The 57,671-nt window shown below is 61.2% G+C and carries 45 protein-coding genes and 2 pseudogenes (1 of these 47 running past the window's edge); 34 read left to right on the top strand and 13 right to left on the bottom strand.

The features are described 5' to 3' along the window. Positions 1-2,646, bottom strand: partial view of a winged helix-turn-helix domain-containing protein gene (locus tag EJA70_RS20155; protein ID WP_158833013.1) — the 5' portion only. Its footprint begins 153 nt before the window's first position; 2,646 of the gene's 2,799 nt are visible here — the first part of the coding sequence; its start codon is at positions 2,644-2,646; its stop codon lies beyond the left edge, outside the window. 122 nt (positions 2,647-2,768) lie between these two features. Then, positions 2,769-3,200: a helix-turn-helix domain-containing protein gene (locus EJA70_RS20150; protein WP_158833011.1), complete on the bottom strand. Its 432-nt coding sequence runs from the start codon at positions 3,198-3,200 to the stop codon at positions 2,769-2,771. Between the two features lie 208 nt (positions 3,201-3,408). Between EJA70_RS20150 and EJA70_RS20145 the strand changes: the two genes are divergently transcribed. From EJA70_RS20145 to ycaC, 5 genes are all read left to right on the top strand, one after another. Then, positions 3,409-4,332, top strand: coding sequence for a LysR family transcriptional regulator (locus EJA70_RS20145; protein WP_158833009.1), 924 nt, complete (start codon positions 3,409-3,411; stop codon positions 4,330-4,332). 430 nt (positions 4,333-4,762) lie between these two features. Then, positions 4,763-5,179, top strand: coding sequence for a DoxX family protein (locus EJA70_RS20140; protein WP_158833007.1), 417 nt, complete (start codon positions 4,763-4,765; stop codon positions 5,177-5,179). Continuing rightward, a complete protein-coding gene (locus EJA70_RS20135; RefSeq protein ID WP_158833005.1) occupies positions 5,172-5,798 on the top strand; it encodes an antibiotic biosynthesis monooxygenase in 627 nt (208 codons plus the stop codon). Before EJA70_RS20140 ends, EJA70_RS20135 begins: the two co-directional genes overlap by 8 nt. A gap of 43 nt (positions 5,799-5,841) precedes the next feature. Further along, on the top strand, positions 5,842-7,680 hold the full coding sequence (locus EJA70_RS20130) for an amidohydrolase (RefSeq protein ID WP_158833003.1): 1,839 nt from the start codon (positions 5,842-5,844) through the stop codon (positions 7,678-7,680). Positions 7,681-7,751: 71 nt separating this feature from the next. After that, entirely contained in the window at positions 7,752-8,375 is a 624-nt protein-coding gene (gene ycaC / locus EJA70_RS20125) for an isochorismate family cysteine hydrolase YcaC (RefSeq protein WP_007913541.1), read from the top strand. A gap of 78 nt (positions 8,376-8,453) precedes the next feature. Here the strand turns inward: ycaC and EJA70_RS20120 are convergent, their stop codons facing one another. After that, positions 8,454-9,881: a mechanosensitive ion channel family protein gene (locus EJA70_RS20120; RefSeq protein WP_158833001.1), complete on the bottom strand. Its 1,428-nt coding sequence runs from the start codon at positions 9,879-9,881 to the stop codon at positions 8,454-8,456. A 249-nt stretch (positions 9,882-10,130) separates the two neighbouring features. Continuing rightward, positions 10,131-11,147, bottom strand: a complete 1,017-nt coding sequence (locus EJA70_RS20115; RefSeq protein WP_158832999.1) for an alpha/beta hydrolase — start codon at positions 11,145-11,147, stop codon at positions 10,131-10,133. 228 nt (positions 11,148-11,375) lie between these two features. On the opposite strand from EJA70_RS20115, the gene EJA70_RS20110 reads away from it, so the two are divergent. Further along, positions 11,376-12,275 carry a LysR family transcriptional regulator gene (locus EJA70_RS20110; protein WP_158832997.1) on the top strand — a complete coding sequence of 300 codons (900 nt, stop codon included), beginning with the start codon at positions 11,376-11,378 and terminating at the stop codon, positions 12,273-12,275. Between the two features lie 712 nt (positions 12,276-12,987). Here the strand turns inward: EJA70_RS20110 and EJA70_RS30865 are convergent. From EJA70_RS30865 to gspG, 3 genes are all read right to left on the bottom strand, one after another. After that, positions 12,988-13,578, bottom strand: coding sequence for a hypothetical protein (locus tag EJA70_RS30865; RefSeq protein WP_178116931.1), 591 nt, complete (start codon positions 13,576-13,578; stop codon positions 12,988-12,990). A 75-nt stretch (positions 13,579-13,653) separates the two neighbouring features. Continuing rightward, entirely contained in the window at positions 13,654-14,841 is a 1,188-nt protein-coding gene (locus tag EJA70_RS20100) for a type II secretion system F family protein (RefSeq protein ID WP_158832995.1), read from the bottom strand. Positions 14,842-14,855: 14 nt separating this feature from the next. Beyond that, positions 14,856-15,284: a type II secretion system major pseudopilin GspG gene (gene gspG, locus EJA70_RS20095; protein WP_007913548.1), complete on the bottom strand. Its 429-nt coding sequence runs from the start codon at positions 15,282-15,284 to the stop codon at positions 14,856-14,858. Between the two features lie 206 nt (positions 15,285-15,490). On the opposite strand from gspG, the gene EJA70_RS20090 reads away from it, so the two are divergent. From EJA70_RS20090 to EJA70_RS19980, 23 genes and pseudogenes are all read left to right on the top strand, one after another. Continuing rightward, a complete protein-coding gene (locus EJA70_RS20090) occupies positions 15,491-16,099 on the top strand; it encodes a lytic transglycosylase domain-containing protein (RefSeq protein ID WP_008087278.1) in 609 nt (202 codons plus the stop codon). A gap of 201 nt (positions 16,100-16,300) precedes the next feature. Further along, on the top strand, positions 16,301-22,138 hold the full coding sequence (gene mnxG, locus EJA70_RS20085) for a manganese-oxidizing multicopper oxidase MnxG (RefSeq protein ID WP_158832993.1): 5,838 nt from the start codon (positions 16,301-16,303) through the stop codon (positions 22,136-22,138). A gap of 590 nt (positions 22,139-22,728) precedes the next feature. After that, entirely contained in the window at positions 22,729-24,651 is a 1,923-nt protein-coding gene (locus EJA70_RS20080) for a YncE family protein (RefSeq protein ID WP_158832991.1), read from the top strand. 14 nt (positions 24,652-24,665) lie between these two features. After that, positions 24,666-25,316, top strand: a complete 651-nt coding sequence (locus EJA70_RS20075; RefSeq protein WP_158832989.1) for an SCO family protein — start codon at positions 24,666-24,668, stop codon at positions 25,314-25,316. Continuing rightward, positions 25,313-25,933 (top strand): SCO family protein, encoded by a 621-nt coding sequence (locus tag EJA70_RS20070; RefSeq protein WP_158832987.1) that lies wholly within the window; start codon positions 25,313-25,315, stop codon positions 25,931-25,933. Before EJA70_RS20075 ends, EJA70_RS20070 begins: the two co-directional genes overlap by 4 nt. Before the next feature lie 9 nt (positions 25,934-25,942). Next, positions 25,943-27,493, top strand: a complete 1,551-nt coding sequence (locus EJA70_RS20065) for an ABC transporter substrate-binding protein (RefSeq protein ID WP_158832985.1) — start codon at positions 25,943-25,945, stop codon at positions 27,491-27,493. A gap of 15 nt (positions 27,494-27,508) precedes the next feature. Further along, a complete protein-coding gene (locus EJA70_RS20060) occupies positions 27,509-28,270 on the top strand; it encodes a SurA N-terminal domain-containing protein (RefSeq protein ID WP_158832983.1) in 762 nt (253 codons plus the stop codon). Between the two features lie 219 nt (positions 28,271-28,489). Then, a complete protein-coding gene (locus EJA70_RS20055) occupies positions 28,490-29,020 on the top strand; it encodes a response regulator (protein WP_008086646.1) in 531 nt (176 codons plus the stop codon). Positions 29,021-29,101: 81 nt separating this feature from the next. After that, the gene (locus tag EJA70_RS20050) at positions 29,102-30,808 is read left to right on the top strand and encodes a GspE/PulE family protein (protein WP_158832981.1); all 1,707 of its coding nucleotides are present in this window, start codon (positions 29,102-29,104) and stop codon (positions 30,806-30,808) included. Continuing rightward, complete coding sequence (locus EJA70_RS20045) at positions 30,789-31,592, top strand: hypothetical protein (protein ID WP_158832979.1); 804 nt, start codon at positions 30,789-30,791, stop codon at positions 31,590-31,592. The genes EJA70_RS20050 and EJA70_RS20045 overlap by 20 nt, the downstream gene beginning before the upstream one ends. Position 31,593: 1 nt before the next feature. Next, the gene (locus tag EJA70_RS20040) at positions 31,594-32,139 is read left to right on the top strand and encodes a PilN domain-containing protein (RefSeq protein ID WP_008086652.1); all 546 of its coding nucleotides are present in this window, start codon (positions 31,594-31,596) and stop codon (positions 32,137-32,139) included. Continuing rightward, the gene (locus EJA70_RS20035; protein ID WP_158832977.1) at positions 32,126-32,674 is read left to right on the top strand and encodes a GspMb/PilO family protein; all 549 of its coding nucleotides are present in this window, start codon (positions 32,126-32,128) and stop codon (positions 32,672-32,674) included. Before EJA70_RS20040 ends, EJA70_RS20035 begins: the two co-directional genes overlap by 14 nt. Next, positions 32,674-33,186 (top strand): hypothetical protein, encoded by a 513-nt coding sequence (locus tag EJA70_RS20030; protein ID WP_158832975.1) that lies wholly within the window; start codon positions 32,674-32,676, stop codon positions 33,184-33,186. Before EJA70_RS20035 ends, EJA70_RS20030 begins: the two co-directional genes overlap by 1 nt. After that, a complete protein-coding gene (locus tag EJA70_RS20025; RefSeq protein ID WP_158832973.1) occupies positions 33,183-35,030 on the top strand; it encodes a secretin N-terminal domain-containing protein in 1,848 nt (615 codons plus the stop codon). Before EJA70_RS20030 ends, EJA70_RS20025 begins: the two co-directional genes overlap by 4 nt. A gap of 2 nt (positions 35,031-35,032) precedes the next feature. Continuing rightward, positions 35,033-35,506, top strand: a complete 474-nt coding sequence (locus EJA70_RS20020; RefSeq protein WP_158832972.1) for a type II secretion system protein — start codon at positions 35,033-35,035, stop codon at positions 35,504-35,506. A gap of 5 nt (positions 35,507-35,511) precedes the next feature. Beyond that, on the top strand, positions 35,512-35,886 hold the full coding sequence (locus EJA70_RS20015) for a type II secretion system protein (protein ID WP_007919395.1): 375 nt from the start codon (positions 35,512-35,514) through the stop codon (positions 35,884-35,886). Next, positions 35,861-36,400 carry a type II secretion system protein gene (locus EJA70_RS20010; RefSeq protein ID WP_158832971.1) on the top strand — a complete coding sequence of 180 codons (540 nt, stop codon included), beginning with the start codon at positions 35,861-35,863 and terminating at the stop codon, positions 36,398-36,400. The genes EJA70_RS20015 and EJA70_RS20010 overlap by 26 nt, the downstream gene beginning before the upstream one ends. Beyond that, positions 36,397-36,789, top strand: a complete 393-nt coding sequence (csgE, locus tag EJA70_RS20005; protein WP_141126716.1) for a curli production assembly/transport protein CsgE — start codon at positions 36,397-36,399, stop codon at positions 36,787-36,789. Before EJA70_RS20010 ends, csgE begins: the two co-directional genes overlap by 4 nt. Continuing rightward, a complete protein-coding gene (locus EJA70_RS20000; protein ID WP_064120104.1) occupies positions 36,786-37,217 on the top strand; it encodes a curli assembly protein CsgF in 432 nt (143 codons plus the stop codon). The genes csgE and EJA70_RS20000 overlap by 4 nt, the downstream gene beginning before the upstream one ends. A 28-nt stretch (positions 37,218-37,245) precedes the next feature. Further along, positions 37,246-38,106, top strand: coding sequence for a CsgG/HfaB family protein (locus EJA70_RS19995; RefSeq protein ID WP_008086664.1), 861 nt, complete (start codon positions 37,246-37,248; stop codon positions 38,104-38,106). Positions 38,107-39,426: 1,320 nt separating this feature from the next. Next, entirely contained in the window at positions 39,427-39,900 is a 474-nt protein-coding gene (locus EJA70_RS19990) for a hypothetical protein (protein ID WP_158832970.1), read from the top strand. Between the two features lie 603 nt (positions 39,901-40,503). Continuing rightward, complete coding sequence (locus tag EJA70_RS19985) at positions 40,504-40,875, top strand: DUF6124 family protein (RefSeq protein ID WP_141128638.1); 372 nt, start codon at positions 40,504-40,506, stop codon at positions 40,873-40,875. 157 nt (positions 40,876-41,032) lie between these two features. Next, positions 41,033-41,218, top strand: a pseudogene (locus tag EJA70_RS19980) (antitoxin); the annotation flags it as partial. A 733-nt stretch (positions 41,219-41,951) separates the two neighbouring features. Here EJA70_RS19980 and EJA70_RS19975 read toward each other — a convergent pair. The 6 genes and pseudogenes from EJA70_RS19975 to EJA70_RS19950 all read right to left on the bottom strand — a co-directional run bounded on the left by EJA70_RS19975 (position 41,952) and on the right by EJA70_RS19950 (position 48,424). Then, positions 41,952-42,230, bottom strand: a complete 279-nt coding sequence (locus EJA70_RS19975; RefSeq protein WP_158832969.1) for a type II toxin-antitoxin system RelE/ParE family toxin — start codon at positions 42,228-42,230, stop codon at positions 41,952-41,954. A 1-nt stretch (position 42,231) separates the two neighbouring features. Next, positions 42,232-42,417: pseudogene (locus EJA70_RS19970) on the bottom strand (antitoxin); the annotation flags it as partial. Between the two features lie 373 nt (positions 42,418-42,790). Continuing rightward, positions 42,791-44,242 carry a curlin gene (locus EJA70_RS19965; RefSeq protein WP_158832968.1) on the bottom strand — a complete coding sequence of 484 codons (1,452 nt, stop codon included), beginning with the start codon at positions 44,240-44,242 and terminating at the stop codon, positions 42,791-42,793. A gap of 28 nt (positions 44,243-44,270) precedes the next feature. Beyond that, positions 44,271-44,735: a curlin gene (locus EJA70_RS19960; protein ID WP_008077339.1), complete on the bottom strand. Its 465-nt coding sequence runs from the start codon at positions 44,733-44,735 to the stop codon at positions 44,271-44,273. Between the two features lie 72 nt (positions 44,736-44,807). Then, entirely contained in the window at positions 44,808-47,042 is a 2,235-nt protein-coding gene (locus EJA70_RS19955) for an Ig-like domain-containing protein (protein ID WP_158832967.1), read from the bottom strand. 35 nt (positions 47,043-47,077) lie between these two features. Next, entirely contained in the window at positions 47,078-48,424 is a 1,347-nt protein-coding gene (locus EJA70_RS19950; protein WP_158832966.1) for a hypothetical protein, read from the bottom strand. 551 nt (positions 48,425-48,975) lie between these two features. On the opposite strand from EJA70_RS19950, the gene EJA70_RS19945 reads away from it, so the two are divergent. The 5 genes from EJA70_RS19945 to EJA70_RS19925 all read left to right on the top strand — a co-directional run bounded on the left by EJA70_RS19945 (position 48,976) and on the right by EJA70_RS19925 (position 57,586). After that, complete coding sequence (locus EJA70_RS19945; protein WP_158832965.1) at positions 48,976-50,424, top strand: sensor histidine kinase; 1,449 nt, start codon at positions 48,976-48,978, stop codon at positions 50,422-50,424. A 270-nt stretch (positions 50,425-50,694) separates the two neighbouring features. Beyond that, the gene (locus EJA70_RS19940; RefSeq protein WP_158832963.1) at positions 50,695-53,502 is read left to right on the top strand and encodes a multicopper oxidase domain-containing protein; all 2,808 of its coding nucleotides are present in this window, start codon (positions 50,695-50,697) and stop codon (positions 53,500-53,502) included. Beyond that, a complete protein-coding gene (locus EJA70_RS19935) occupies positions 53,499-54,602 on the top strand; it encodes an SCO family protein (RefSeq protein WP_158832961.1) in 1,104 nt (367 codons plus the stop codon). Before EJA70_RS19940 ends, EJA70_RS19935 begins: the two co-directional genes overlap by 4 nt. Before the next feature lie 94 nt (positions 54,603-54,696). Continuing rightward, complete coding sequence (locus EJA70_RS19930) at positions 54,697-56,187, top strand: HAMP domain-containing sensor histidine kinase (RefSeq protein WP_158832958.1); 1,491 nt, start codon at positions 54,697-54,699, stop codon at positions 56,185-56,187. Next, a complete protein-coding gene (locus tag EJA70_RS19925) occupies positions 56,156-57,586 on the top strand; it encodes a sigma-54 dependent transcriptional regulator (protein ID WP_158832956.1) in 1,431 nt (476 codons plus the stop codon). The genes EJA70_RS19930 and EJA70_RS19925 overlap by 32 nt, the downstream gene beginning before the upstream one ends. The last annotated feature ends 85 nt before the right edge of the window (positions 57,587-57,671 follow it).

The following is a 57,671-nucleotide window of genomic DNA, read 5'->3' as shown; positions in this document are numbered from 1 at the left end:
GAGTAGGGCCAGTGAAGTGGCGCTACGCAGTTCCCAGGCCAGCGCGCCTTGGGATTGGGCGATCGACAAGGCCTCGAGCAGCGTCTGTTCGGCTTCGTGAACTTCAGTATGGGTTGAACTCAGCAACTGCTCCGCCCGAGCCCGCAAAATCTCCGCCGTGCTCCAGCCCGCCGCGCCACTGTGAGCCCGCTCCAGCAGCGCTTGATCAACGAAACGGCTGTCCAGCGTGACCATGATTTCCTTGATCAATCCGCTGTCATCGGCCGGCACCGAGGCGTTTGTCGGCGCATCAAGGACCTGCGCATAGTGCCGCGCCCACGTATGAAACAGCAGCACCGAATGCTTCTGCGCCTGTTCCAGCAACAGTTGCAGCAAGGCCTTGGCATTCTGCCGATCGCCGTTGTAATGAGCGATCAGGCAACTGGCCAGCGCCAGCGTGTAGCAGATCGAGGTGCCGTGATTGATCTGCACCGCGATGTCCAGCGCCTGGCGCGCCGTGCGCCAGGCCTGCTCGGGAAACCCCTGCAGCCACAAGACCCGGGCGAGCACCGTCAACGAAGCCACGCTCTGGTCATATTGCACGCCGAAACCGTGAGTAAACCGATTGAGATGACCGCTCTGCGCCATGCGCTGAATCACCTGTTCGGCATGCAGGCGGGCCTGCGGCTGATCGCCGGCGTAATGCAGCGCCAGCACCCGCAACCGGTGAGTGCTCAGCGACAACAGTGGATCACCGTGCAGGCCGAGACGATCGAATTGTTCGCTTTGCGCCAGGGCGGCCTGATACTGGCCGCAACTGAGGTTGACAGCCATGTGCCCGGACACGGCGCGCAGTTGCCCGGCGACATCGCCATGCTGTTGCGCCAGGGCGTGGGCGCTGGCGAAGGCTTCGATGGTTTCCGGGGTGCCGCCCCAGGTGTGATAACAGGCGCTGCCGAGCGCCAGTTTCAAAGCGATTTGCAGGTGCGGGCAGGGCTCGTCAGCATTTTCCAGCAGTGTCAGGGCCTGGCGCACGTAGCCGCCATACTCCTTGAGCAGCGACAACTCCTGCCATAACGGCGCCGACGTCGCCGCCAGCGCAATCGCCAAATCCGCCGGGCCAGCGCCCTTGAGGCTCCAGTCCAATGCCGCGCGCAAATCTTCCAGGCTGCGGGCGTAGCGCTCGATCCACAGCGCGGTCGGGGTGTGCTCCCAAGCGCTCTGCGCCTGATGCATCAACGCCAGACAGCGTTCGCCATGGCGTCTGCGGGTTTCGTCGAGCTCGGCGACCTGATCGAGTTTTTCCAGGGCATAACGCCGGGTGGTGTCGAGCAAGCGGTAAAACACTTCTTCATCGCCGACCTCGACATTGAGCAGCGACTTGGCCACCAACTGCGTGATCGAGCCAAACACGGCCCCGGGCACGATGCGCTGACCGCCGATCACGGCAGCGGCAGACTCCAGCGTGAAGCCGCCGCGAAACACGCCCAAGCGGCGCAGGCAGGTCTGTTCGCAAGGGCCGAGCAGATTGAAGCTCCAGTCCAGCGTGGCGCGCAGCGTGACGTGACGCTCCTGACTGCCCGGCACCAACGGTGGTAAGCGGCCCTGCAACTGACTGAGCAACCCCGACAGGTCGGCGCTGTTGATTTGCGCTGCCGCCAATTCCAGCGCCAGCGGAATACCGTCCAGGCGCTGGCAGATCTCGATGGCCTGCGCCAGGTTGGCCTCATCAAGTTCGAAATGTTCATCGGCGGCCATGGCGCGTTCGACAAACAGCTGCAACGCAGAAAACCCCAGCGCCTGCGTACGATCCTCGACGGCCGACGGTGGCGGACAATCGAGCGATTCCAGACGCTGCACGTATTCGCCCTCGGCGCGCAGGCTCTCACGGCTGGTGGCCAGAATGTGTACCTGCGGCGCGCCGCGTAACAGGCTTTCGCTGAGCAGCGCTACCGCGTCGATCAGGTGTTCGCAATTGTCGATCACCAGCAGCATCTGCCGCTCGCGCAGGCCGTTGATCAGGCTCGCCAGCGGATCGCCGTCGTGCAGCAGAATGTCGAGCAGGGCGGCCAGGTGCGAGCAGATCATGCGCGGGTCGCTCAAGGGCGCCAGATCGAGCAAGCGAATGCCGTCGCGGTAGCGTCCGATCAACTGCTCGGCAACGCGCAAGGCAACGGTGGTTTTGCCGATTCCGCCGGGGCCGACCAAGGTGATGCAGCGCTGGCGCGGCAGTTGCGTCATCAGGCTGTCGACCAGTGGCTGGCGGCCGATCATCCGCGTGCGGCGCAATGGCAGGTTATGTCGCCCGGCGCTGTCGCCGACAGGTTGCTGTTCGATGGCGTGCAGCAGGATCGGCGCAACAAAACTGTAACCGCGTTGCGCCACGGTGACGATGTAGCGCTGCCCGGCCTGACCGTCGCCGAGAGCCTTGCGCAGGGCCGCCATGTGCACGCGCAGATTGATCTCTTCGACAACGCTGTCAGGCCAGACCGCGGCCATCAACTGATGCTTGCTGACCACTTCGCCGGCATGCGCCAGCAGGGTCAGCAGAATGTCCATGGCACGGCGCCCCAGACGCAGCGGCTGCTCGCCTTCAAGCACCAGGCGTTGTGCCGGATGGATTCGATAGGGGCCGAAACCGATGGCCTGATTCGCGGGAAAACTCAACAGCTCGCTCCTGTGCTGATGCGGCGGCCCCGACAGACCGCACGCAAGCCGTCTGTTTCGAGGTGTCCGGGCATAATCCTCAGGTTTGCGCGTCGGTGCAATGGCTGGTAGCGGCGGCGGGTTCACAACACGGCAGGCGAGGGGCGCGCGCTGTGCTGTTCGCGCACGACTCGGCAGCGCCAGGCGAACGGATTGATCCCTTCGCTGCGGGTGAAAATATGGCAGAAATGCGCCTGATCGCAGAATCCGCATTCCAGGCTGATTTGCGTCAGGCTCAGGTCAGTGTGCTGGATCAGAAGCTTGGCGCGAGCGAGGCGTTGGCGGCGAATCCAGTCTTGGGGCGATACACCGGTGCTGCACTTGAAGGCCCTGGAAAAATGACTGCGCGACAGCGAACAGGCCTGTGCCAGTTCCGTCACTTCCAGGCTTTCGCCGAGGCGATCCAGAATCAGTTGTTTTACCCGCCGCACCCGTTGCGGGCTAAGGCCGCCGGTGCGCGGGGTGCCGGGTTCGCAGGCAGGGGCGAGGGCGACGGTGTGCTGTGAATGAGCCATGGCCAAGGTCCGTGTCGGTGGGGAATGCACACGGGCGCCTTCCCTCAGGTCAAAAAACAACGCTGCGCAGTGAAACGATTGTTGGGTGCAGACCTGCGGCTGACGAGTTAATCGTTGTTAATTTGCTTGGCTGACCGGCGCTTCAAGGGCGGTTGATCGAGTAAAGTGCGTAGCACTTGCTGGCTGGCCATAGAAGGAAATCGAGCCCATGAACCGTAATGATCTGCGCCGCGTCGACATGAACCTGCTGGTGATTTTCGAAGCGCTGATGTTCGAAAAGAACCTGACCCGCGTCGCTGAAAAACTGTTTATGGGGCAACCGGCGGTCAGCGCCGCACTCGGTCGTCTGCGCGACCTGTTCGACGATCCGTTGCTGCTGCGCAACGGCCGGTCGATGGAGCCCACGGCTCGCGCCCTGGCGATTCTCAAGGAGTTGCAACCGGCGATGGACGTGATCTCCGGCGCGGTCAGCCGGGCCAAGGAGTTCGACCCGGCCAGCAGTTGTGATGTGTTTCGTATCGGCTTGTCGGACGATGCCGAGTTCGGCTTGTTTCCGCCGCTGTTGCGTCAGCTTCAAGAGGAGGCGCCGGGCATCGTCGTGGTGGTGCGGCGCGCCAACTACCTGTTGATGCCGACGCTGCTGGCCTCGGGTGAAATCTCTGTGGGCGTCAGCTACACCACCGACCTGCCGGCCAACGCCAAACGCAAGAAACTGCGCGACATTCCCTGCAAAGTCTTGCGTGGCGATGATCGTCCGGGGCCGCTGACGCTGGACGAATACTGCGAACGTCCGCACGCGATGGTTTCGTTCTCTGGCGACTTGAGCGGCAATATCGACATGGATCTGGCCAAGGTCGGTCGCAGTCGCCGCGTGGTCCTCGGCGTGCCGCAGTTCAGCGGCTTGCGCGCCTTGCTCGCCGGCACCGAAATGATTGCCACTGTGCCGGATTACGCCGCCTGCGCACTGGTGGAAGGCTGTGCTCTGCGCGCCGAAGATCCGCCATTCCCGATCGATGCCGCGCAGTTGTCGATGGCGTGGAGCGGGGTGCATGACAACGATCCGGCGGAGAAATGGCTGCGCGCAAGGATCAGCCAATTCATGGCGGCGCCGCTGGATATCCCGGCGATTTAAATCCCATTGCAGTCCTCAAGTACGCATCACCCCCTGTAGGAGTGAGCCTGCTCGCGATAGCGGTTTATCAGGCAACATTGCCGTGTCTGACAGACCGCCATCGCGAGCAGGCTCACTCCTACATTGGATGGGTGTGAACCAGGAATTGTCGGTGCGCTGCCACCCTCATTCGTCTCGCAGCGAATCGTGGCAGCTCCATCGAGTGTAGGAACGATCAGAAATCCTGTGGGAGCCTGGCTTGCCAGCGATGGCGTCAGCTCAGCCAACGGTGATGGCGTCTGACACTCCACTATCGCTGGCAAGCCAGCTCCCACAGGAGGTTGCGGTGTTCACAGAATCCCGGCACAGCGCAGAACTGAGCACACCCATCCAATTTCCTCCCAGCCCTCCACGGCATGATTCACCCCAATAACTATTCAAGGGTGGGCCCATGCACGTTGCTCAACGGGATGAACAGGCACGCGACATCGGTTTGCTGTTCCTGCGGGTCAGCGGCGGGTTGTTTTTAATGTGGGTCCACGGTTTGCCCAAGCTGCTGGACTTCACCGCGCAACTGCAATTGATCGAAGACCCGTTCCACCTCGGCGCCCACCTCACCCTGATCCTGGCGATCTTCGCCGAAGTCCTCTGTCCACTACTGATCGTCGCCGGGTTACTGGCGCGATTGGCCTGCGTGCCTATTCTCTTTGTGCTGCTGGTAGCACTGCTGGTCGTGCATCCGCAATGGAGTGTGGCCGAGGGGCAGTTCGGCTGGTTGCTGTTGATCCTGTTTACCACTGTGTTGATCGCCGGGCCGGGACGGCTGGTGATTCCTGTTCGTTTGCCCGGAGTGCTGCGTTATGCCTGAAGTCCTCAATCCACAAGCACCGGGGGCCGATGAGACCGTCACGTTGATCATCAAGCACCGGATCAAGGCCGGTTTCGAGTCGACGTATGAAGCCTGGCTGCGCAATATCGTCCGCGTGGCGAGCCAGCGTGAAGGCCATTTGGGCGTAGATGTGGTGCGTGGCAAACGCGGCCGTCTCGATTTCTACACCTGTGTGCTGCGTTTCAGCTCCACTGAAGCGATGCAAGGCTGGCTGGAGTCGCCGCAGCGTCAGGCACTGGTCGCCGAAGCCGCGCCGATGCTGGCTGATGGCGATCAGACCGAAGTTGCGCCGATCAAAGAGTTCTGGTTCTCGCCGTTGGCCGATGCTGCTTCGCCGCCGCCGCGCTGGAAGCAGGCCGTCGTCTCGCTGTTGGTGATTCTGCCGCACACCTTGCTCGTGCCCCTGATCTGGGGGCCGCTGCTGGGGCTGCATCCAATCCTGTCCAATTACGTGGTCGCCACGTTCCTGATCACCCTGACCATCGTCCTGTCGGTGGTGTACGTAGTGATGCCGCCGGTCACCCGTTTGTTTACGCCGTGGCTCGAAGCCAGTCAGGCCCATGAACACCTCGATTCCCAAGAAACCTCGCCACGCTGAGCGCGCGGGGTTTGCTCCTTTTTACTTTGCTTGAGGAACTGCGATGAGCGCCGATCTGATTCTGTTCAATGGCCAATTTCATACCGTCGATCGCACCAAACCGCTGGCCAGTGCCGTGGCGATCACCGATGGGCGCTTCGTCGTCGTCGGCAACGACAACCAGGCCATGGCCTTGCGCGGGCCGAACACGCAAGTGGTCGACATGCACGGTCGCTGCGTCATTCCCGGCCTCAACGACTCGCACTTGCACCTGATCCGTGGCGGTTTGAACTACAACCTGGAATTGCGCTGGGAAGGCGTGCCGTCGTTGGCCGACGCCCTGCGCATGCTCAAGGATCAGGCCGACCGCACGCCGACGCCGCAATGGGTGCGCGTGGTCGGTGGCTGGAACGAATTCCAGTTCGCCGAAAAACGCATGCCGACCCTGGAAGAAATCAACCAGGCCGCGCCGGACACCCCGGTGTTCATCCTGCACCTGTATGACCGCGCCTTGCTCAACCGCGCCGCGCTGCGCGTGGCCGGTTACACCCGCGACACGCCGAACCCGCCGGGTGGCGAGATCGTTCGCGATGCCAACGGCAACCCGACCGGCATGCTGGTCGCGCGGCCAAACGCGATGATTCTCTACTCGACGCTGGCCAAAGGGCCGAAGCTGCCGCTGGAATATCAGGTCAACTCGACCCGCCAGTTCATGCGCGAACTCAATCGCCTCGGCCTGACCAGCGCGATCGATGCCGGCGGTGGTTTCCAGAACTACCCGGACGATTACCAAGTGATCGAGCAACTGGCCAAAGACGACCAGTTGACCGTGCGCATCGCCTACAACCTGTTCACCCAGAAACCGAAAGAAGAACTGAGCGATTTCCAGAACTGGACCGGCAGCGTCAAGTTGCACCAAGGCGACGACTACCTGCGCCACAACGGCGCCGGCGAGATGCTGGTGTTCTCCGCAGCGGACTTCGAAGACTTCCTCGAACCGCGCCCGGACCTGCCGCAAACCATGGAAGAAGAGCTGGAGCCGGTGGTGCGCCACTTGGTTGAACAGCGCTGGCCGTTCCGTTTGCACGCCACCTACAACGAATCGATCAGCCGCATGCTCGACGTGTTCGAGAAGGTCAACCGCGACATTCCGTTCAACGGTCTGCCGTGGTTCTTCGACCACGCTGAGACCATCACCCCGCAGAACATCGAGCGGGTGAAAGCGCTGGGCGGCGGCATTGCGATTCAGGATCGCATGGCGTTCCAGGGCGAGTACTTCGTCGACCGCTACGGCAAGCAAGCCGCCGAAGCGACTCCGCCGATCAAACGCATGCTCGCCGAAGGCGTACCGGTCGGCGCCGGCACCGATGCGACGCGGGTGTCGAGCTACAACCCGTGGACTTCGCTGTACTGGATGGTCAGCGGCCGTACCGTCGGCGGTCTGGCGCTGTACGAAGAAGGTTTGCCGCGCACCACCGCGCTGGAACTGTTCACTCACGGCAGCGCCTGGTTCTCTTCGGAACAGGGCAAGAAGGGCCAGATCAAGGTCGGGCAACTGGCGGATCTGGCGGCGCTGAGCGCGGACTTCTTCCATGTCGAGGAAGAAGCAATCAAGTGGATCGAATCGGTCATGACCGTGGTCGGCGGCAAGATTGTTTACGCTGCCGGCGACTTCGAAGACCTCGGCCCGCGCTCGATTCCGGTGCTGCCGGACTGGTCGCCGGTGGTGAAAGTCCCGGGCCACTGGCGGCCGAACTCGCCATTGCAGGCGCAGGTGCACCAGTGCAGCGGGCCGTGCGCCGTACACACCCACAGCCATGAAAAGGCGCGGATGTCGAACGCGCCGGTCAGCGACTTTGCCGGGTTCTGGGGCGCGTTCGGCTGCTCCTGCTTCGCTTTCTGATTCTCCCCCAAAGCGCCGGCCATCCGGTCGGCGCTTCACGCTTCATCCATCCGTCCATCAGGAGTTTTCCCATGAGCGTTCCTTACACACGTCTGAACAAAGATGATGCGGTTGTATTGCTGGTCGATCACCAGACCGGCCTGATCTCGCTGGTACAGGATTTCACCCCGAACGAATTCAAGAACAACGTGCTGGCGCTGGGCGACATCGCCAAGTTCTTCAAACTGCCGACGATCCTCACCACCAGTTTCGACGCCGGCCCCAACGGCCCGATCGTGCCTGAGTTGCGCGAGCAGTTTCCGGATGCGCCGTTCATTCAGCGTCCGGGCCAGATCAATGCCTGGGACAACGAAGATTTCGTCAAGGCGATCAAGGCCACCGGTCGCAAGCAACTGATCATCGCCGGTGTGGTGACTGACGTTTGCGTGGCATTCCCGACGCTGTCGGCGATTGCTGAAGGTTATGAAGTGTTTGTCGTGACTGACTCGTCCGGCACCTTCAACACCACCGTGCAGCAGGCGGCGTGGGCGCGGATGTCGGCGGCGGGTGCACACCTGTTGAACTGGTTCTCGGTGGCGTGCGAGCTGCAGGGGGATTGGCGCAACGACATGGAAGGTTTGGCGCATTTGCTGTCGGAGCGTCTGCCTAACTACCGCAACCTGATCAACAGCTATACCAAGTTCACTGCCAAGTAAGATCAAAAGATCGCAGCCTTCGGCAGCTCCTACATGGGAATGCGTGTAGGAGCTGCCGCAGGCTGCGATCTTTTGTAATCAGCGCCTCTGCAACCAGCGCAGAAAACCACTTTTGCTGACAGGCGCCGGCCTGGCCATCAACGCGAGATGACTGTTCTGCTGACGCACCGCCTGCAATTTATTCAACGCCCGACTGACCTCCGTGCGCTGCTCCATGCACTGACGAGTGAGGTTCTTGTCGAGTCGATAAATGATGCTCGACGTCAGCGCGGTGAACGTCGCCTGCGACGGCGTATCCGCCAGAATGCTCTGTTCACCCATGACCTCACTCGGCCCCATCCGCCCGGCCTCGACCTTGCTGTCGCCGTCCGCCACCGTCGCGCTGACCACCCCGGTGGCAATCACGAACAGACTGTCCGGCACTTCGTCCAGATCCAGCACCACCTGGCCCGCCGAGTATTGCTGCGCGACCATCGATTCGGCGAGGCGATCACGTTCTTCGCTGCTCAGCGAACGGAAGATTTTCACTTCATCGAGCAGCGCGCGAGCACGGGTGGACGGTTCAATTACGCCGTCTGGATGGCGCGAAATGCCTGCCGCTTCCAAATGCCGGTGAGCCAGATCGAACAGCTGATTGCGCACTTCGCTTTTCTTGCCCAGTTCGGCAATGAAACCGCTGGCGACGTATTCCGACATCGTTTCACCGGTCTCTTTCAGCACGGCTTTGGGTGCCGGGCTGAGCAACAGAGCATTGCTGCCCTGCAAGGTACGGTCGAGCGCGTCGAGTACCCGGCGCGGGCGAATGTGGTTCGGCACTTTGATGCTGATCGACACGCCGTGCATGTTGTTCGGGCGGCTGAGGTTGACGATTTTCGCTTTGGCCGCAACCGAGTTCGGCACCACCGCCATGGTCCCGGCGCTGGTGAGCAGATGCGTGGCGCGCCAGTCGATGTCGAAAACCTTGCCTTCGACGCCGTCGATCATCACCAGATCATCTACTTGGTAGGGTTTGGTGGTGTTGAGCACGATCCCGGAAAACACGTCAGCCAAGGTACTTTGCAGCGCCAGACCGACAACGATGGCAACCACGCCGGACGTCGCCAGCAGGCCCTTCACGGGCAGTTCCAGCACGTAACCGGCGGCGGCAACGATGGCCACCAGAAACACCAGCGCACCGATGACGTCCTGCAACAACCGCCCGCTGTGACCGATGCGGCGCATCAGCGCCAGGCCGATCACTTCGGTCAACACGCGAGCTGCATACAGCCACCAGAGAATCCCCAGCGCCGTTGCCCCCAGTTGCGCCACGCGATCTTCGGCGAACAGCGGCGCCTGCAACGGGCTGACACCGGCGTTGATCACCAGCGCGCTGAAGGCCAGAAACAGCGCCAGGCGCACCGCCACTTTCGGCGCACGATGGGTGAAGGGCGTGAAGTGCCAGAGCACGGCGTCGAGCAGCAGCAGAACAGCGCTCAGGGACAGCAGGTGGGTGAGGAGGAAGGACATGGAAGACTCCAGTCTAAGTCGAACTCTGCGGGCGATAATAATTTTGTCATTGAGGAACCTGTGGCGAGGGGATTTATCCCCGTTGGGTTGCGAAGCGACCCTAAAACCATCGACTACGATTTTTCTGAAATACCGCATTCGCTGATTTCACGACGGCTGCGCCGCCGAACGGGGATGAATCCCCTCACCACAGGTTCTTCATTTGCAGGGAGATCTCACCACACTGTTGGGTGTGGCGAGGGCTTGGGCTCAGTTCAAATGGGTTTTCAGCTCAGCCGCTGCCTGACGCACCGCTGCCTTCACTTCAGGAATCTGGCTCAGCGGATTGAGCAGGCCAAAGTCATGAATCATCCCGTTGTAACGCACCGAGGTCACCGCCACGCCGGCCGCATCGAGATGCCGCGCATAGCCTTCACCTTCGTCACGCAGCACGTCGAATTCGGCGGTCTGCACCAGGGCGGCAGGCAAGCCTTTGAGCTGTTCGGCGCTGGCGTTCAGCGGCGAGGCATGGATCTGCGCACGTTCGGCCGGGTTGGTGGTGTAGTTGTCCCAGAACCACTGCATCATGCCTTTGGTGAGGAAATGGCCTTCGGCAAATTGCTGGTACGAACCGTCATCGAACTGCGCGTTGGTCACCGGCCACATCAACAGCTGAAAGCGCAGTGCCGGGGTTTTCTGTTCCTTGGCCATCAACGCCACGACCGCCGCCATGTTGCCGCCGACGCTGTTGCCGGCCACTGCCAGACGCTTGCCGTCGACACCGATGTCCTTGCCGTGCTCGGCCACCCATTTGGTTGCGGCGTAGGCCTGGTTGATTGCGGTCGGGTACTGCGCTTCCGGCGACGGCGTGTAATCGACGTACACCGCGACGGCGCCGGAACCCACCACCAAGTCACGAATCAAGCGCTGGTGCGTCGGGTAATCACCGAGCACCCAGCCGCCGCCGTGGAAGAACATGAACACCGGCAATTCGCCTTTGACCTTGGCTGGACGCACCACTTTCAGGTTGATCGTCTGGCCATCGACCTTGATCGCCTTGTCGCTGACTTCAACACCGGACAAATCCACTTTCACCGAAGCCTGCGCACCGGTCAGCACCGCACGGGCGTCTTTCGGGCTGAGTTGCTCCAGTGGTTTGCCACCACCGGCGGTGAGGGCGTTGAGGAAGGCTTGGGTGTTGTGTTCGACACCGCTGCTTTCGGCGGCGAAAGCGTTGCCGATGGAGAGGGCGAGGAGGGAGGCGGTCAGCGTCTTTTTAATGTTCATGTTCAATTCCATTTTCAAATGTGTGATGTAGGAGCTGCCGCAGGCTGCGATCTTTTGATCCTGCTTTGGCCTTTTTCCAGCCTCTGCGCAGATCAGGATCAAAAGATCGCAGCCTGCGGCAGCTCCTACCGGTAGGGGGTTGTTTTCAAACCGTGAGCACAGATTAATGAGCTGCTCGAAAGTGAAAAAGCGGCTATAAAGCGTTTAACTGTCCACCAGAGAGTGACAATGAACCCGTTCGAAGACATGCGTATTTTTTGCCAGGTCATGGAGTCCGGCAGCTTCACGTCGGCGGCTGATCAACTGGGGCTGTCCAAGCAGTTCGTCAGCCGGCGTTTGATGCAGCTGGAAGAACGCCTCGGCGTACGGTTGTTGAACCGCTCGACGCGGCGACTGGACGTCACGCCGCTGGGCCAGAGTTATTACGAGTCGGCGTTGCGCTTGCTCGGCGAAGTCGAGCAGGTGGAGCAGGGCATCGCCGGGCAGACCGCCGAGCCGCGTGGGACGATCCGCGTGAGTGCGCCGCTGTCGTTTGCCGTGGCGCATCTCGGTTGTCTGCTGCCGATGTTTTTGCAGCGCTACCGGGAGGTCACGGTAGAGGTGGATCTGAGTGATCGGCCGGTTGACCTGCTCGGTGAAGGCTACGACCTGGCGTTGCGCATCGGCGTGCTGGAAGACTCGACCTTGATCGCCCGCCGTATCGCTTCCATCGAACGGGTGTACTGCGCCAGCCCGGCGTATCTGGCTGAACGCGGCACGCCCCTTGAACCGGAAGACCTGCACAGCCATGACTGTTTGCCGTACGGGCATAGTCGTTCGGTGCAATGGCGCTTCAACGCGGGGCAGGGCAAGCCGGTGCTGGTGAATGTCACTGGACGCATGCGGGTGAACAACGGCGAGCTGCTGCGGGATGCGGCGGTGCAGGGGATGGGGATTACGTATTTGCCGACGTTTATTGTTGGCGCGGCGCTGAAGGATGGCCGGCTGGTGCCGGTGCTGGATGATTTGCGTCCGGAGCCGCTGACGCTATCGGCGGTCTATCCGCAGCATCGTCAGGCTTCACGACCGGTGCAGGCGCTGATCGAGTTCCTGCGCGAACGCCTCAACCAAAGCAACGTCGCCCTCTGATCCTTACGCAGATCAAACTGTAGGAGCGAGCCTGCTCGCGATAGCGATTATTCAGACACTTATGCTGTGCCTGACTCACTGCTATCGCGAGCAGGCTCACTCCTACAGTTGATCGCAGGCGACTGTGGATCTGCGTACACCATTGAACCCTGTGGGAGCTGGCTTGCCAGCGATGGCGGTGGGTCTGCAATGCAGCAGTGTCTGATCTGGCCTCATCGCTGGCAAGCCAGCTCCCACAAGGGTTTGTGGTGTTGCAGGATTGTCAGTTGGTGCGTTTGTTGTCGCCGGGTTCGCCGCCGACATGTACGCCGCGAGCAGGCTCACTCCTACAGTTGATCGCAGGCGACTGTGGATCTGCGTACACCATTGAACCCTGTGGGAGCTGGCTTGCCAGCGATAGCGGTGGGTCTGGCAATGCAGCAGTGTCTGATCTGGCCTCATCGCTGGCAAGCCAGCTCCCACAAGGGTTCGTGGTGTTGCAGGATTGTCAGTGGGTGCGTTTGTCGTCGCCGGGTTCGCCGCCGACATGTACGCCGCGAGCAGGCTCACTCCTACAGTTGATCGCAGACGACTGTGGATCTGCGTACACCATTGAACCCTGTGGGAGCTGGCTTGCCAGCGATGGCGGTGGATCAGGCAATGCAGCAGTGTCTGATCTGGCCTCATCGCTGGCAAGCCAGCTCCCACAAGGGTTCGTGGTGTTGCAGGATTGTCAGTTGGTGCGTTTGTCGTCGCCGGGTTCGCCGCCGACATGTACGCCGCGATCATCCCCCGGTTCGCCTGCTGCATGCAGTCCTCGGTCGTCGCCGACTTCGCCAGCGCGGTGGACGCCATGGTCATCGCCGACTTCACCGGCCCGGTGCACGCCATGATCATCGCCTGGCTCGGCGTGGGTGCCGTTGCGGCCGGAGGATGAGGCGGAATCACCGGAGTGTCCGGAGCCCTGGCCGCTGCCGCTGTGTCCACTGCCGCCGTCACCGTGACCACTTCCACCATTGCCACTGCCGCCGTGGCCACCACCATTGCCGCCACCGCCACCGCCACCGCCACCGCCACCGCCGCTTCCGCCGCCTCCACCACTACCGCCATGCCCGCCGCCATTTCCTCCGCCGTTACCGCCACCCCCTCCGCCGTTACCGCCACCCCCTCCGCCGTGTCCACCGCCACCACTCCCTCCACCGCCACTGCCACCTTCCTTGGCCTGAACACTGGAAATGCCGGAAAGACTATCCGGAATCAGCACGGTGGACGCTGACAGAACTGCGCCGATGGCCATTGCGAGCACGAGCTTTTTAATGTGCATATCGTTCTCCGTCTTTGTGGTCTTGTTGGGAACGTAAAAGTGCGTTGTTGCAGGGACCGGACCCGTTCCCGGGGGTCAGTGAATACTCGACGCCAGTTCGAAAATCGGGATGTACATCAGGATCACGATGACCCCGATCAGCAGGCCGATAAACGTCATCAGCAGCGGCTCGAACAACTTCACGAACCACTCCAGCCAGCGGCTGATTTCCTCGTCGTAGAAGTCGGCGCTGCGCTCCATCATCTGCCCGAGGTTGCCGGACTGTTCGCCGGCCCGGAGCAGTCGTAGCGACACCGGCGTCACCAGGTGATTGAGCTCCAGCGCGGTGGACAACGATTGCCCCTCGCGCACCCGCTCGCAGGCCTGATCCAGTCGCGTCCGCGAAGCCACGGTGAGCAAACCTCGGACCATGGCCATGGCGGTCACCAGCGGAATCCCGCCTTGCAGCAGAATCCCCAGCGAACGATAAAACCGCGCCAGCTCATACATGAAAATCCGTTGATGCACCGCCGGCAGTTTCTCCACCAGCCGATCCAGCCCTCGGCGAAACGCCGGTTGTTTTTGCAGCACGGCGAGGGCGATGACAATCGCCGCCAGCGCACCGAAAAATTCCGCCTGATGCGCATGCAAGAACATGCCACTGCTCATCAACACCTGCGATAGCCACGGCAGGTTATTGCCCAGCCCTTCGAACACCAGGCTGAAGCGCGGCACCACATAACCCATCAAGAACAGCACCACGCCACCGCCGACTATCAGCAACAGCATTGGATAGATCGAGGCGCTGATGATCTTCTGCCGCACCTCGTCCATGCGCTGCCGATAGCTGACGTAGCGACCCAGCGCATCGCCGACCGCGCCGGTCTTCTCGCTGGACTGTACCAGCGCCACGTACAACGGCGGGAACACCGCCGACAACTGGCCCAACGCCTGGGAGAAGGATTTGCCCTCATAAAGCAGGCGCACCAGCTCACTCAAGGTTTTCCGGGCAGCGGGGGCGTTTTCTTTTTCGGCGAGGCTTTCCAGCGCATCGATCAACGGCAGGCCGGCATTGAGCAGCGTGGTCAGTTCCTGGCTGAACAACACCAGATTGAAGGTTTCGCGCTGACGCAGTCGTAGCGAGCGCCAATGCTTGTCGGCGTGCGAACTGAGCACGCGCAGACCCTGATCTTCGGCAATGCGCCGCGCTTCGCTGTCGCCCGCTGCCTCGACGCTCAAGGACACCACGCCCGCCTTGCCGACCGCTTTCAAATGAAATCGCATGGGCCGCGCTCCGCTCACTGCCAATTGGTCACTTCAGCGTTTTCGCCTTCGCCGCCGGGCTGGCCGTCCTTGCCCATCGACAGCAAGTCGTACTCGCTGTTTTCGCCGGGATAGCGGTAGGCGTAATTACGTCCCCACGGGTCCTGCGGCAGCTTTTTCTGCAAGTACGGGCCGGTCCATTTCGCCTCGTCGCTCGGTGCGGTGACCAAGGCCTGCAAGCCCTGTTCGGTGGACGGGTAGTGGCCGACTTCCAGTCGATAGATATCCAGCGCCTTGCTCAGCCCTTCGATCTGCGCCTTGGCCACTTTCACTTCGGAGCGACCGAGTTGGGCGAAGTATTTCGGCGCGACGATCCCGGCCAACAGGCCGAGCACCACCAGCACCACAAGCAGTTCGAGCAGGGTAAAACCGCGTTGGCCACGCGGACGAAATTGCAGCTTCATGATGACCTCCCGTGAGTGGCAGCCGTGTCGCCTGAAGGGCTTATGCAATTGCCATGCTCAGCACCCGTTAAAAACCTGCTCGCATGCCGGAACCCTTGTAATACGAGGCTTTCAAGAGTCGGCACAGTGCTTGCGTATGGCTCAAACGTGATCGGCCATTGGGGCATTTCCCCCAATTTATCGGGGCCGATCCGGGGAGGCCCGACATGAAATTTCTCGCCAGCGGATTGCTCGGTTGTGTGCTGCTCAGCGGCGCCGCGCAGGCCGATGTGTTCATCTCGGTGGACGCCAAGGGCAGCTACGTGCTGTCCAACGTTCACCGGCCCGGACGCACCTACGAACGGGTGATCCACGAGGCTGAAATGCCTGTGGCCAGCCTCGATCAACAGCCGCAAATGATCGCCAACCAACCCTATGCGGAACTGGTTTCGGCAGCCGCCAAAGTCAACCAGTTACCCGAAGCGCTGCTGCACGCGGTGATCAACGCAGAATCCCACTACAACCCCGGCGCAACCTCGGCCAAAGGCGCGGGTGGGCTCATGCAGTTGATGCCCGACACCGCGCGGGAAATGGGTGTGACCGACGTCTACGACCCCAAGGCCAACATCCAGGGCGGCGCGAAATACCTCAAGCGCCTGATGACCCTGTTCGACAACGACATCGCCCTCGCCGTGGCGGCCTACAACGCCGGGCCCGACGCGGTGCTTAGCCGTGGCCGGGTGATTCCGCCGTTCGCCGAAACCCAGCGGTATGTACCGAATGTGTTGCGTCAGTACCGGCGTCTGCAGGGGTTGGCCATGGATGCGCCGTTGTGACCCCCAACCCGGTTTTCCCCACTTTCGGGGCAAACCGGATACACCCGAAAAGTGGGGAAAAGGGGTGGGGGATTTGCCCCGGACTCTCAAGTCGTCGCGGTAACTGATTGAACGCTAATGCAATTTTTTGTGGCACGCGGATTGCTCCGAGGCATTTGTCGAGAAGTGTTCCCAAGAGCACCCACTACGAGGTTACTGATCATGGTTGGCTTTCATCACGCTCCGTCTCTATTGAACTGGCTGCTGATTCTGGCCTCGATGCTCAGCGTCGAGCTGGCCGGCGCGGCCGTACGTTGCGAGCGCAACCTGGTGGCCAACGTCGTCGCCTTCGATCAACCGCTGATGTTCAACCGCCTCGGTGCGCAGAACATCAACGGCATGATGTTCGCCCTGCGCCGCGACGTGGTGGATGACCGCAACATGTCGCTGGCCTACGGCGGTTCAGCGGTGCCGGGCAAGGTTTCGCTGCGCCCGGACAAGCGGCCACGGCCACTGGTGTTGCGCGTGGCGGCGGGTGATTGCCTGACGATCAATCTGCAAAATCTGCTCGACTATCAGGCCAACCCGAACAAGCACTTCGAGAATGAAGGTGAAGAAGAGGAGGGCGTGGAAAACGCCAACGCGGCTGAAGACTTCAAAGTCGATGAGCAAGTCGCTGATCGTCACGTCGGTTTCCAGGTCAATGGCCTGCAAGCGGTGAACAGCATTGATGACATTTCTTCGTTCACCGGGCGTAACGCCAACACCTTGGTGCCGCCGGGTGCGAGCCGTTCTTACACCCTGTACGCTGAGCGTGAAGGCGCGTTTGCTGTCAGCAGCCGTGGTGCGACGTTTGGCGGCGAGGGCGCGGCCGGCAACGTCGCCAATGGCTTGTTCGGCCAGGTTGTCGTCCTGCCCAAGGGCGGTCGCACCTATCGCAACACCCTCACCGAAGAAGAAATGCGCCTGGCCACCACGGGCCACGCACCCACCGGTCAACCGATCGTTGATTACCAGGCGCGCTACCCGCAGCGCGAACCGTGGTTACGCGAAGGCAAGGCCGGTACGCCAATCATCGGCATGGTCGACGGCAATGAAATCATTTCCAGCGAAAGCGACGCCATCGTCATGGGCAGCAACGCCGACGGCAGCTTCCCGCCCAGCACCTATCCGCTGGAGTCGATGGGCAAACGCAACCCGGCAATCCCCAATCGACTGGAAGCGTTCCGCGATTTCGCCTCGCAATTCCAGGATGAAACCGCCGCCACTCAAGCGTTTCCAGCCTATTGGGCCGACCCGGTGATGGCTCATGTGCTGGAGCCGACTCGCGACTCGTTCATGATCAACTACGGCTCAGGTGGCATGGGCGCCGAAGTGGTGGCCAACCGTTTGGGCGTCGGGCCGATGCACGACTGCCTGTCCTGCGCCTACGAAGAATTCTTCCTCAGCTCGCACACCGTCGGCGACGTGGCGATGCTGGTCGACGTACCGGCCAACGCCGGGCTTGAGAACATCGCCCCTGGCCAGACACCACGCGCTGATCAGATCGGTGTGAAAGCGACCATGGCGCTGTATCCGTCGGAGCCATCGAACGTCAACCACAGCTACATCGGTGACTTCGTCAAATTCCGCAACACCCACAACGGCCATGAGCAGCACATCTTTCACTTGCACGGCCATCAGTGGCTGTTCAACCCCAACGACGACAACTCCGATTACGTCGATGCCCAGGGCATCGGCCCGGGCGCCGGTTACACCTATGAAATCGCCAACGGCGGATCGGGCAACCGCAACCGCGTGGCCGGCGATGCGATCTATCACTGCCATTTTTATCCGCACTTTGCCCAAGGCATGTGGGCCATGTGGCGGGTGCACGATGTGTTCGAAGAAGGCACCCGGCTCGACGTTTCCCAGCAAGGCGCCGACGGTTATCACAGCGAACCGTTTGCCCTGCGCAGCGGTAAACCGGCGACCGGCGCACGCGCCTTGCCTGATGGCGAAATCGTCGCCGGCACACCGATTCCAGCGATAGTGCCGCTGCCGGGCAAAGCCATGGCACCGATGCCGGGCAAAGTCGTGGTCGTGCCGAAAATCGGCGAAACCCTGATCGCCGGCAATGATGACGACGAGAATGAAGAAGAGGGCGATGACGACGGTGAGCACCATGGCGGCAATGCCGGTGGTCAAGCCATCGGTTCGCTGGCGCTGGTTGATCGCAGCGAAGCCAACCGCAATGCCGACGGCAGCCTGAAAAACCCTGGCTATCCGTTCTGGATCGGCGGCATGGAAAGCTCGGTCGGCCAACGTCCACCCACTCCGCCGCTGGACATGCTCGACGCCGCCACCGCGCAATCGCTTAAGGCCAGCGGTAAAGCGCTGTGGGCCAACCTCGACCCGGCGCAATCCGGTGGCTGGAATGGCGGCTTGCAGCGTCATACCCTCGACGGCGTCTCGGCCGGTGGCGAAGCGCACACTGTGACCACCTCGCTGGACTTCTCCAAGGAAGTCACCCGCGCCAAACCGATTTACCTGCCGGAAGAAGGCACCGAAGTCGAACAAGCCGCGATGTCTTTCCACGCGAAAAAAGACCATCCAAGCTATGCCTTGTTGCCCGGCAATCAAGTGGTGGCCAAGGCTTTCCGTACCAATGGTGCCTTGCCGATGGCCGGTGCGCCGTACTACGAACCGTGCATGGACGACCGGCAAAAACGCCTGACCAGCAGCGCCGGCAGCGGTGAGTTTGCCAGCGGCGAGCGCATCGACGGCATGTCCTTTGTCGGCGCCTCAAGCTTCACCGCCGACCGCCCACGCATCTACAAAGCTGCCAACATTCAGTTCGACGCGGTGTACAACAAGGTCGGCTATCACTTCCCGCAGGCGCGCATTCTCGCGCTGTGGGAAGACGCCTGGCCGGTGATCACCAAGCAGCGTCCGCCAGAACCGCTGGTGATGCGCATGAACACTTTCGATTGCGTGCAGTACCAGCAAACCAACCTGGTGCCGGCCACCTATGAGATGGACGACTATCAGGTGCGCACGCCGACCGATGTGATCGGTCAGCACATTCACCTGCCGAAGTGGGACCTGACCTCGGCGGACGGCTCGTCCAACGGCTGGAACTACGAGGACGGCGTGCTCTCGCCCGGCGCCGTGCAGGAACGCATTCACGCCATTCGCGAGTTCAACCAATGCGCCGGCACTGATCCGCGCGACGGCACCCAGGCCTGCCCGAAAGCCAAGAACCATCCGTTCTTCGGCCAGTACGGCCGCGCCGATTGGCTCGGTGCGCGCACGGCGATGCAGCGCTGGTTCGTCGATCCGGTGGTCAACGCCAAAGGCGTCGATCGCGGCCTCGGCACCATTTTCACCCACGACCACCTGGGCCCATCGACGCATCAGCAGATTGGTCTGTACGCCACCGTGTTGGCGGAACCGGCCGGTTCGACCTGGTTCCACGCCGAAACCGGTGAGCCTCTGTACAGCGGCGCGCGTCAGGACGGCGGGCCGACCTCGTGGCAAGCGGTGATCAATACCGGCGACCTTGATGGCGACGGCAAGAACGACAGCTTCCGCGAGTTCTTCCTCGAGTACAGCGACTTCCAGCATGCCTATGAAGCTGGCGTCTATGTCGGTGCCGGCCCTAACGGTGTGCCAAATGCGCAAGCGTTCCCGGCCACCGCTGACAGCTTCCGCTACGCGATCAATCCGCCGGTGCGTAACAACGCCAGCAACTTGCTTGAAGGCGTGCTGGAAGTGCAGGGCGGTCAGGTCCCGGGCTGCCCGAGCCGGCCATGTCCGCAGGCAATTTCGGTGGATGATCCGGGCATGTTCGTCGTCAACTATCGCAACGAACCGCTGGCCCTGCGCGTGTACGACCCGAACAAGGTCGGCCCGGACGGCAAGCGTGGCATGCAGGCTGACGGCCTCGGTGGCGATCTGTCATTCGCCATGCAAAGCCGCACCGACCGCGCAATTCCGGCGATGAACCTGGCGCCGAATCTGCTCACCGCCGCCACCGGCCCAACCGGCGGCACCACGCTGTTTCCGCCGCACATCAACAAGGGTGGCGCTGAACCGGGTGACCCGTTCACACCGATGCTGCGCACCTACACCGGCGACAACGTGCGGCTGCGGGTGCATGCCGGCGGCCATGAAGAAGAGCACAACGTCACCCTGCACGGTGTGAAATGGCTGCAGAGCGGTTCCGGGTTCGGCAACAGCTCCAACTCCGGCTGGCGCGCCTCGCAGATGATCGGCATCTCCGAGCAGATGGGCTTTATTGCGCCGGTGTCGATGCTCTCCAGTTCCGCTGCGACAACGGGTGATTATCTGTACTCGATGGACGCTTCGATCGAAGGCTACTGGAGCGGTATCTGGGGCGTGATGCGCAACTACACCGCCAAACGCGCCGACCTGTTCGCCATCCCCAACAACCCGAATCCGGCGGGCATGCGCAACACCGTGGCGTTCGAGGGCAGTTGCCCGCGGATCAGTGCCAACCCCAATGGCATCGGTACGCGGCCGACGGTACAGCGCAACTATGAAGTGGTGGCGGCGCTGGCCAACGACATCCTCGGCAACTCGCTGGGCCTGACCATCGGCGATCCCGAAGGACTCGGGCAGCATGTCGGCGGGCCGCTGAATCCGGCGGGTGGCACCCTGGTGCTGAACTCGCGCACGGTGAGCATTCCACAAGTCACCGTGACCGATCCGGAGGATGGCGAAACCATCACCATTGGCGGACAGAGCGGGCCGCTGCATGATCCGACCGCGATCCTGTACGTGCGTAAATCCGATCTGGATCCGCTCAGCGGCAAGCTGAAACCCGGCATCCCGGTTGAACCGCTGGTGCTGCGTGCGGCGGCAGGGGATTGCATCAACATCACCCTGGAAAACCGTCTGCCGAGTGTCATGCCTGACCTGACCCAGACGGCGGTGATGCAAGGCATGGTCAAGCGTGATCGCAACAGCGGGCTGGGCTCGACCACCTTCAGCAACAACCTGATGCGGCCGTCCAGCCACGTCGGCCTGCATGCGCAATTACTGGCGTACGACATCACTAAATCCGACGGTGCCAACGTCGGCGCCAACCCGATCCAGACCGTGCCACCGCGCGTCGGCAACAGCGGCGCGTACCCGACCCGTACCTATCAGTACTACGCCGGGCATCTGGAGCGTGAAGGCAAACCGGTGACTCAACTGGGTCGCAGCGTCGACAACATCAACGCCACGGCAGTGGAGTTCGGCGGCTTGAACATCACCCCGGCGGACGTGATCAAGCAGCCGCAAAAAGGTCTTGGCGGGGCGATGAGTATTCTGCCGATCGGCGCGACCTGGGTTGACGATGCACGCAAGGTCAACGCAACGGTGACGGCGCCTGGGCAGACCAGCTACCGCGACTTCGCGATGGTCTGGCACAAGGCGTTGAACACTCGTTGGGCCAATGGCCGGCCGGTGGAAGGAATTGCCGCTGAAGGCTTCGGCGTGCCGACCGATCCGCAGGACAACTCGAGCATGGCGATCAACTACAAGACCGAGCCGCTGTGGTATCGCTTCGGCCTCGCCCCCGACGCACCGTTTGGTCACGCCGATGGCGCGGGTTATGGCGACATGGTCAATGCGCACATGGCTTACAGCAATGCGTTGGTGGGTGGCGATCCGCAGACGCCGGTGCTCTATGCCAAACCGGGGCAGCCGTTCCGTACGCATATTTTGATGCCGAGCGGTGGCAGTCGCGGCACCACGTTCCAGCTCGACGGGCACGTCTGGTCGGTGAACCCGTTCCAGGCCGAGAAGAGCGATGTCGGTGGTTATCCGATGGGCACGCCGGGCGTGGGCTCGGTGCGCTTCGGCTACAACCCGATGTCGATGTACATCGGCGCCCACGAAAGCATCCTGCCGGCCGCGCACTTCAGCTTCATGATCCCGAGCGCCGGCGGCAGCAACGCGATCCCCGGCGACTACCTGTTCCGCGACTACGCGGCCTACGGCAACACCTCCGGATTATGGGGACTGCTGCGCGTAACCAACGAACCGGAACCGGCACCGCAGGGGCAGTAGAAGCAGGTGCAACGACAACATGCCTGTGGATGCAAATCCTTGTGGGAGCTGGCTTGCCAGCGATGAGGTCGGCACAGGCGCCATTGATGTGACTGGAAGGGCGCCATCGCTGGCAAGCCAGCTCCCACAGGGGCTGCGGTGGGCAGTGAGATAGGCGGGATGAATGCAAAACCTGTGGGAGCTGCGGTTCGACGATTCGACTTGCCAGCGATGACGGCGGCACAGGCGCCATTGATGTGACTGGAAGGACCCCATCGCTGGCAAGCCAGCTCCCACAGGGGCTGTGGTTGGTAGTGAGGATGGCGGGATGAATGCAAAACCTGTGGGAGCTGCGGTTCGACGATTCGACTTGCCAGCGATGAGGTCGGCACAGGCGCCATTGATGTGACTGGAAGGGCGCCATCGCTGGCAAGCCAGCTCCCACAGGGGCTGTGGTTGGTAGTGAGGATGGCGGGATGAATGCAAAACCCATGTAGGCCTTCGCCTGCTCGCGATTGGGGCTACTCGGTTTCGGAGGGTGCGGCGGATGACGCCATCGCGAGCAGGCGAAGGCCTACAGGGAATGAGTTTGCAAATGAGGGGAGGGTGGTATGAACAGGATCATCAACATCATCGGTATTTGCACGCTGGCCATGGCCGGGGCGCTGCTGACGCTGAGTGAAATTGCGTTGGCGCAGACCGGCGGGGGGCAGACGCTGAACCGTGATGGTGTGGCGGTGGATTTCGATCTCAAGCCACTGGCCGCCGACGGCAAACTGCGTGAAGGCGAGTTCGCCGATGTGCAGTTCCGCATCAGCGACAGCGCTTCCGGCCAGCCTCTGTCCGGCGTGGCCCCGGGTGCCTGGGTCGATCCGCAAACCCTCGCTGCCGATAAGGCCCAGGGCCGCGACCAGAGCTGCAAAGCCCGGGTCGGGGTGTTCCTCAAGTCCAACATCGGCGCGCGGCCGTTGCTCGACCTCAACAGCTATTTCCTGCTGGTGATGAACCGCGACGCGAGCATCGCCGTGGTTGATCCATCGGTATCAGTCGGCGGCATCACCAGCACCCTCGCGCGGATCGAACTCAAGCAACCGCCGATGGATTGGGTCACGCCCAAAGACAACAAACGCGTATTCGTTTCGATGCCGACAGCCGGTGAAGTGGCAGTGATCGACAGTGAACAATTCAAAGTCATCGACTCGATCAGCGCCGGAAGCCAACCGGTGCGGGTGGCGCTGCAACCGGATGAACGCCTGCTCTGGGTCGGCAACAACGCCAGCAAACCTGCAGACTCCGGCGTCACCGTGATCGACAGCCAAAGCCTCAAACCCCTCAAATATTTGCAGACCGGTCGCGGCCACCACGAAATCAGCTTCAGCAAAGACAGCCGCTTCGCCTTCGTCAGCAACCGCGACGACGGCACCGTCAGCGTGATCGACATCGCCAGCCTGAACATCGTCCAGCAGATCAAAACCGGCTCCCATCCTCTTTCAGTCGCCTACTCGGCGCTGTCCGGCGCCGTCTACGTGGCCGATGGCAAGGACGGCACCGTCACCGTGATCGACGCCAGCACCCACGCCATTCGCCGGGTCATCAAACTGCAACAAGGTCTCGGCCCCATGGGATTCAGCGCCGACGGCCGCTTCGGCGTGGTACTCAATACCGTGGAAAACCGCGCCAGCGTCATCGATGCCGCCACCAACAGCGCCATCCATGATCTGGAAGCCAGCGCCGAACCCTACCAAGTGGTGTTCACCCAGGCTTACGCGTACATCCGCGGACTCGCTTCACCGAAAGTCACCATGATCAACCTGTCCTCGCTCGGCGAAGGTCGCCAACCGATCAGCCAGGGTTTCGAAGCCGGCCCGCAAGCACCGCGCCTGGCCGGGGACTTGCCGCTGGCCTCCAGCCTCGCGGTGTCGCGCGATGACAACGCGGTGTTCGTGGTCAACCCGGTGGACAACACCACCTACTTCTACGCCGAAGGCATGAACGCGCCGATGTCCGGTTACCCCAACCGTGGCCAGATCGCCCGCGCTGCCATGGTCATTGATCGCAGCCTGCGCGAAGTCTCGCCGGGCCTGTACAGCGCACGGGTGAAACTGCCGGCAGCGGGGCGTTTCGACGTGGCGTTCCTGCTCAATCAACCGAACATCATTCACTGCTTTACCGCGCAGATTGATAGCGACGGCAAACAGCCAAAACATCTCGGCCAGCCGAAAGTCGAGTTCCTCCTCGACAAGACTGCCGTAGCGCTCAACGACCCCTACGTCGTGCGCTTCCGCATCGTTCAGGGCAAAGACAAAACCCAACGCAGCGGCGTCAAAGACGTGCAACTGCGCTACTACCTCGCGCCCACCTCGCATCCGCGTGAAGTGGCGGCGCTGGAAGTCGCCGACGGCGTGTATGAGGCGCCAATCACCCTCGACCGCAGCGGCGCCTGGTACCTGCATGTGCGCGCGGCATCGCTGGGCGCCGCTTTCGATGACAAGACCTTTGCCAGTGTTCGGGTAGCCCCCGGCCAGGCCCGTTGAAGAGGAGTTTCGACATGAACCGATTTGCATCCAGTGGCCTGCTGACCCTGTGCCTGTTGAGCCTCGGCGTTCAACACGCCAACGCCCATTCGGCGGACGAACACGCCGGGCACAAAGCCCCCGCCAGCAGCACGCAAGAACACACCCAGGTGAAATTCGCCAACGTGCCGCTACTCGACCAGACCGGCAAAACCGTGCGCCTCGAACAAGACCTGGTGCAGGGCAAAATCGTTGTCATGAGCTTCATCTACACCAGTTGCACCACGGTCTGCCCGGTGGTCTCTTCGATCATGGGCAAGGTGCAGAAACAGCTCGGCGCGCGGGTCGGCAAGGAAGTGCAACTGGTGTCGATCAGCATCGACCCGCAACGCGACGACCCGAAACGCTTGCAGGATTATGCGCGCGCCTTCCAGCGCGGCCCGGGCTGGAGCTGGCTGACCGGTTCGCCACAGTCGATCAATGAAACCCTCAAGGGCCTGGGCAGTTTCAGTGGCGACCTGAAGAGTCATCAACCGCTGATCCTCGTCGGCGACGGCGACAGCCGCCACTGGATGCGCTACTACGGCTTCACCGATCCGGCGTTGCTGGCCAAGGAAGTGGAAAAACTCAGCGGCCTGCGCACCCACGCCAAACACACCGCCATCGCCATGGAGCAACAGCCATGAGACTGCTCGACTGGATCTCCCTGACCGTATGTTTCTGGATTCTCAGCAACGTCGCGCTGGCCCACGAAGGTCACGTTTCAGAACCGCCAGCCGCTATGGCTGCCGCGCCGGCCAAAGGCACCCACGACGCGAAAACCTGGTTCACCGACACGCCGTTGCAGGATCAGAATGGCGAGACCCTGCGCTTCTACAGCGATGCACTGCAAAACCGCATCGTTCTGCTCAACGTGATTTTCACCAGTTGCAACGATGCCTGCCCGCTGATCACGCAAAAGCTCAAGGAAGTCCGCGAGCTGTTGGGTGACAAGGCGCAAGACATCACCTTCATTTCCCTTACCAGTGACCCGCTGCGCGACACGCCGGCGGTGCTCAAGGCTTACACCTTGAAGCAGGGTTCCGATGACCCTCATTGGCTTTTTCTTACCGGCGACAAGGCGCAGATGGATCTGGTGCTGAGTCGCATCGGCCAGATCGTGCCGACGCCCGAGCAGCACTCGACGCAGTTGATCGTTGGGGATGTCGCCAACAAACGCTGGAGCAAAATTCGCCCCGACGCCCCGGCCGCCGCCATTGCCCAGCGCTTGCAGTTGCTGACAATGCCCGTGGCCGGTCGCTGAGCCCGCGCCATGAACCGCTGCCGCGTACTCGCCCTGATCTTGCTCGCTGGCCTCAGCCTTGGCGCGGGTGCTGCGCCGCTGACCCCGGAAGAGGCGGCGGGCAAGCGCCTGTATCGTCAAGGTCTCTCGGCCAGCGGCGAAGCGATCATGGCGCGGGTCGGCGCGGCGGATGTGTTGCTGCCGGCGACCAGCCTGCCGTGCGCCAATTGCCATGGCGCCGATGGCCTCGGTCGGCCCGAAGGCGGGGTGCGTCCGCCGCCGCTGAACTGGGCTCGACTGACCAGCACGTATGGCCAGCAACAGGTCAACGGGCGTAGCTATCCGGCGTACACCGAAAACACGCTGGCGACGGTCATCGAGCAGGGCCGCGATCCCGGCCACAATCGCCTCGACCCGAGCATGCCGCGCTTTGTGCTGTCGATGAAGGATCAGCGCAACCTCACCGCCTATCTCAAACGCCTGGCCGATGAGCGTGATCCCGGCCTTGAGGCGCAAACCTTGCACCTCGGCACCTTGCTGCCCAGCCAAGGGCCGCTGGCCGAGGAGGGCATGACCGTGGCAGCGGTGCTCAATGGCAGTGTTGCGCGGATCAATCAGGCCGGTGGCATACACGGCCGGCAACTGCGCCTGACGGTGATCGATCCCGGCCCGGATCGCGCCAGCGCCGAGCAAGCCCTGCAGCAGTTGATCGAGCAAGAACAAGTGTTCGCATTGATCGCGCCGCTGGCGCCGGCCCTCGACAGCGAACTGGGAATGCGTCTGGAACAGGCCGGCGTGCCGCTCATCGGCGCGCTGTCGTTGCTCGGCTCGATGCAGGCCAGTCCGCAGATTTTCGAGCCGTTGCCGGGCCTGCGCGAGCAACTGATCGCCTTGGCCGACTACGCCACGGCAAGCCTGCGCGTGCTGCAAGGGCCGACGCTGATTGCCTATCCGGACGACCCGTTGCAGGCGCAAGCGGCCACCACCCTCGCTGGATACTTGCAGGAACACGGCTGGCAGAAAGTCCATCTGCAAGCCTACGACCCGGCGGCGGAGGCGCTGCCGTTGGGCTCGCGCTCGGTGTTTTATCTGGGCAATGGTGGCGGTTTCGGGCGTCTGGCAACGAGGCTGCAAAGCGCCGGGCAAGTACCGTATCTGTTCGCCGCTTCGAGCCAGGTTGCGGGTGAGTTGCTGCAAGTGCCGGAGGGATTTTCCCGGCGGGTGTTTCTCGCTTATCCATTCGTGCCCAGCGACTGGACCCAAACCGGGCGCATGGCCCTGACGCTGCTGCGCGAAGGCCAGGGCCTTGGCGCCCAGCACGCGGTGCTGCAAGTCGGCGCCTACGCCTCGATGCTGCTGCTCAGCGAAGGCATGAAACAGGCTGGCCGCGACGCCAGCCGCGAGAAACTGGTGGCGGCGCTGGAAGGCCTGCACGACTTCGACACCGGCCTGACCCCGCGCCTGAGTTTCGGCCCCGGCCGCCGCCTCGGCCTGAACGGCGCGCACGTGGTCACCGTGGATTTGCCCGATCAGCGTTTCTATCTGGTCGCGTCTTATAAACCGATTGTTGCCAGCCCCTGAACGGAGGGCCCGATCATGAAACGCACAACGCTGATCTTGCTGCTGAGCTGTTGGCTGCCACTGGCGTGGGCCAACAACGAACCGGCCGTGGCGCGGGTCAACGGCGAGGAAATCTCCGGGTTTCGTTTCGAGCGCTTCTTCGCCGAATACCTGGAAGATCAGGGCCGCGCCGTGGCGAGCATTCGCAATCCCAAAGCTTACAAACAGCTGCGCCAAACAGCGCTGCAAACGCTGATCGACAAGGAGCTGCTGTGGCAAGAGTCGCAGAAACGCGGGGTGCAGATCGACCCGCACAGGGTGCTTCAGCAGGTTGAGCAGACCCGCAGCGCCATCGGCGGTACGGACAAATTCCTCCGCCGCTTGCAGGACGCCGGTTTCGACGAGGCTTCTTTCACCGAGTACACCCGCCGCGAACTGGCGGCGCAGCAGGTGTTCGCCGAGTTGATCCGGGCGAACACTTTGCAACCCCGGCATCAACTGATCCGCGTACCCGCGCACGCCGATGCAGCCACAGATGCTGCGGCGCGTCTACGCTTGATGCAAATGCGCGACTCGATAGTCGACGGCGCCACGTTTGCCAGCCAACCGGTGCGTTCACCGTTTGGCTGGCACCTGATTTATTTGCCGAACCACTTGGAGACCGTCGATGTCCCAGATTTGCAGGGGCTGGATTCAGTCAGGGCACAGCTCGCCCGACAGCAACAGACCCAGGCTCGTCGTCAGGTGCTCGCGCAATTACGGGTGCAGAACAGGATCGAACGAATTGACGACGACTGAAGGTTCCCCCCCAATAGTGGGGAATGGCTTCGATGCCCATTCAGGTGCTTCCCCGTTTCTGGGGAACGGGGTACCGGGACGAGCGGGCATTGTCATTAATTTCAAGGACATGAAGAGATAAAATTACCGGCACTCAGCCTGGCATGAAGTGTGCGTTACCACGTGTAAGGCGCACTCTCAGGGCGGGGTCATCGGACCTGCTGTTTCAAGGAGTCGACCTTGGTTAACAAAGTACTGGTTGTCGAAGACGAACAGCTGCTTGCACAAAACCTTCAGGATTATCTGTCGGCGCAGGGGCTGGACGTCCGGATTGCACATGACGGAGCGACGGCTATCGGTTTGGCCGAAACCTTTGCCCCCGACGTGCTGGTGTTCGATTACCGCTTGCCCGATATGGAAGGCTTTGAGGTGCTCGACGCAGTCCGCCAGAACAGGACGTGCCATTTTGTGCTGATAACGGGTCACCCGACCGCTGAAGTCTGTGAGCGGGCGCGGCAACTGGGGGTCAGCCACATCCTGTTCAAACCGTTTCCATTGGCGGAACTGGCCCGAGCGGTCTGCGACCTTCTTGGCATCAAGCGTGAAGCGAAACCCGGTGCGAGCCCTTCCGAGGGCTTTGTCGAACGACGCCAGAGCAGGACCGAGAGCTTCCCGTTGCAGTTGTACGATGGCAGTTGGGTGTTGGCGGATCGGCGACGACAGTTGCACGCCATGGCACCGGACGACGATCAAATGCTCACCGGGGAGTAATGGCGCGAACAGACGTTCCGGCACTTGCCGCCAAGGTTTGCCGCGCCGACAGGGCTCTGAGCCCCGGTTGGAGAGCAAGCCATGGAACGTCTGTCCGTTGTCGTCGAACCGCTGTTGGCCGAAAGCGCCCCCGCGCGCTTTTCCAGTGAACAGCTTGCCCAGGCCCGGGCGCGGGCCGCCACCTCTGGCGAACGCGTGCTTGAAGCCCTCGGCGTACTCTGTGAACTGGCGCCGATGCCGTTCATTCACACCCTCGGCGCCACCCTGCATTACCCGGTGCTCGACACCGACAGCCTGTTTGCCGCGACGCCGGTGTTCGACCGGGTCACCCTCGCACAATGCCTGAAACGTGAATTCATCCTGCTGCGCCACAACGACGAAGTCATCGGCGTGTTTGCCGACCCCTTCGACCCGGCGCGGCTGGCCTGGATCGACGACTGCCTGCACGGCGCGCCGCTGCATCTGGTCCACGCCGATGACCTCAAGGCCTATCTGGCCCGCCACGAAGAAAGCTTCCACGCCGTCGAATCGCTCAACGCCCAAGGCGACACCCACCACGAGATCGATACCCTGCAAAGCCTGTCGCTGACCAGCATCAGCGAAGACGCCAGCAGCGTGGTGAAACTGGTCAACTCGACCCTCTACGACGCGCTGAAAATGCACGCCAGCGACATCCACCTCGGCACCACCGGCAACGGTCTGGTGATCAAGTACCGCATTGACGGCGTGCTCAACAACATCAGCAAGGTCCAGGGTACGGAGTTCTCCGAGCAGGTGATCTCGCGGGTCAAGGTCATGGCTGAGCTGGACATCGGCGAGAAACGCGTGCCCCAGGACGGTCGCTTCAAGATCGGCATCAGTGGCCGCCAGATTGATTTTCGTGTGTCGATCATGCCGAGCATCTTTGGCGAAGACGCGGTACTCCGCGTGCTGGACAAACAGGATCTGGCCGATAAGGTCTGCGGCGTGCAATTGCAGGCGCTGGGCTTTGAAGATGAAACCCTGCGCCAGTTGCGCCGGCTCGCCGCCGAACCCTACGGCATGGTGCTGGTCACCGGCCCGACCGGCAGCGGCAAGACCACCACGCTGTACGCGATGATCACCGAGATCAACCACGGCGTGGACAAGATCATCACCATCGAAGACCCGGTCGAATATCAGTTGCCGGGGGTGCTGCAAATCCCGGTCAACGAGAAAAAAGGCCTGACCTTCGCCCGGGGTTTGCGCTCAATACTGCGCCACGACCCGGACAAGATCATGGTCGGCGAAATCCGTGACCCGGACACCGCACAGATCGCCGTGCAATCGGCGCTCACCGGTCACCTGGTGTTCACCACCATCCACGCCAACAACGTCTTCGACGTGATTGGTCGCTTCACCCAAATGGAAATCGACCCCTACAGCCTGGTCTCGGCACTCAACGCGATTCTCGCCCAGCGCCTGATTCGCTTGGTCTGCGCCAGCTGCAGCGCGCCGGTCAATCCGAGCGATGAAGAGCTGCGCGCATCCGGCCTCGATCCGCAGAAAGTCGACCATTACCACTTCGTTCATGGCAAAGGCTGCGGCCATTGCCGGGGCAGCGGTTATCGCGGGCGCACGGCGATTGCCGAGTTGCTGCACCTCGACGACGAGCTGCGCCAGATGATCGTCGAGCGCCAACCGATCAAACAAATCAAAGCCCTGGCCTGCGCCCGTGGTTTGCGCCGGCTGCGCGAATCGGCGCTGGAGCTGGTGGAACAAGGTCGCACCACGCTGGAGGAGATCAATCGTGTCACTTTTATCGCGTGAGCGTTTTGTCGCCGTGCTCGGCGCCAGCGGTGTTGGCCTCGGTCAGCGGCGCGGCAGCGACATCCTGTGGCTGGGCAGCGTCGGGTACATCGACGAAGGCTTCCAGAGCTACGCAGTGGCGCTGGACACCCTCGACCGCCTGCTCGGTGAACATGCCCGCGCCGGTGCCGAACTGAGCGTGGTCATCTCCGGGCACTTCAGCCGCTTCTGCCTGGTGCCGTGGAGCGCGCAGATCAGCAGCCCTGAGGAACTGCGCGGCTTCGCCCAATTGTGTTTCGAAGACCTGTTTGGCGCGCCAAGCCAAGCCTGGAGTCTGGTGCTGTCCGCCGAACCGGCCGGTTACGACCGCATCGCCGGCGCTTTGCCGCAAGACTTGCTTGAACGCTTGCGGGTGCTGGTCAGCGCTCGCGGTTTGCGCCTGCGCTCGGTGCAGCCGTACCTGATGGCGGCGTTCAACCGCTTCGACAAAAGCCTCGATGCCGGCGACTTCCTCTTTGTTGTCGCCGAGCCGCAACGCAGTGTGTTGTTGCTGGCGAGGGAAGGGCGCTGGGCCGGTGTGCGTTCGGTCGGCGGCAGCGACAGCGATGCCGCGTTGAATGCCCTGATCGGTCGCGAACGGCAGCTGCAAGCCTCGACCAGCGAACGTGCGTTCAACGTGTATCTGCATGCGCCGGCGCGCCTCGATGCGCATCCGGACGTAGCGGGTGTGCAGTTGCGCACCCTTGAAGACGCCTCGATGACTGTGCGTGACGGCTTGTACGTCATGTCCCGGGCGGTGGCCTGAGATGCGCGCGCTCAATCTCGACTTCCAGCCGCGTCCTCGTTCCGGCCCGTTGGGTTGGAGTTTGCTCGGCGGCGGAGTGCTGCTGGCGCTGCTGTGCTTTGGCGTGCAACAGCACCTCGACGCGCACACCGAACAGCAACAGGGCCACCTGCAAACCACTCAGCGCCAGCTCACCGGCGACAACGGCGCCAAGTCCACCCTGAGCCCGGCGGAAACCCGCGAGCAGGCACAAAACCTCGCCGAAATGCGCAAGGTCTCGCAGCAACTGCGCCGCCCATGGGAACGCCTGTTCGCCATGCTTGAAGCGATGCCGCGCGATGACGTCGCGCTGCTCAGCCTGACCCCGGATGCGCGCAAAGGTCAGGTACGCATCAGCGCCGAGGCGCGGGATCTGCAAGCGATGCTCGATTTCCACAAACGTCTGGAAGCCAGCGACGAGCTGTCCGACGTCTCGCTGCTCAGCCACGAAATCGTCGTCAAATCGCCGGAGCAACCGGTGCAATTCAACCTGTCGGCGACTTGGGAGATGGGCGATGCGAATCCCTAGACTGATCGTCAACGAATACCTGCAAGGCCTCGGCATTCCGGGCCTGGCCGGGCTGGCGCTGCTGCTGGTCGCCGTGGCGTGGGCACTCGGCGGTTTGCTGCCGGGCTGGCAATCGTTGCAGCACTTGAGCCAGCAAACTCAGGAAGCCACCGAATACCTGGCCAAGGTTGAAGACGGCAGCATCGCGCCGCCGGTGGTGCCGCAACGTCAGCTCGACGACTTCCGCAATAAACTGCCGGCGCAGCCGCAGGCCACCGTCGCCATCGACCGCATCTACGCCCTCGCAGCGCAAGAACACATCACCCTGGCGCGCGGCGAATATGCGCTCGGCGTCGACCCGAAAACGCATCTGGCGCGCTATCAGATCCTTCTGCCAGTGCGCGGCAGCTACCCGCAACTGCGGCGCTTCGTGCACGCCTTGCTCGGCCAGTTGCCGGCGGTGGTGGTGGAAGACCTCGAGTTGCAACGCAAGAAAATTGGCGACACCGACCTCAATGGCCGGATCCGTATGACCCTTTACCTGTCGAGGTCGTGATGAATACCAAGCGCGTGACAGGTTGGTTGGCGTTCTTCGGCGTAGCGGCCGCGCTGGCGTGGTTGCCGGCGTATTTCTCGCCAAGCGAAGACATCGATTCCAATGAAGTGGCCGTCGCCACACCGGGGAAAACCCGGGGCGCGCTGCCGGCCAGCACCGCCAAGGCCAAAGATGCGCCGATCAAGGACTTGAGCCCGGCCGGTGATCTGTTCGCCGCCAAGAGCTGGAAGGCCGCGCCGACCCTGGCCACGGTCACCGAAATTGCCGTCAATCCCGCAACAGTGGTGCAAGCCCCGAGCCTGCCACCGGTGCCGTTTCAGTTCGTCGGCAGGCTGCACGACCGCAGCGACCTGCAAGTGTTTTTGCAGAACGGCGAAAAAATCTACGTCGTGCGCAACGGGGATGTGATCGACGACACCTGGAAGATCACCGGCATTTCCGATGTGGAATTGAGCCTGGTTTACCTGCCTTTGCATTTGTCGCAGACCCTGTCTGTGGGGAGTACGCAATGAACCGTTCCCGTTTGCTGATGAGCCTGGGCCTGTGTGCCGGGCTGGCCGCGTGCAGTTCTGCACAAGTGGCCAACAAGGAAGCCGCCGACCTGATTGAACAGGGTCAGTACGAGGCGGGTCTGGCGCGGATCGAGGAAGGTCTGCGTGAAAATCCTCGCGACACCGAATTGCACTTGCTGCTCAACAGCGGCCGGGCCAAGGCGATCACCGCGCTGCTGACTTCCGGCGACACCGATCGCTCGCGCCGCGACTTCGCCTCGGCGCGTATCGCTTACGCACGAGTGCTGACCATCGAGCCAAACAACCGCCGCGCCCAGGATGCCTTGAAGCAGATGGAATACCTGCGCAGCATGGACGAGAAACTCGAGCTGGCCCGTGGCGACCTGCGTCGCGGCGATATTTATGGCGCCGATCGTCAGGTCAAACAGATCCTCGAACTCGACCCGAACAACGACGGTGCGCTGGAGCTGCAAGGCAACATTCGTCTGGTGCAGAGCCGCAACGTGATTGCCTATCCGCAACTGCGCACCAAGCTTGACCGCCCGGTAACCCTGGAATTTCGCGACGCCAACCTGAAGACCATTTTCGAAGTGCTGTCGCAGGTTGCCGGGCTGAATTTCATCTTCGACAAAGACCTGCGCCCGGACATGAAAGCCACAATCTTCGTACGTGACGTGCGCATCGAAGACGCCGTGACCCTGCTGCTGCAACAGAACCAGTTGCACCAGAAAGTGGTGAACGAAAACACCTTGCTGATCTACCCGGATTCGCCGCAGAAAGTGAAGGATTACCAGGAACTGGTGATGCGCACTTTCTACCTGACCAGCATCGACGCCAACACCGCACTGAACATGGTGAAAACCATGCTCAAGACCCGCGATGTGTTCGTCGACGAACGCCTCAATACCCTGACCATGCGCGACACCGAAGACGCCGTGCGCATGGCCGAGAAACTCCTGCAATCGCAAGACCAGTCCAACCCGGAAGTGGTGCTCGAAGTGGAGGTGATGGAAGTCGCCACCCAGCGCATTCTCGACCTTGGCCTGCAATGGCCGAGCACCTTCGGCGTGGTCAACTCCGATGGTTCGCCGGTGACGCTGTTGGGCCAACTCAAGGGCATCAACTCTGACCGCATCTCCATCGGCCCATCGCCGCAAGCCAAGATCAACGCGCAGGACAACGACATCAACACCCTCGCCAGCCCGGTGATTCGCGTCAGCAACCGCGAGCAGGCGCGCATTCACATTGGTCAGCGCGTGCCGATCATCAGCGCGACTTCGGTACCGTCGACACAGGGGCCGGTGATCACTGAAAGCGTGACCTACCTGGATGTCGGTCTGAAGCTCGAAGTGACGCCCACCGTGCATTTGAACAACGAAGTGGCGATCAAGATTGCTCTCGAAGTGAGTAACGCCACGCCGCTGGAGCCGACCCGGCAGGGCACGATCCCGGTGCAGGTCGATACCCGCAACGCGCAAACCTCGCTGCGTCTGCACGACGGCGAAACGCAGATCCTCGCCGGACTGGTGCGCAACGATCACGGTGCTACCGGCAACAAGATTCCGGGCCTCGGCGACATTCCCGGGCTGGGCCGCTTGTTCGGCAGCAACAAAGACACCATCGGCAAATCCGAACTGGTGCTGTCGATCACCCCACGGATCGTGCGCAACCTGCCGTATCAGAGCCCGTCGGACATGGAGTTCTCCACCGGCACCGAAACCAGCATGCACATCCAGGCACCGGATCGTTCGCAGAGCTACGTGATGCCGTCACCGGCCGCGCAGCCGCGTGCCGTCGGTGAATCGGCCGTGGCCACCACCCGCGTCACTGTCGAGAAGCCTTGATCATGAACGCATCCCAACGCGGTTTCACCCTGATCGAAGTCGTGGTGACGCTGGCCCTGATCGGCCTGTTGGCGAGCATGGCCGCGCCACTGACCGAGACCCTGGTGCGGCGTGGCAAGGAGCAGGAATTGCGCAACGCGCTGTACCAGATTCGCGATGCTATCGATGCCTACAAGCGTGCCTTCGATGCCGGTTACATCGAGAAGTCGCTGAACAGCAGCGGCTACCCGCCGAACCTGAAAGTGCTGGTCGAAGGCGTGCGCGATGTGCGCAGTGCCAAAGGCGCCAAGTTCTACTTTTTACGCCGCATCCCGCGCGATCCGCTGGTGACGGCCAAACGTGATGATGAAGGGGGTTGGGGCGTGCGCGCCTACAACAGTTCGGCTCAAAACCCGCGCGATGGCGAGGACGTTTTCGACGTCTACTCCCACGCCCGGGGCAAGGGCCTCAACGGCATCGCCTACCGCGAGTGGTGAACCTCATGCGCCGGGAAAAAGGTTTTACCTTGCTGGAGCTGATGGTGGTAATGGCGATCATCGCCACGCTGATGACCATCGCGCTGCCGCGCTACTTCAACAGCCTCGAGGCGTCGAAGGAAACCACGCTGCGCCAGAGCCTGTCGGCGATGCGTGAGGCGCTGGATCATTTCTACGGGGATACCGGTCGTTATCCGGATTCCATTGAGCAACTGATCGAGCAACGTTACCTGCGCAATGCGCCACTCGATCCGATCACCGAACGCAAAGACCAGTGGGTGCTGATCGCGCCACCGGACGGTGTTGCCGGTGGTGTGGCCGACATCAAAAGCGGTGCTACCGGGAGGGCGCGTGATGGCAGCCAGTATTCCGAGTGGTAATCGTGCGCAGCAGGGTGGTTTCACTTACCTGGGCGTGCTGTTCCTGATTGTGGTGATGGGCATGGGTCTGGCCAGTGCTGGCGAATTGTGGTCGACCGCTTCGCGCCGCGACCACGAGCGTCAGTTGCTCTGGGTCGGCACTCAATACGCACAGGCGCTGCGCAGTTACTACCGCAGTTCGCCGGGGCTGGCGCAGTACCCGAAAGAGCTTGAAGACCTGCTCGATGATCAGCGTTTTCCTGAGGCTAAGCATCATTTGCGTCAGCTCTATCCGGATCCGATCGGTCAAGGTGAATGGGCGCTGCAACGCGGTTTTGACGGACGCATCACCGGCCTCAACAGCCCGTCGACCGAGCTGCCGTTGAAGCAGGCGGATTTCCCGACGCAGTGGTCGGATTTCGACGGCATGCAGCGTTATTCGGACTGGCAGTTCGTCGCTGAGAAAGCCTTTCTTGAAGGCACCAATGGCCCGGCCAAAGGCCAGTCGAATTTGCCGCAGGCGTTGCAGCCATGACTCGTCAGTGGTGGTGCGCGCTGATCTTTACCGCTGTGGCGTGCTGCGCCAGCGCCGGTGAAGAAGACGAAATGATGGGCTTCATCGTCGACGACACGATCTCGCACATCGGCCACGACTTTTACTACTCGTTCAGTGAACGCTTGCGCGACACCAGCCCGATGGATTTCAACCTGGTGGTGCGCGAGCGGCCCGACGCGCGCTGGGGCAGCCTGGTGACCGTGGAATATCAGCAACGCCTGGTTTATCGGCGCTTCCTGCCGCCGAACACCGTGGAACTGAAGGACGAGGCGTATGACGCCGCCGACTGGGTTCGACGCCAGGTTGTCCAGCGCAAGCTGGAGGCTCTGTTGCAGGACACCACCGACCTTGAGAAGGACGAACTATGAACAGCACAACGTTCTCACGGCGCAGCGGATTGTGGATCTCGGGGTTGTTGATCGGGCTCGCCAGCGCTGCCGCTGTCCAGGCCACTGAACTGGTCTACACGCCGGTCAACCCGTCGTTTGGCGGCAACCCGCTCAACGGCACCTGGTTGCTCAACAACGCCCAGGCGCAAAACGATCACGACGATCCGGATTTGAAAAGCCGTTCGAGCGTGGCCGGCACCTCGGCGCTGGAGCGCTTCACCAGTCAATTGCAATCGCGGCTGCTAGGGCAGTTGCTGGACAACATCTCCACCGGCAACACGGGGAGCCTGTCCACCGACTCTTTTATCGTCAACGTCATCGACGACTCCGGGGCACTGAGCATTGAAGTGACCGATCGAGCGACCGGTGAGGTTTCGGAAATTCAGGTGAACGGCCTCAACCCATGACGGGCTGACGGTTCCGGGGAGAACGGACATGAAAAAGATCATCGCGTTAGGGCTGCTGTTGGCGACATTACAAGGGTGCAGTCTGCGTGAGCCGATGTCGGCCGAGCAGGACACCGAAACCCCGACCCTGACCCCCAGGGCCTCGACTTATTACGACCTGCTGAAGATGCCGCGGCCCAAGGGGCGGTTGATGGCGGTGGTGTACGGCTTCCGTGACCAGACCGGGCAGTACAAGCCGACGCCGGCGAGTTCGTTTTCCACCAGCGTGACCCAGGGCGCGGCGTCGATGTTGATGGACGCGATGCAGGCCAGTGGCTGGTTTGTGGTGCTGGAGCGGGAAGGGCTGCAGAACCTGTTGACCGAGCGCAAGATCATTCGCGCGTCGCAGAAGAAGCCGAATACCCCGGTGAATATTCAGGGTGAGCTGCCGCCGTTGCAGGCGGCGAACATGATGCTCGAAGGCGGGATCATCGCGTATGACACCAATGTGCGTAGCGGTGGGGAAGGGGCGCGGTATCTGGGGATTGATCTGCAGCGTGAGTATCGGGTTGATCAGGTGACCGTCAACTTGCGCGCGGTGGATGTGCGTAGCGGGCAGGTGTTGGCGAATGTGATGACCAGCAAGACGATTTATTCGGTGGCGCGCAGTGCGGGGATTTTCAAGTTTATCGAGTTCAAAAAGTTGCTTGAGGCTGAGGTGGGGTATACGACGAATGAGCCGGCGCAGCTTTGTGTGTTGTCGGCGATTGAGGCGGCGGTGGGGCATATGGTGGCGCAGGGGATTGAGCGGCATTTGTGGCAGGTGGCGGGGGACGCTTCTGTGCCTGGGCAGGATGATGTGCTGAATAGGTATTTGACCCAGAACAAGATTGATCCGGATGCCGAGTGAGGGTTTTGCTGTTGAGCTTGGCGGCCTGATAGCCGACCAGGCTCTCTCGGTCGAAACCGGTTCAAACCTGTAGGAGTGAGCCTGCTCGCGATAGCTATTTCTCAGACACAGTCGCTATTGCGGATGTACCCAAATCCTTGTGGGAGCTGGCTTGCCAGCGATGGCGGCCTTACAGCCGACCAATCTCTGGCAGATGTACCCAGTTCCAATTGTGGGGGCGAGCTTGCTCGCGAAGGCTTTCTGTCAGGCGGTAGGGTTCTTTCTGATCGAGTACATATCCATTCCTGCGGCAACGGCTGCTTAGGGTTTCGCCCTGACGGCGACTCACTTTTTTTACAAACCGGAAACGCCTAAAAAAAGTAAGCAAAAAAACGCTTGCTCCTACGTGCGGCCCGCTCGCTCAAGCTCGGGGTTCCTTCGCTCCGGGACCGATCCGGGCGCAGCGCCTACGGTTTGCTTCGCTGCACCTCCTCTCGCTGTGTTTGGCTGCGCCAAACGGTCGCTGCGCTCCCACGCCCGGATCAATCCCTCCACTCAGCCTTCCGACGTCGCCCGTGGATCAAGGTCAAAAGCAGGCGAGCTGACACTCGGCCTAATGGCGGGCACGTTCACTGTAGGGGCTGCCGAAGGCTGCGATCTTTTGATCTCGCCCTGGCTCTTGCTCTTGTAGGAGTGAGCCTGCTCGCGATAGCTGTCTATTGGGCATCGACGATATCGCGAATGCACTCAGACCTTGTGGGAGCTGGCTTGCCAGCGATGGCGGCCGATGAGCCGAGCAATCCCTGCCGGTTGCACACGTTCACTGTAGGAGCTGCCGAAGGCTGCGATCTTTTGATCTCGCCCTGGCTCTTGCTCTTGTAGGAGTGAGCCTGCTCGCGATAGCTGTCTATTGGGCATCGACGATATCGCGAATGCACTCAGATCTTGTGGGAGCTGGCTTGCCAGCGATGGCGGCTGATGAGCCGAGCAATCCCTGCCGGTTGCACACGTTCACTGTAGGAGCTGCCGAAGGCTGCGATCTTTTGACTTTGATTTTTTAGGATCAAGATCAAAAGATCGCAGCCTTCGGCAGCTCCTACATATGCGTATTTCGATTCGGAATGTTTGAAGGTTGTTTTGATTTTGCAGACTCTTCCGACCGGGTTTTCAGGTTATCCGTCCGCAACATTTCGCTTCGTAGACTACAGCCCAAACCTATCGACAGATTTTCAATGCTGTCTACTGTCAACCCTGACAGTAGACAGCGCAAAAAGCCGTACCTACCTTGATTCATCCAGATTCACTATCTGGTCACAGGACAAGACAATCAAGGAGATGAACATGGTGACTGAATTTGTTTTTCCGAGTGAAGAAAGCCCTACCTCAGGTTCCCTGCGCGCCCACATCAATGGTGTGGCTTTTGCGGCGGACGGTTTGAATTTCGCTTATGACTATCACGTTCCTATGCGACGGATGTATCTGACATTGGCTGCTGCTCAGGAAACGCAGGATGCCCAAGGGAAAGCAGTGGTGAACGTCATTGAGGTTGTATTCAGTGCCGAGATAGAAAACGGTCGCAGTGATATCGTCAACGGGCACGTGGCCGCAGCCTATTCCACGATGCAGAAGACAGGCGGGAAATCCTCTACCCGGATCTTCAACGCCGATGAAGGCTCGTTCGATATAACCTTTGATCGCGAGAAGAATATCTACAAAGGCACATTTCACTTTCAGTCAAAGGATGCTTTACATCCCGGTGTTCTGATCAGCGACGGTGAATTCGATATCACGGGCCGAGACAGCTTTACCATCTAGTTGGAAAGCAGATTTTCCAGCACGGGTCGGCGTAGTCAGTACCTATTTCACGTGACGTCCAACGTGTTCGCAAAACGTTTGGGGCCTCGTTCATCGCCTGGTGGATAGCCCGGTGGTTTGAGAGCGGAGAGGCGGCCGGTTTTGGCGCTTTCCGAGACTTGAATTCAACTCGGTAGCGCACGTCGACGTCTCTCTCTCAATCTCCTCGGCAGTTCCCTCTCCCTACGGGCGGTCCGACGTATCGGGAGGGCCAGGGTGAGGGTTGCGATCTGCGTTTGTTTAAAGACGTGTCTGAATCAGCGGAACCTTCCCACAAGGTTTTCAGGTTGTCCGTCGGACGTCCGGTCTCTAGCCTGTGTTCGTCGCTGCCAATTCAGCGACCGGGCGTGGAAACCCGAGTAACTACAGAGCGCACAAGCGCCATTCATAACGTATCCTTGCGCACCTTCACTGTGTGCATTTTGTTATGGCGGCTGTGCGTGGGAGACCTTGTGTCTGCCGGGTTGCCTCTGTCCCGGGTTTCCAACCTGCGTACAGCTGCCACCTATTCGCTTGGAAACCGAATGGGGGGCCAGCTATAACCGTCATACAGGGTAAATAATCATGAAAAAACCAACCCCCAACCCCCCAGAATCAGACGCCGACAGCACATCCCCCTACGCCTCAGTCGACAGCAAAAAACTCCACGAAGCCGCCGATCGCGCCCTCGATTTCTACCTCAACCCCACCGCCCACATCATGTCCAGCGCCAACGAGCCGGAACCCATGTACCTCGCCAACCCCAGGTACAACACCGAATCCCTGCTGGCCAACGCCAGCGAAACCCTCGGCTCGGCCAGCGAAATGCTCATCAACTTCGCCGCCTCCCTGGAAACCTCACAGCGCAAAACCGCCCTGGGCATCGCTCAAGTCGTCATGCTGGGCGAACTGGCGGTGAATCAAGCCCTCGATCACGTCGAGCTGAAGGATGGCTAATTAGATCGTTCCCACGCGCAGCAAAGGAATGCCGCCCCTGACGCTCTGCGTCAAATTCGCAAGTTGGAACGCGGAGCGTCCCGAGAGGCATTCCCACGCAGAGCGTGGGAACGATCAATAACAGAGATTGCGTTTTTACCCTCAGTCCGGAGGCACCATGGATCCCCTGTTTTCCACAACCATTGCAGAGTTCGAAAGCGAAGAGCAGGCCGCCAGCTACGACCGCTGGTTCCGTGCCAAAGTCCAGAAATCGCTCGAAGACCCGCGCCTCAGCATTCCGAATGAGCAGGTAATGGCAGATATGAAGGCGTTGATGGCCGAGCTACGGATCAAACATGAGGCTCGTGAGGCTTTGCGCGAAGAAGCCACGACGCCCCACATTGATCGTTCCCACGCTCTGCACGGAAACGATCAAAACTTGAGACCTCGATCACGTAGAACTTCACGCTTAAGCGCCCTCGCCGTACGCTGGAACTCTTTTTACAGAAAATGAATGCAGGTTCTTAGAAAGAAACACAGGTTCCAAAGTAAACCTCGTCATTGATCATGTAATTGAATGGCTTTTTTTCACTATCCACAAACTCCATTACATTCAGGGCAGTGACGAGTGTCCCAGGAAATTTTTGAGAGGCTGTAATTGCAGAGACAACCTTGAAGGAGTTTTCAGAGCTTCCGGGATCGATAACCTATGGTTTTGAGTTCAATGAGTTTTTCAGGGTGCCGATGGTTACTCCTGAGGCTCGATCAACAGTGAATTGTCGACCTACGAAGACTTTGTTGAGTAGTTCGTAAGTAGATCCGACATCACCTGTGGCCTGCGAAACCCGCTCTATCGTGCAGATATAATCATCCGTATCAGTTCCGGCGTTAGCGTTGCTGCTCAGTGAAAATAGGAGCAATGGACAGAGTAGGGTGAGTAGAGGCGCTCTCATCTTTGCTCCTTAATATTTGGTTTGACGAGAATAGATCACCCAACCATTCCCCGTTTCCTTTTGAAAAGTAGCTGCACAACATTATCTGTTCCCAATAAAAAACCGCGCTCCTGAAGGCAGCGCAGTTTTTTGTTGATGAATGGCTTAGAAAGAATCGCGTCTCGGATACTCCTGACGCGCATGCAGAACGTTCACGATTTCGATCCGATCTGTCACTCGATAAATGATCAGATAGCTGGAATTTACGACGATCTCCCGAGTGCCGGTGATCCGGCCTGATCGATAGAGATAGGGATGATCAGGAAGATAAACTATGGCCTTTCCAACTGCCTTCAAGATCTCTTTGGCTGCTCCAACATTCCTTTCGACTATGTATTCGAGCACTGTTACCAGCTTCGCCCGTGCTTCGGGCCTCCACTCCATCGGCCTCGAAACCATTGTCTTTTGCCTTAATCAAGGCATGTATCTCGGCCATTACTTGTTCATGCGAAAGATTCGGACGCGGATCATCGAGAGACGCTTGTACTTCCGCCCTGAACCAGCGGTCATAGCTCGCAGCCTGTTCTTCAGGATCAAGGTCCGAGACGACTGGGCACAGTGGGTCAATCATCTTTTGGTCGATCATGGCACCTCCGGGATCAATGCCTGGAAGTCTATTCGGTAAGGGGAATGTTGTCGTGGTTGTCTGGATGAATTGCACGTTGGTCGAGCTCCTTTGGGTTCAGGTTGTCCCGAAAAATCCTAGTCCTTGCGCTTCCGACGGCCAACCGCCAGAGGTAGTAGGAAAACGTGCAGCTTTTCCAGAAACCATTCCTTTTTCTGAAGCAAAAGAAATCTCATGTAGGAGCTGCCGAAGGCTGCGATCTTTTGATCTCAATCTTTAAAAGCAAGATCAAAAGATCGCAGCCTTCGGCAGCTCCTACATAAGGTTAAAAACCGCGACCCCCCTCACCAGAGAATCGCGGCCCATCAACACCCAACCCCTACTGCTGCAAAACCGTCGCCTGGTTAGCCGACCCGAACTGCTGAATATTCGCCGTCTGCGTAACCCCACTCTGATCGACATTGGCAATGTTCCCCGTCCCGCCCTGGGTCACATACGCCACGTTCATCGTATCCGCCTGCTTAACAGTGATCATGTTGTCGCTGCCATACAACTGCGCGGTATACGCCTGGTTGCCAGTCCCGGATTGATCGAATTCAGCACTGTTGCCGGTGCCATTCGAAGAACCCTGAATCAGGTTGGTCGTCCCGCGCTGATCCGAGATCAGAATGTTGTCGCTACCATTCTGATCAAAATACAGCTCGTTATACGACTCCGCCTGACTGACCGTGGTCTTGTTGCCAGTCCCGGTCTGGTGCGTGGTCATCACGTGCCCGACGCCATCCTGAGTGAAGCTGGCGATGTTGCCATTGCCCGCCTGAGTAACCGTCGCGCGTTGGCCACTGCCGAACTGGCCGCCGGCTTGCGGGCCTTTCCAGTTGCTGGCGTAGACCTTGTTGTCGTTACCCACGGAGGTGGCGCTGAGCACGTGGCTGTCGCCGTTCTGGTAGGTGAAGTGCACGTTGCCGTTACCGACCTGATACAGCGCCAGTGTCGAGTTGACCGATTCGAACTGATCGGCGTAGATCGCGTTGGTATTGCCGACTTGGGTGACGGCGGCGGTGTTGTTTTCGCCGAAGCTTTGGTCGACCACGGTTTCGTTGCTGTCGCCATATTGGTTGACGGTGGCCTGGCTTGCGAGTTGCGAGTCTTGCCAGATTTCGCTGCCGTTGAGGTTGCCGAACTGGTTGATGCTGATGTTGCCGCCGGTGCCGTTGCGCTGGTCGCCGTAGGCGTAGTTGCCTTCGCCGGCCTGGTTGATGCCGATCTGGCCGCCGTTGTGCAGTACTTGTTCGGCGGTGCCGTAGTTGGCGGTGCCGTATTGGGTGATCACCGAGCTGTTGCCGCTGCCTTCATAGAGTTGCTCGATGTTGGCTTCGTTGCTGTCGCCGTACTGGAAGGTTTTGCCTTCGCTGCCGTTCTGCGAGTCTTGATAAATGAACGAGAAGTTGCCGGTGCCTTGCTGCTGTTGCAGCGCGCTGTTCGGTGCGCCGAAGCCCAGCGACTGACTGGCGTGAGCGGTGTTGAAGGCGCCGATTTGTTGCTGGGTAATGGTGGCGTTGTCTTCGTAAAGCTGTTCGGCGTATCCGGCGTTGTAGTCGCCGACCGCGTCCTGGGTGATTACGCTGCTGGCGTGGTCTTGCACGGCGGCGGCGTCGTTGCCCTGGCCCAGTTGGGTCTGGGTGGCGGTGCTGAACGGCGCCTGGGTCTGTTTCACGTCGGCGATGTTGGCGGTACCGGCCTGGCTCTGGGTGGACAGGCTGTCGTCGGCCATGGCCTGGGCACTGATCATGACCAGGAGGGCGGCGGTGAGGGGCGTCAGTTTGAACATGATTGAACTCTCCGATGATTTGCAGTGCTTAGCGATATTGCTTGACCGAAACGCTCATGCCGTTGCCCGACTGGGTCACGGCGCTTTGCAGCCCCGCGCCGGCCTGCTCGATGCTGGCGTCGTTGTTGTTGCCGTTTTGCGAAATCTGCGCGCGGTTGTGGCTGCCGTTCTGCGTGATGGAAGCGGCGTTGCCGGAACCGTTCTGGTTGATCAGCGCCATCAGGTCGCTGCCCTGTTGCAGGATGTACGCCTCCTGATTGCTGCCCGACTGCACGATCTGCCCGAGCAGCGACTGACCGTTCTGTTGCAGCAGGGCGACGTTGGCCTGGCCGAGCTGGTCGATCAGGGCTTGCTGACCCACGGGTGGGGGCAGTTCGCCGAGGTCGCTGCTGGTCGGGGCCAGGTCGTCGTTGTCCATCAGGTCGTCGGCGCGCACGCCCGCAGTGCTGCACAGCAGGAGCAGGCAAAGCAGGGCGGCGGTCGGCGTGTTCATGGCTCACATCCTGTCAGGCGTTAACCGATTTGAAGTCGGCCCCAGCCACCCGAGAGTGGCTGGGGATCAGGCTTACAGCGTGGTCACCGAGACCGTGCGCACGGTGCCCTGGGACGAGCGGATCGTCGCGGTCGGGTTGGCCGATGGCACCACCGTCGTGTTGTTCAGCGTCAGCCGCCAGCGACCGGTCACCGGTACGGTGGTGGTGCCGAGGGTGACCAGCCCGGTCGGGGTGGTGACCTGCACGGTGATGGTGTTGCCGGTGGTCACTGACGAGGTGCCGGTGAAGTCCCAGTTGAAGCGCCCGCCGGAGCGCGCCTGCACCGTGGAAGCAGTGACGGTGAAGGTTTCCGCTGCTGGCCGTGGCGACACTTGCACGGTGACCGTGGCCGGCGTCGACAGGGCGCCGAAGCTGTCCCGGGCGATGTAGGTGAAGGTCGTGGTGAACGCCGTGGTCACGGTGGCCGGTGGCGTGTAGGTGATCACCGTGCCGTCAGTGCTGACCGTGCCGCGGCCGGCGGCCGGTTGGGTCAGGCTGGCGACACCCAGCGGCACGTTGCCTTCCGGATCGGTGTCGTTGGCCAGTACGTTGATCGGAATCGCCACACCCAACGTGGCAACGCTGTCGGCGACGGCGGTCGGTGCCCGGTTTGGCGCGACGGTAATCGTCACGGTCGCCGGGTTGGCCGAAGCCAGGCCTTTGGCGTCCTGCGCTTTGTAAGTGAACGTCGTGGTCAGTGGCGCGTTGACCACGGCGGGCGGCGTATAGACCACAGCGGCGGTGCCACTGAGGGCTACGGTGCCTTGGCCGGCCGCCGGTTGAGTCAACGCGGTGATGCCCAGCGGATTATCGCCATCGGGATCGCTGTCGTTGGTCAACAGGCTGAGGGTGATCGGCACACCGAAACTGGTGCTGCCGGTGTCGGCATTGCTGATCGGCGCCTGGTTTTCCCCGGTGTCCGGCGCAGTGCCGACCACGACGACCGCCTCGGTGTCACTGCCGCCGGCGGCGGATTTCACCGTCACGGTGGCCGGTGGCTGGGTCAGGTCGGCGACGGTGATGCGTTGCAGCGTGCCGGTCTTCGACAGACGTCCGTAACCTTGGGCAACCATGTCCGGGATCGCCACTTCATCGGTCGATGTCGCTTCGATCAGCAAGGTTTTGTTGGCCCAGCTGTAGCGCGCGGTCTGCACTTTCACCACGTCGGTGAGTTTGGCCGACACCGAGGTTGGGCGCGTGGTGCCGGCCGGGTTGGTTGCGGTCACGACGACGACCGAAGGCAGCGTACCGTTACCCAGGCGCTGACCGAAGAACAAACCGCTATTGTCACCGGTCAGGCTGGTCTGGCACGGGGTCGGCGGTGGGCCAGGAAGCAACGCGACGGTTTCACGCAAGCACAGGGTCGAGCTGCTGTCTGCCTTGGCAAATACCTCGGCGCGCACACCGGCCGAGGTGCGGCGATAGGTGGCGCGGTCGATGTCGACACGGGTTTGCTGACGGCTGTCGAGCACCTTGCCGGCGACGGTGAACAGGGTGGTTTGAATCGTGCCGGCGCCGGACGGCCCGACGATGCGCACGAAGTTGGTGTTGAACGGGCTGCCGGTTACCGCTTCGGTGAGGTTCGGATCGCCAACGAAAGTTTCGACGCCGCCGGTGTCCGGGTTCACCTCGGTGTAGGGGCCGTTGATGCTGCGCAGGAACGGCCCGATGGCGCCGTTGAGCGTGCCGCTGAAATCGCCCGGCGCACCGATGCCAATGTCCTTGGTGATGTTGATCGCGCGCCGCCCAGGGGTGGTGACGTTGACCGTTTCCACGCCATACGGGTGAGTGATGACGTAGGTGCCGGCCACGGGCACGTTCACCCGGATGCGGATCCGCGCAAAGCTTTGCTGATCGCCATCCGCCGGGTTTTCCGAGGCGAACGCCGCTTCGATCCCGGCGACATACGCGTCCATGCCAAATCCGGCGCCGTTGTTGGGGATAGTGGTTTCGGCGAGGAACCAGAAGGCTTCCGGTGGCCAGTTGTCGGGGAACACCATCGGCAGGCTGTCATCGAAAATGCCCGGTTCCGGCAGCAGGGTACACATGTAGGCCGGTGGCGTGGTGACGCCGACGCGCGAACTGGCGGCGCGCGACTGGCACAGTTCCATCGACAGGTTGTTGCTGTCCTGATACCACATCGGGAATTTCCCGGTGGCGAAGGTGTAGGGGCCGGGGTCGACGGCGGCAAGTTGCGCATAGGCACTGCCGGTCAGCGAGAGAGCGAGCCCGAGCGCGTTGAGCGCAAAGCGTGGCCACTTGTTCATGATGCCTCCTGATGCGGATCTGGGCATGTGAGCGTTCATTGCACGATGACCACTTCTTCGGTATCGCTGCCGCCGTTGGACGACGTCACGCGGACCTTGGCTGGCGGTATCGGCGAGATTCCGGTGGCGAGGCTTTTCACCGCGCCGTCGCCACTCAGCGCACCGATCGCGGCGCCGCTGCCGGAGGTGGCGGTGAGCACCGGTGGCGAGGTTTCGTCACTGGTCGAGGCCACTACGGTCAGTTGTCCAGAGCTCAAGCTGTATTGCGCGCTCTGGATCACCACCAGGTCGCTCAGGGTCATGGGCAGGGTGGTCGGCGTGCTGCTGGCGATGGCCAGGTGATTGTCGGCGGTCACTTGCAGGACGCTCGGCACGGTCGGGTTGGCCGACGATTGCGCGTACCAGGCACCGGTGGAGTTGGCTTCGGTCATGTTCAGCACCGGGGTGAAACTGGTCACGGCGACGGTGCCCGGGGCTGGCGGTGCGAGGACGAACACGTCCTGCTGTGCGACCGGCGCGCTGGCCCCCGCTTTGCGCGAGTAGGTGCTGCGCTGGGTGATCATGGGTGTAGGTCGAACAACGGTCGACAACTTGCCGGAGACGGCAAACGCCGTCGTACGCAGGTCGATCCCGCCGGGGCCTTCAATGCGCACGTAGTTGGTGTTGAACGGACTGCCGGTGACCGCCTCGCTGAGGTTCGGGTCGCCGACGAATTGCTCGGCGGCGCCGGTCACCGGGTTGGTCTCGGTGTACGGGCCGTTGACGCTACGCAGGAACGGGCCGATGTCCCCCTTGAGCGCGCCGTCATAGGTTTTCGGCGTGCCGATGCCGATGTCGCGGGTCATGTTGATCGCGCGGCGGCCGGGGGTGTCGATGTTGAACACGTCGACGCCGTACGGGTGGGTGATGACGTAAGTGCCAGCGGTCGGCACATCAACGCGAATGCGGATGCGCGCGAAGCTGACTTGATCGCCCTCGACCGGTTCTTCGGCGGCGAAGGCGGCTTCGATGGCGCTGACGTAGGTCAGGTCGATGCCGCGCGCCGCGTCGACGAGGGTAGTTTCACCGGTGAACCAGAACGCTTCGTCAGGGAAATTGGTCGGGAAGACGATCGGTTGCGCGTCGTCGAACACCCCGGGAGTCGGCAGCAGCGAGCACATGTACGACGGCGCGCCGGGTGCACTGGGTACTCGCGAGCTGAGTGCTTTGGACAGGCACAGGTCCAGGGTGCGACCGTGGGTGTCCTGATACCAACTGGCGAAACCACCGTTGGCCGGAGCGTACGGACCGGGGTCAACAGCAAACAAAGCGGCCTGAGCAATGCCCTGGGCCAAGGCGCTCACGACCAGGACGGTCGCGGTTTTGGACAGTAAAGGGTGCATGAGTTAATCCCTCTATCAAAGTACCTGCCCCTTGGGGTTGGGTCAGTTGCACAGGGCCTGTACACCTTCCATGCCAAGGTGCGGTGGATGGGCGGGAGAGGGCCGAGGTAGAGGGGTTGACGGGAATGAAAGTGAGATTTTTGCTCAGCGGGGAAAGGGCGCCATTCCCCAGGATTGGGGACGGTGGGGAGGACATTGAACATCTGTCGGATGAAAAAACTGTGGGAGCGAGCCTGCTCGCGAAGGCGTATTTCCTGGAACGAAGATGTCGATTGACCCACCGCATTCGCGAGCAGGCTCGCTCCCACAAGTTTCTTCGGTGAACACCAGATGTGTGAACGACCGAGAACCCTGTGGGAGCTGGCTTGCCAGCGATGACGGTGGATCAGTCGACATCCTCGGCACAGACAAACCGCCATCGCTGGCAAGCCAGCTCCCACAAGGTTCTTTGGTGTTTGTGGGGGTAGAGCATCGGGTCGATATCCCCGCATCCGGGCAAACCCCCACCCGTGGGCTATAACCCTATAGGGACGTATCGGGAAGTCGCCACCATGAATATTCAGTCAAAATCGCTACCCGTCGAGGAGGGCACCCTACGGTTGGGCTCGCGCAAGCAGTCGTTCAACCTGCTGCGCTGGTTTTCGCTGATCAGCATGGCGGTGATCGGTACCGTCGCCATCGCGCTGGGGACGGTGTCGACGCGGTTTGTCATCGAGGAAAGCGTGCAGCGTGATGCGTTGCTCACCGCGCAGTTCATTCAGGCCATCGCTTCGGCCGAGGTGCGCCACGTCTCCATTCCCAACGTGCGCACCATGGGCGAATTGCTCGACCCGCGCCAGGACAAGAGTTTTCCTGACGTCAGCCCGCAGGCCCGGGCCGATGCACGCGGTGAATTTCTCGATCACATCGAACACTTGCCGGACGTGATTCTCGCCAACATCTATGCGCCGGACCGCCAGGTGATCTGGTCGACAAACCCCGTGCTCATTGGCACCAGCATTCATGCCGACGAAGACCTCGATCGGGCCTTCAACGAAAAAATCCCCGTGTCCGCCAGTTACCACGATGTCGACAAGGCCCGTGAAGAACAGAAATTCATCACGCCGCCGGACTACATCTTTATCGAAAACTACATTCCGCTGTTCGATGCCGAAGGCAAGAACGTCACAGCGATGGTCGAGATCTACAAGGAACCCAAGGACCTGATCGCCCGCATGGAGCGTGGGCTGACGCTGATCTGGCTGGCCACCGCGCTCGGTGGTGGACTGATTTATCTGGGCCTGTACTGGATCGTGCGGCGCGCGGCGATCCTGCTCGCGGCCCAGCAAAAACAACTGATCGCCAATGAAACGTTTGTCGCGCTCGGCGAGATGTCCTCAGCCGTTGCGCATAGCTTGCGCAATCCACTGGCGACCATCCGTTCCAGCGCCGAACTGGCGCTGGAGTTCGATGCCGGCCCTGCCGAAAAGAACATCAAGGACATCATCGGCCAGGTCGACCGCATGTCGAAATGGGTGCGCGAATTGCTGCAATCGCTGCGCCCGCTCAACGATGATCCGGAGCCAGTCAACCTCGTCGCGACGTTGCACGAAAGCCTCGTTGCCTTCGAACAGCAGATCGCCCGTGCCGGCGTAAAAGTGGTGTTCCACCCGCAGCACACGCCGATGGTGCTCAGCCAGTCGGTGCAACTGACGCAGGTCCTCAACAGCCTGCTGGCCAATGCACTGGAGGCGATGGACAAGGGCGGCACGTTGACTGTCACTCTCGAGCCGAGCGACGACCGAGGTGTGAGCGTGGTGCTCAGCGACACCGGCAAAGGCATGAACGAAGAGCAGCGCACCATGGCGTTCCGGCCATTTTTCACCACCAAGGCCGGTGGTCTCGGCGTCGGCCTGGTGCTGGTCAAACGCATCATGGAACGCTTCGGCGGCGGCGTGACCCTCAACAGCCGCGAAGGCGAGGGCACCACCGTGCGCCTGGCCTTCCAACTCGTCCCCTGATCCACACATCCCGCCCTGTAGGAGCTGCCGAAGGCTGCGATCTTTTGATCTTAAAAACCGAGATCAAAAGATCGCAGCCTCCGGCAGCTCCTACATGAGGTTTGTATAACTGAAAAATTGTGAACTTCCCCCACCAGTGGGTGTCAAGCCCCGGTCACCGGGGAGTGGGGGAACCCACAGCATCCTCAAGTCCCTGTTACAACTGGAAATAATTTCTTGGCGCACTAGTTGCAAAACACCATCACCCCTTCCTTGATGAGGCGGCTGGTGATGGACAGAACAACGCGTGACCCAAGCAACACCTTCCTGCTGACGCCTTTGAGCGTCTTTCTGATGTTGACCCTCGGCACGATGGCCAGCGTTCGCGCCAGCCCCATCGATGACGAACGACAGCCAGAAACCTCCGACCCGTCGGCGTTCTACGACGAACCGGCCGATCGTGCCGGGGCGCTGAATAATATCTTGACCCTGCCCGAGGCCAACGAAGACTCCTTCGATTTGCCCGACGGCGTCAAAGGCAGTCGCGACTCGACCCGCACGGAAAACATCCTGCCGCCAACGGTGCAGACCAGTTTCAACTACCCCACCAACGGCAAGCCCAGCCCGCTCTATGGCGCGCAGCCGTTCACCCAGCAGTTGACCCTGTTTGAAGAGTTCGGCCCGGAAAAACTCGACCCGACCACCCCGGCCGCGCCGCTGCCATTTCCACCGGCCGCGATTGGCCCGGCCCCTGCGCAGGACCCGAACAACGTCGCCCGCAGCGCGCCCCCCGGCAGCGCCCTCGATGCGTTCCTGCGCCAACCCGGACTGACGCCATTCCCCAGCCAGTTCTCCAACGTCGTCGACCGCAATCCGTGGCAGGCGCAGATCGAGGTGTTCCTCAATCGCCACATCGGTTCCTCCGCTGAAGGGCGGCCACCAGGAAAGGGCTGGGCGCACCAGCGCTGGAACGAGTTCTACCCACAAGTGGCGTATAAAACCGTGCAGACCGGCGCGCGCCTCAACGGTGGCCTGCGTGACAGCGTGCAAATGCACCATTACGCGGTGGGCGAGTTCGGCCCCGGCGGCCTGTACCACAACGTCGCCGGTGTACCGCTGACCGACGGCACCTCGAAGGGCGTCGACCCGCGTTTTCACCCGGCAATGCCGGCGCAAAACCACAACTCGGTATGGACCTTCGACGGCACGCTGCCGCCGAAACTGTTGATGGTGCGTTACGGCCAACCGGTGATGATGCGTCACTACAACGGCTTGCCGATCGATCCGTCGGCCAACCACGGCTTTGGCCTGCACACCATCAGCACCCACGAGCACAACGGCCACGCGCCAGCGGAAAGCGACGGCTATGCCAACGCGTTCTTCTTCCCGGGTCAGTTCTACGACTATCGCTGGCCGATCCAGCTCGCCGGTTACGACAGCATCAACACCAAGGCCGAAGACCCGCGCGCCGCGTTCCCGTGCGCACCGGGCGAAACCTTGTGGGTCAACGACATGGCGCCCGCGAAGAAGACCTGTGATAACGGCACCATCAAGATCCGCGGCGACTGGCGCGAGACCATGAGCACCCACTGGTTCCACGACCACATGCTCGATTTCACCGCGCAGAACGTCTACAAGGGCAACGCGGCGATGATGAACTACTACAGCGCGCTGGATCGCGGCAACGAGTCGGTCAACGACGGCGTCAACCTGCGTCTGCCCAGCGGCAGCGCCTTGCCATGGGGCAACCGCGACTACGACGTCAACCTGGTGTTCGCCGACAAGGCCTGGGATCAGGAGGGCCAGTTGTGGTTCAACCCGTTCAACACCGACGGCTTCATCGGCGATCAGGTGCTGGTCAACTGGCAGTGGAAACCGACGCTGGACGTGCGCGCACGCAGTTATCGCTTCCGCATCCTCAACGGTTCGGTGTCGCGCTACTTCAAACTGGCGCTGGTGCGTGAAATCAAAGGCAGCGGCGGCGAGCTCCAGGGGCCGAAAAACTCCGGTCTGTCGTACAGCCGCGTGCCGTTCCACATGATCGCCAACGACGGCAACATCATGGAACACAGCGTGCCGTTCGACGGCAGCATGGACCTCGACGCCGACGGCGATAAACAGAACCACAACGCGATCCTGCCAACCCAGGGCATCGCCGAGCGCTTCGACATCATCGTCAACTTCTCGAAAAACGGCATCAAGCCCGGCGACAAGCTGTTCTTCCTCAACCTGCAGGCGCAGGACGACGGCAAAGGCCCGAAAGAAGTGATCTCGCTGGCTGACGTGCTTTCGGAGAAATACCTGCCGGTGATCAAGCAGACCAGCAAAGGTCCGCAGTGGGACAAGGGTGATCCGGCGGTGGGCAAGGTCTTGCAGCTCAACGTCAAGGCTTACACCGGTCAGGATCTGGCAATGAACCCGGCAGCCTACGAACCGGCCAAACCGGGCAAGGCCGAAGGGCTGGTGATGATTCCGCTGAAGATTCACCGCGACAACGCCGCCGACAAAGCGCTGCTGGCCAAGGCTCGTCACCGCACCTTCACCTTCGGCCGTTCCGACGGCACCGATGAAGCACCGTGGACGGTCAAGACTGACGGCGGTTTCGGTTACCACATGGACCCACGTCGCCTGAATGCCTCGACCCAGTTGTCCAGTGGCCCGACCGATGCCGGTGTCACCGGGTTCGGCACGCTGGAAGTGTGGAACATCAAGGCCGGCGGCAAGGGCTGGAGCCATCCGGTGCATGTGCACTTCGAGGAAGGCATCATCCTCAGTCGCGGCGGCAAGGCACCACCGGAATGGGAAAAATGGGCGCGCAAGGACGTCTATCGCATCGGCTCCGAGGCCGATGGCCTGGACAGCGTCGAAATGGCGATCAACTTCCGCGAGTTCGCCGGGACGTACATGGAGCACTGTCACAACACTCAGCATGAAGACAACTCGATGCTGCTGCGTTGGGACCTGGAGAAACCCGGGCAACTGCAACTGATGCCAACGCCTCTGCCAAGCTGGGACGGTGTGCGCTACGTCAACTCCGCCGCGCTGCCAACCTTCCGCAACGGTGACGGTATGGGCCCGCAAGTGGTGGTCAAGCCATGAACCGTCGCCACGGTGACAGCCAACCGCTGCATACCCCGCGCTCCCGCGCGCTGGGCATGCACCTGGTGCTGCTGCTGGTGGTCTGCGTGCTCGGCAGCCGCGTGCTGCTGGCGCACCAGGCCAGCGTCGGCGAGCCGCCAGCGGTGAGTGAATCCGCCACCCCGTGGGGTGGCGACTATTTCCCTAACACCCTGCTGACCGATCAGGATGGTCGGCAGGTGCATTTCTTCGATGACCTGATCAAAGACAAAGTGGTGGTGATCAACTTCATCTTCACTTCCTGCAGCGACTCCTGCCCGCTGGAAACCGCACGCCTGCGCCAAGTGCAGAAATTGCTCGGCGATCGGGTTGGGCAGGACATCTTCTTCTACTCGATCAGCATCGACCCGCTCAGCGACACCCCCGAAGTGCTCAAGGCTTACGCGCAACGCTTCAAGGTCGGCCCCGGCTGGAAGTTTCTCACTGGCGAATTCGAAGACGTCACCGACCTGCGCAAAAAACTCGGGCTGTTCATCGAAGGCGTCGACAACGGCCGCAACAAGGATCACAACCTCAGCCTGATCGTCGGCAACCAGACCACCGGGCGCTGGATGAAAGCCTCGCCGTTCGAGAACCCGTGGATCCTCGCCGACCAACTGGCCAACACCTTGCAGAACTGGAAGCAGCCGAGCATCGAGGAAAGTTACGCCAACGCCCCGGACATTCGCCCGCCGAGCAATGGCGAAGAACTGTTCCGCACCCGCTGCGCCTCGTGCCATAGCCTTGGCCCGCAGGACGGTCAGGGCATCGGCATGCGCAGCATCGGCCCCGACCTGATCGGCGTGACCCGCAACCGTGACAACAAATGGCTGAATCGCTGGATCCGCGAACCGGATCGCCTGCTCGCGGAAAAAGACCCGATTGCGCTGCAACTGTATGAACAATTCGAGCGAATCCCGATGCCCAACCTGCGCCTCGACGAGCCATCCGCGCAGTCGATCATCGACTTTCTCAGCGATGAAACCGAGCGTCAGCATCCGTCCGCCAAAGCCTTGGCCGGCGGCGCTTTGACGCCAGTAAAACCGGGCGATTCAGCCGCAGCGGTGAGTGGTATGCAGTAGCGGCGAAATAGCATCATTGAACCGTGTGTTGCGGTCATAGCCACCTACACTGATGGCTGTAAGCGCTTCGATACAAACACTCCAGGGCACTCCCATGCAGCGACTGGAAGCACAAAAAACCACTGCACCGAACGCCTCGGTCGCAGGCAAGGGCTGGCGTGAGCAGTTCAATCTGCTGCGCTGGTTCTCGCTCGCGAGTTTTTTCATCATTGCGGCCGTGGCGCTGGGGCTCGGTTACATCTCCACGCGCTTTGTGGTCACCGAAAGCGTCGAGCGCGATGCGTTGCTGACCGCACAGTTCGTCCAGGCCATCGGCGCGGCGGAAATACGCCACGCTGGCATTACCCCGGCGCGAACCATGGGCGAGATGCTCGACCCGCGCCAGGACAACAACTATCCCGATGTCGACCCGGCCGCACACGTCTCGGCGCGCACCGAGTTTCTCGATCACGTCGAACACCTGCCGGACATTCTCCTGGCCACGGTTTATGCGCTGGATCGCACGGTGATCTGGTCAACCAACGCCGAGCTGATCGGCGTGCACATCGCGGATGACGACGAACTCGACGAGTCGTTCGAGATGAAGGTGGCGGTGTCCTCCAGCTACCACAAAATCGACGATGAGAAACCCGAGCAGCAATTGCTGCGCGAGCCGAAATACCTGTTCATCGAGAACTACATCCCGATGTTCAACGCCGACAAAAGCAAAGTCATCGCCATGGTCGAGATCTACAAGGAACCGTCGGATCTGGTCGATCGCATTGATCGTGGTTTCGCCTCGATCTGGGCGGCGACCTGTTTTGGAGGCGCGGCGATTTTTCTGGCGTTGTTCTGGATCGTCCGCCGCGCGGCAAAACTGCTGCAGAGCCAGCAGCAACAACTGATCAGCAACGAAACCTTTGTCGCCCTCGGCGAGATGTCCTCGGCGGTGGCGCACAGTTTGCGCAATCCACTGGCGACCATCCGCTCCAGCGCCGAACTGGCCCAGGAAGTCGCCAGCCCCGGTGCGCAGCGCAATATCGGCGACATCATCAGCCAGGTCGATCGCATGTCGCGCTGGGTGCGCGAATTGCTGGTATCGCTGCGACCGATGAATGACGACGGTGAAGCGGTCGATCTGAGCATGGCCGTCGAGGACACCCTCGGCGCGTTTGATGCGTTGATCCGGCGCAACGGCGTTGAAGTGCGATTCAGTCCGCAAAACTGCGCGCCGGTCGTCAGTCAAAAGGTGCTGCTCACGCAAATACTCAATAGCCTGTTTGCTAACGCCCTGGAAGCCATGCCCAAGGGCGGTGTGCTCACCGTCGAATTCGAATCGCCGCAGCCGGACAGGGTGCGCATGACAGTGATCGACTCCGGCAAGGGCATGAGCGCGCAGCAGCAACTGTTGGTGTTCAAACCTTTTTTCACCACCAAACAGGGCGGCCTCGGGGTTGGCCTGGCGTTGGTCAAAAGAATCATGGAGCGTTTTCAGGGCTCGGTCGTCTTGACCAGCAAAGAGCAGGAAGGAACCCGCGTCAGTCTCAACTTCAAAGTGGCATCGGGAGGGGAATATGGAACACAGCATTCTGCTGGTCGAGGATGACGAACTGCTGGCCGAAAATATTCAGACCTACCTGGAGCGCAAGGACTTCGAGGTGACGGTCTGCCATTCGGCTGAAGACGCGCTGGAGCAATTGGGCAGCTTCATGCCTGACATCGTGCTGACCGACAACTCGCTGCCGGGCATGAGTGGCCACGACCTGATCCAGAAGCTGCGCATCAGCGCGCCGGATCTCAAAGTGATCATGATGACCGGTTACGGCAACGTCGAAGATGCCGTGGTGGCGATGAAAGAGGGCGCCTTTCATTACGTGACCAAACCGGTCGCGTTGCAGGAACTCAAACTGCTGCTGGACAAGGCGCTGGCGACTGAACGGATGGAGCGCACGCTGTCCTTCTATCAAGAGCGCGAGGCGCAGAAATCCGGGGTGCAGGCGCTGATTGGCGACTCGGCGCCGATGCAGTATTTGAAGAACACCATCGGCCAGTTGCTTGACGCCGAGCGGCGCATGGCCAACACCGATCTGCCGCCGGTTTTGGTCGAAGGCGAGACCGGCACCGGTAAAGAACTGGTGGTCCGGGCGCTGCACTTCGACGGTTCGCGCAGCAAAGGTCCGTTTATTGAATTCAACTGTGCGTCGATTCCGTCGAATCTGGTCGAGTCGGAGCTGTTCGGCCATGAGAAGGGTGCGTTTACCGACGCCAAGGATCGCCGGGTCGGACTGGTAGAAGCGGCGGATGGCGGCACGCTGTTTCTCGATGAGATTGGCGAGATGGACCTGCTGTTGCAGGCGAAGATTTTGAAGTTGCTGGAGGATCGCACCATTCGCCGGGTCGGCTCGGTGAAGGAGCGCAAGGTCAATCTGCGGGTGATCAGCGCGACCAACTGCAACCTTGAGCAGATGGTGCAGCAAGGCAAATTTCGTCGCGATCTGTTTTTCCGGCTGCGGATCATTTCGATCAAGGTGCCGCGCCTGCATGCTCGGGGCGAGGATATTTTGCTGTTGGCGCGGCATTTTCTGGCGAGCCATGGCAAGCGTTACGGCAAGCCGAATCTGCATTTCAGCCAGCAGGCCGAGGAGTTGCTGCTCAGTTACACCTGGCCGGGGAATGTGCGCGAACTGCGCAACATGCTTGAGCAAACGGTGCTGCTGGCGCCGAGTGACACGATTGCCGCGCATCAGTTGAATGTGTGCATGAGCTTGGTCGACGAACCGCCGTTGCATATTCATGAAGCGCCGGTGCACTACGAACCACGGCCGGCGAGCAATACCGAATCGATGAACCTGCCGGAAGTCGAGCGCGACATGGTGCGCAAGATGCTCGACAAGACCGACTGGAACGTCACCAAATCCGCGCGCCTGCTGGGCCTGAGCCGCGACATGCTGCGCTACCGCATCGAAAAACTCGGCCTCGCCCGCCCTGACAAACGCCAGTGGTAGCGGCCGTACACAATAAATGTAGGAGCTGCCGCAGGCTGCGATCTTTTGATCTTGTTTTAAGATCAAGATCAAAAGATCGCAGCCT

This window comes from Pseudomonas sp. PB103 (assembly GCF_009764635.1).
Lineage (GTDB): Bacteria > Pseudomonadota > Gammaproteobacteria > Pseudomonadales > Pseudomonadaceae > Aquipseudomonas.
This window is presented reverse-complemented; position numbering and strand designations above follow the sequence as displayed.

Coding starts and splice junctions, on each gene's coding strand:
- EJA70_RS20120 (WP_158833001.1), bottom strand. CDS start 9,881: ATGTCCTTCCTCCTCACCCACCTGCTGTCCCTGAGCGCTGTTCTGCTG.
- EJA70_RS20050 (WP_158832981.1), top strand. CDS start 29,102: ATGGAACGTCTGTCCGTTGTCGTCGAACCGCTGTTGGCCGAAAGCGCC.
- csgE (WP_141126716.1), top strand. CDS start 36,397: ATGACTCGTCAGTGGTGGTGCGCGCTGATCTTTACCGCTGTGGCGTGC.
- EJA70_RS19940 (WP_158832963.1), top strand. CDS start 50,695: ATGGACAGAACAACGCGTGACCCAAGCAACACCTTCCTGCTGACGCCT.
- EJA70_RS30865 (WP_178116931.1), bottom strand. CDS start 13,578: ATGCACATTAAAAAGCTCGTGCTCGCAATGGCCATCGGCGCAGTTCTG.
- EJA70_RS20060 (WP_158832983.1), top strand. CDS start 27,509: ATGAAACGCACAACGCTGATCTTGCTGCTGAGCTGTTGGCTGCCACTG.
- EJA70_RS20020 (WP_158832972.1), top strand. CDS start 35,033: ATGAACGCATCCCAACGCGGTTTCACCCTGATCGAAGTCGTGGTGACG.
- EJA70_RS20015 (WP_007919395.1), top strand. CDS start 35,512: ATGCGCCGGGAAAAAGGTTTTACCTTGCTGGAGCTGATGGTGGTAATG.
- EJA70_RS20115 (WP_158832999.1), bottom strand. CDS start 11,147: ATGAACATTAAAAAGACGCTGACCGCCTCCCTCCTCGCCCTCTCCATC.
- EJA70_RS20075 (WP_158832989.1), top strand. CDS start 24,666: ATGAACCGATTTGCATCCAGTGGCCTGCTGACCCTGTGCCTGTTGAGC.
- EJA70_RS19995 (WP_008086664.1), top strand. CDS start 37,246: ATGAAAAAGATCATCGCGTTAGGGCTGCTGTTGGCGACATTACAAGGG.
- EJA70_RS20100 (WP_158832995.1), bottom strand. CDS start 14,841: ATGCGATTTCATTTGAAAGCGGTCGGCAAGGCGGGCGTGGTGTCCTTG.
- mnxG (WP_158832993.1), top strand. CDS start 16,301: ATGGTTGGCTTTCATCACGCTCCGTCTCTATTGAACTGGCTGCTGATT.
- EJA70_RS19975 (WP_158832969.1), bottom strand. CDS start 42,230: ATGGAGTGGAGGCCCGAAGCACGGGCGAAGCTGGTAACAGTGCTCGAA.
- EJA70_RS20150 (WP_158833011.1), bottom strand. CDS start 3,200: ATGGCTCATTCACAGCACACCGTCGCCCTCGCCCCTGCCTGCGAACCC.
- EJA70_RS20130 (WP_158833003.1), top strand. CDS start 5,842: ATGAGCGCCGATCTGATTCTGTTCAATGGCCAATTTCATACCGTCGAT.
- EJA70_RS20135 (WP_158833005.1), top strand. CDS start 5,172: ATGCCTGAAGTCCTCAATCCACAAGCACCGGGGGCCGATGAGACCGTC.
- EJA70_RS19925 (WP_158832956.1), top strand. CDS start 56,156: ATGGAACACAGCATTCTGCTGGTCGAGGATGACGAACTGCTGGCCGAA.
- EJA70_RS20010 (WP_158832971.1), top strand. CDS start 35,861: ATGGCAGCCAGTATTCCGAGTGGTAATCGTGCGCAGCAGGGTGGTTTC.
- EJA70_RS20065 (WP_158832985.1), top strand. CDS start 25,943: ATGAACCGCTGCCGCGTACTCGCCCTGATCTTGCTCGCTGGCCTCAGC.
- EJA70_RS20110 (WP_158832997.1), top strand. CDS start 11,376: ATGAACCCGTTCGAAGACATGCGTATTTTTTGCCAGGTCATGGAGTCC.
- EJA70_RS20035 (WP_158832977.1), top strand. CDS start 32,126: ATGCGAATCCCTAGACTGATCGTCAACGAATACCTGCAAGGCCTCGGC.
- EJA70_RS20025 (WP_158832973.1), top strand. CDS start 33,183: ATGAACCGTTCCCGTTTGCTGATGAGCCTGGGCCTGTGTGCCGGGCTG.
- EJA70_RS20030 (WP_158832975.1), top strand. CDS start 32,674: ATGAATACCAAGCGCGTGACAGGTTGGTTGGCGTTCTTCGGCGTAGCG.
- EJA70_RS19950 (WP_158832966.1), bottom strand. CDS start 48,424: ATGCACCCTTTACTGTCCAAAACCGCGACCGTCCTGGTCGTGAGCGCC.
- EJA70_RS19930 (WP_158832958.1), top strand. CDS start 54,697: ATGCAGCGACTGGAAGCACAAAAAACCACTGCACCGAACGCCTCGGTC.
- EJA70_RS20080 (WP_158832991.1), top strand. CDS start 22,729: ATGAACAGGATCATCAACATCATCGGTATTTGCACGCTGGCCATGGCC.
- EJA70_RS20090 (WP_008087278.1), top strand. CDS start 15,491: ATGAAATTTCTCGCCAGCGGATTGCTCGGTTGTGTGCTGCTCAGCGGC.
- EJA70_RS19990 (WP_158832970.1), top strand. CDS start 39,427: ATGGTGACTGAATTTGTTTTTCCGAGTGAAGAAAGCCCTACCTCAGGT.
- EJA70_RS19965 (WP_158832968.1), bottom strand. CDS start 44,242: ATGTTCAAACTGACGCCCCTCACCGCCGCCCTCCTGGTCATGATCAGT.
- EJA70_RS20145 (WP_158833009.1), top strand. CDS start 3,409: ATGAACCGTAATGATCTGCGCCGCGTCGACATGAACCTGCTGGTGATT.
- EJA70_RS19960 (WP_008077339.1), bottom strand. CDS start 44,735: ATGAACACGCCGACCGCCGCCCTGCTTTGCCTGCTCCTGCTGTGCAGC.
- EJA70_RS20040 (WP_008086652.1), top strand. CDS start 31,594: ATGCGCGCGCTCAATCTCGACTTCCAGCCGCGTCCTCGTTCCGGCCCG.
- EJA70_RS19935 (WP_158832961.1), top strand. CDS start 53,499: ATGAACCGTCGCCACGGTGACAGCCAACCGCTGCATACCCCGCGCTCC.
- EJA70_RS20070 (WP_158832987.1), top strand. CDS start 25,313: ATGAGACTGCTCGACTGGATCTCCCTGACCGTATGTTTCTGGATTCTC.
- EJA70_RS19945 (WP_158832965.1), top strand. CDS start 48,976: ATGAATATTCAGTCAAAATCGCTACCCGTCGAGGAGGGCACCCTACGG.
- EJA70_RS19985 (WP_141128638.1), top strand. CDS start 40,504: ATGAAAAAACCAACCCCCAACCCCCCAGAATCAGACGCCGACAGCACA.
- EJA70_RS19955 (WP_158832967.1), bottom strand. CDS start 47,042: ATGAACAAGTGGCCACGCTTTGCGCTCAACGCGCTCGGGCTCGCTCTC.
- ycaC (WP_007913541.1), top strand. CDS start 7,752: ATGAGCGTTCCTTACACACGTCTGAACAAAGATGATGCGGTTGTATTG.
- gspG (WP_007913548.1), bottom strand. CDS start 15,284: ATGAAGCTGCAATTTCGTCCGCGTGGCCAACGCGGTTTTACCCTGCTC.
- EJA70_RS20000 (WP_064120104.1), top strand. CDS start 36,786: ATGAACAGCACAACGTTCTCACGGCGCAGCGGATTGTGGATCTCGGGG.
- EJA70_RS20140 (WP_158833007.1), top strand. CDS start 4,763: ATGCACGTTGCTCAACGGGATGAACAGGCACGCGACATCGGTTTGCTG.